Source organism: Mesorhizobium sp. WSM4976, assembly GCF_029625685.1.
GTDB lineage: Bacteria > Pseudomonadota > Alphaproteobacteria > Rhizobiales > Rhizobiaceae > Mesorhizobium.
The window spans coordinates 1-54973 of the sequence record NZ_JARTVT010000018.1; the positions used below are offsets into that span (position 1 = coordinate 1).

General features: G+C 64.4%; 56 protein-coding genes (1 of these 56 cut by a window edge). 25 read left to right on the plus strand and 31 right to left on the minus strand.

The genetic code is table 11. From position 1 onward, the window contains the following. Window positions 1–117: 117 nt before the first annotated feature. The 3 genes from P9272_RS21510 to P9272_RS21520 all read right to left on the minus strand — a co-directional run bounded on the left by P9272_RS21510 (window position 118) and on the right by P9272_RS21520 (window position 3826). On the minus strand, window positions 118–2112 hold the full coding sequence (locus P9272_RS21510; RefSeq protein WP_278162091.1) for an EAL domain-containing protein: 1995 nt from the start codon (window positions 2110–2112) through the stop codon (window positions 118–120). Window positions 2113–2324: 212 nt separating this feature from the next. Next, window positions 2325–2963 carry an HD family hydrolase gene (locus P9272_RS21515; RefSeq protein ID WP_128257628.1) on the minus strand — a complete coding sequence of 213 codons (639 nt, stop codon included), beginning with the start codon at window positions 2961–2963 and terminating at the stop codon, window positions 2325–2327. After that, a complete protein-coding gene (locus P9272_RS21520; RefSeq protein WP_278162092.1) occupies window positions 2963–3826 on the minus strand; it encodes a folate-binding protein YgfZ in 864 nt (287 codons plus the stop codon). The genes P9272_RS21515 and P9272_RS21520 overlap by 1 nt, the downstream gene beginning before the upstream one ends. Before the next feature lie 85 nt (window positions 3827–3911). On the opposite strand from P9272_RS21520, the gene P9272_RS21525 reads away from it, so the two are divergent. Beyond that, window positions 3912–5243 carry a dihydroorotase gene (locus P9272_RS21525; RefSeq protein ID WP_278162093.1) on the plus strand — a complete coding sequence of 444 codons (1332 nt, stop codon included), beginning with the start codon at window positions 3912–3914 and terminating at the stop codon, window positions 5241–5243. Here P9272_RS21525 and P9272_RS21530 read toward each other — a convergent pair. The 4 genes from P9272_RS21530 to P9272_RS21545 form a co-directional block, all read right to left on the minus strand. Then, the gene (locus P9272_RS21530; protein WP_278162094.1) at window positions 5240–6031 is read right to left on the minus strand and encodes a hypothetical protein; all 792 of its coding nucleotides are present in this window, start codon (window positions 6029–6031) and stop codon (window positions 5240–5242) included. The genes P9272_RS21525 and P9272_RS21530 overlap by 4 nt on opposite strands. Window positions 6032–6183: 152 nt before the next feature. Beyond that, complete coding sequence (locus tag P9272_RS21535) at window positions 6184–6441, minus strand: hypothetical protein (protein WP_040984202.1); 258 nt, start codon at window positions 6439–6441, stop codon at window positions 6184–6186. A gap of 351 nt (window positions 6442–6792) precedes the next feature. Continuing rightward, window positions 6793–7170, minus strand: coding sequence for a TIGR02301 family protein (locus P9272_RS21540; protein ID WP_128257631.1), 378 nt, complete (start codon window positions 7168–7170; stop codon window positions 6793–6795). 71 nt (window positions 7171–7241) lie between these two features. Then, window positions 7242–7667: an NUDIX hydrolase gene (locus P9272_RS21545; RefSeq protein ID WP_128257632.1), complete on the minus strand. Its 426-nt coding sequence runs from the start codon at window positions 7665–7667 to the stop codon at window positions 7242–7244. Window positions 7668–7784: 117 nt separating this feature from the next. Between P9272_RS21545 and P9272_RS21550 the strand changes: the two genes are divergently transcribed. Further along, a complete protein-coding gene (locus P9272_RS21550) occupies window positions 7785–8546 on the plus strand; it encodes an SOS response-associated peptidase (protein ID WP_278162095.1) in 762 nt (253 codons plus the stop codon). Between the two features lie 110 nt (window positions 8547–8656). On the opposite strand, the gene P9272_RS21555 is transcribed toward P9272_RS21550, so the two are convergent. Continuing rightward, on the minus strand, window positions 8657–8812 hold the full coding sequence (locus P9272_RS21555) for a hypothetical protein (protein ID WP_128257634.1): 156 nt from the start codon (window positions 8810–8812) through the stop codon (window positions 8657–8659). A 391-nt stretch (window positions 8813–9203) separates the two neighbouring features. On the opposite strand from P9272_RS21555, the gene cysS reads away from it, so the two are divergent. The 7 genes from cysS to cimA all read left to right on the plus strand — a co-directional run bounded on the left by cysS (window position 9204) and on the right by cimA (window position 15182). Beyond that, on the plus strand, window positions 9204–10655 hold the full coding sequence (gene cysS / locus P9272_RS21560; protein WP_278162096.1) for a cysteine--tRNA ligase: 1452 nt from the start codon (window positions 9204–9206) through the stop codon (window positions 10653–10655). Between the two features lie 112 nt (window positions 10656–10767). Continuing rightward, complete coding sequence (locus tag P9272_RS21565; protein WP_278162097.1) at window positions 10768–11169, plus strand: endonuclease domain-containing protein; 402 nt, start codon at window positions 10768–10770, stop codon at window positions 11167–11169. Beyond that, on the plus strand, window positions 11166–11552 hold the full coding sequence (locus tag P9272_RS21570; RefSeq protein WP_278162098.1) for a VOC family protein: 387 nt from the start codon (window positions 11166–11168) through the stop codon (window positions 11550–11552). The genes P9272_RS21565 and P9272_RS21570 overlap by 4 nt, the downstream gene beginning before the upstream one ends. 33 nt (window positions 11553–11585) lie before the next feature. Further along, window positions 11586–12077, plus strand: a complete 492-nt coding sequence (locus tag P9272_RS21575) for a GFA family protein (protein ID WP_128257638.1) — start codon at window positions 11586–11588, stop codon at window positions 12075–12077. Then, the gene (locus tag P9272_RS21580) at window positions 12074–12550 is read left to right on the plus strand and encodes a GFA family protein (protein ID WP_278162099.1); all 477 of its coding nucleotides are present in this window, start codon (window positions 12074–12076) and stop codon (window positions 12548–12550) included. The genes P9272_RS21575 and P9272_RS21580 overlap by 4 nt, the downstream gene beginning before the upstream one ends. Then, window positions 12547–13512, plus strand: a complete 966-nt coding sequence (gene pip, locus P9272_RS21585; protein ID WP_128257640.1) for a prolyl aminopeptidase — start codon at window positions 12547–12549, stop codon at window positions 13510–13512. The genes P9272_RS21580 and pip overlap by 4 nt, the downstream gene beginning before the upstream one ends. 53 nt (window positions 13513–13565) lie before the next feature. After that, on the plus strand, window positions 13566–15182 hold the full coding sequence (gene cimA, locus P9272_RS21590) for a citramalate synthase (protein ID WP_128257641.1): 1617 nt from the start codon (window positions 13566–13568) through the stop codon (window positions 15180–15182). 14 nt (window positions 15183–15196) lie between these two features. Here the strand turns inward: cimA and P9272_RS21595 are convergent, their stop codons facing one another. Next, window positions 15197–16030, minus strand: coding sequence for a sulfotransferase family 2 domain-containing protein (locus P9272_RS21595; RefSeq protein ID WP_278162100.1), 834 nt, complete (start codon window positions 16028–16030; stop codon window positions 15197–15199). A gap of 236 nt (window positions 16031–16266) precedes the next feature. Between P9272_RS21595 and rarD the strand changes: the two genes are divergently transcribed. Together rarD and P9272_RS21605 are read left to right on the plus strand one after the other, a co-directional pair. Further along, window positions 16267–17193 (plus strand): EamA family transporter RarD, encoded by a 927-nt coding sequence (gene rarD, locus P9272_RS21600; protein WP_128257643.1) that lies wholly within the window; start codon window positions 16267–16269, stop codon window positions 17191–17193. A 56-nt stretch (window positions 17194–17249) separates the two neighbouring features. After that, on the plus strand, window positions 17250–17936 hold the full coding sequence (locus tag P9272_RS21605) for a glutathione S-transferase (protein ID WP_278162101.1): 687 nt from the start codon (window positions 17250–17252) through the stop codon (window positions 17934–17936). An 11-nt stretch (window positions 17937–17947) separates the two neighbouring features. Here P9272_RS21605 and P9272_RS21610 read toward each other — a convergent pair whose 3' ends face one another. Continuing rightward, window positions 17948–18943, minus strand: a complete 996-nt coding sequence (locus P9272_RS21610) for a transporter (protein WP_278162102.1) — start codon at window positions 18941–18943, stop codon at window positions 17948–17950. A 209-nt stretch (window positions 18944–19152) separates the two neighbouring features. Continuing rightward, entirely contained in the window at window positions 19153–21750 is a 2598-nt protein-coding gene (locus P9272_RS21615; RefSeq protein ID WP_278162203.1) for an EAL domain-containing protein, read from the minus strand. Window positions 21751–22092: 342 nt separating this feature from the next. On the opposite strand from P9272_RS21615, the gene P9272_RS21620 reads away from it, so the two are divergent. From P9272_RS21620 to P9272_RS21635, 4 genes are all read left to right on the plus strand, one after another. Then, a complete protein-coding gene (locus P9272_RS21620; RefSeq protein ID WP_278162103.1) occupies window positions 22093–22302 on the plus strand; it encodes a DUF680 domain-containing protein in 210 nt (69 codons plus the stop codon). A gap of 212 nt (window positions 22303–22514) precedes the next feature. Then, complete coding sequence (locus tag P9272_RS21625) at window positions 22515–23483, plus strand: MBL fold metallo-hydrolase (RefSeq protein WP_278162104.1); 969 nt, start codon at window positions 22515–22517, stop codon at window positions 23481–23483. A gap of 37 nt (window positions 23484–23520) precedes the next feature. Beyond that, entirely contained in the window at window positions 23521–23982 is a 462-nt protein-coding gene (locus P9272_RS21630) for a tetratricopeptide repeat protein (protein ID WP_112125676.1), read from the plus strand. A gap of 229 nt (window positions 23983–24211) precedes the next feature. Further along, window positions 24212–24697 (plus strand): DoxX family protein, encoded by a 486-nt coding sequence (locus tag P9272_RS21635; protein ID WP_278162105.1) that lies wholly within the window; start codon window positions 24212–24214, stop codon window positions 24695–24697. 15 nt (window positions 24698–24712) lie between these two features. On the opposite strand, the gene P9272_RS21640 is transcribed toward P9272_RS21635, so the two are convergent. Next, a complete protein-coding gene (locus P9272_RS21640; protein WP_278162106.1) occupies window positions 24713–25495 on the minus strand; it encodes a glucose 1-dehydrogenase in 783 nt (260 codons plus the stop codon). Then, window positions 25482–26513 (minus strand): L-idonate 5-dehydrogenase, encoded by a 1032-nt coding sequence (locus P9272_RS21645; RefSeq protein ID WP_278162204.1) that lies wholly within the window; start codon window positions 26511–26513, stop codon window positions 25482–25484. The genes P9272_RS21640 and P9272_RS21645 overlap by 14 nt, the downstream gene beginning before the upstream one ends. Before the next feature lie 192 nt (window positions 26514–26705). On the opposite strand from P9272_RS21645, the gene P9272_RS21650 reads away from it, so the two are divergent. Next, a complete protein-coding gene (locus tag P9272_RS21650) occupies window positions 26706–27422 on the plus strand; it encodes a FadR/GntR family transcriptional regulator (protein ID WP_278162107.1) in 717 nt (238 codons plus the stop codon). Window positions 27423–27597: 175 nt separating this feature from the next. Here P9272_RS21650 and P9272_RS21655 read toward each other — a convergent pair whose 3' ends face one another. Continuing rightward, on the minus strand, window positions 27598–28374 hold the full coding sequence (locus P9272_RS21655; RefSeq protein ID WP_278162108.1) for a pyrroline-5-carboxylate reductase: 777 nt from the start codon (window positions 28372–28374) through the stop codon (window positions 27598–27600). A 133-nt stretch (window positions 28375–28507) separates the two neighbouring features. Continuing rightward, the gene (locus P9272_RS21660; RefSeq protein WP_128257652.1) at window positions 28508–28798 is read right to left on the minus strand and encodes a muconolactone Delta-isomerase family protein; all 291 of its coding nucleotides are present in this window, start codon (window positions 28796–28798) and stop codon (window positions 28508–28510) included. Window positions 28799–28914: 116 nt separating this feature from the next. Between P9272_RS21660 and P9272_RS21665 the strand changes: the two genes are divergently transcribed. After that, window positions 28915–29799, plus strand: coding sequence for a LysR substrate-binding domain-containing protein (locus tag P9272_RS21665; RefSeq protein ID WP_278162109.1), 885 nt, complete (start codon window positions 28915–28917; stop codon window positions 29797–29799). A 99-nt stretch (window positions 29800–29898) separates the two neighbouring features. On the opposite strand, the gene P9272_RS21670 is transcribed toward P9272_RS21665, so the two are convergent. Continuing rightward, the gene (locus P9272_RS21670) at window positions 29899–30510 is read right to left on the minus strand and encodes a TIGR00730 family Rossman fold protein (RefSeq protein WP_278162110.1); all 612 of its coding nucleotides are present in this window, start codon (window positions 30508–30510) and stop codon (window positions 29899–29901) included. A 119-nt stretch (window positions 30511–30629) separates the two neighbouring features. Here P9272_RS21670 and P9272_RS21675 point away from each other — a divergent pair, with 119 nt between their 5' ends. From P9272_RS21675 to P9272_RS21690, 4 genes are all read left to right on the plus strand, one after another. Continuing rightward, window positions 30630–32171 (plus strand): LysM peptidoglycan-binding domain-containing protein, encoded by a 1542-nt coding sequence (locus tag P9272_RS21675; RefSeq protein WP_278162111.1) that lies wholly within the window; start codon window positions 30630–30632, stop codon window positions 32169–32171. A 102-nt stretch (window positions 32172–32273) separates the two neighbouring features. Then, window positions 32274–32609, plus strand: coding sequence for a metalloregulator ArsR/SmtB family transcription factor (locus P9272_RS21680; RefSeq protein ID WP_278162112.1), 336 nt, complete (start codon window positions 32274–32276; stop codon window positions 32607–32609). Beyond that, entirely contained in the window at window positions 32609–34492 is a 1884-nt protein-coding gene (locus P9272_RS21685) for an ABC transporter ATP-binding protein/permease (protein ID WP_278162113.1), read from the plus strand. Before P9272_RS21680 ends, P9272_RS21685 begins: the two co-directional genes overlap by 1 nt. Window positions 34493–34615: 123 nt before the next feature. After that, window positions 34616–34957, plus strand: a complete 342-nt coding sequence (locus P9272_RS21690) for an antibiotic biosynthesis monooxygenase (RefSeq protein ID WP_128257658.1) — start codon at window positions 34616–34618, stop codon at window positions 34955–34957. On the opposite strand, the gene P9272_RS21695 is transcribed toward P9272_RS21690, so the two are convergent. Beyond that, a complete protein-coding gene (locus P9272_RS21695) occupies window positions 34936–35826 on the minus strand; it encodes an SMP-30/gluconolactonase/LRE family protein (RefSeq protein WP_278162114.1) in 891 nt (296 codons plus the stop codon). The two genes, P9272_RS21690 and P9272_RS21695, sit on opposite strands and share 22 nt — an antisense overlap. Window positions 35827–36039: 213 nt before the next feature. On the opposite strand from P9272_RS21695, the gene P9272_RS21700 reads away from it, so the two are divergent. Both P9272_RS21700 and pssA read left to right on the plus strand, forming a co-directional pair. Continuing rightward, the gene (locus P9272_RS21700) at window positions 36040–36738 is read left to right on the plus strand and encodes a phosphatidylserine decarboxylase (RefSeq protein WP_278162115.1); all 699 of its coding nucleotides are present in this window, start codon (window positions 36040–36042) and stop codon (window positions 36736–36738) included. A 75-nt stretch (window positions 36739–36813) separates the two neighbouring features. Continuing rightward, on the plus strand, window positions 36814–37557 hold the full coding sequence (gene pssA / locus P9272_RS21705; RefSeq protein WP_278162205.1) for a CDP-diacylglycerol--serine O-phosphatidyltransferase: 744 nt from the start codon (window positions 36814–36816) through the stop codon (window positions 37555–37557). An 8-nt stretch (window positions 37558–37565) separates the two neighbouring features. Here pssA and P9272_RS21710 read toward each other — a convergent pair whose 3' ends face one another. Continuing rightward, on the minus strand, window positions 37566–39788 hold the full coding sequence (locus P9272_RS21710) for an AMP-binding protein (RefSeq protein ID WP_278162116.1): 2223 nt from the start codon (window positions 39786–39788) through the stop codon (window positions 37566–37568). A gap of 138 nt (window positions 39789–39926) precedes the next feature. Then, window positions 39927–40334: a 4-oxalocrotonate tautomerase family protein gene (locus P9272_RS21715; protein ID WP_128257663.1), complete on the minus strand. Its 408-nt coding sequence runs from the start codon at window positions 40332–40334 to the stop codon at window positions 39927–39929. Window positions 40335–40447: 113 nt separating this feature from the next. Between P9272_RS21715 and P9272_RS21720 the strand changes: the two genes are divergently transcribed. After that, the gene (locus tag P9272_RS21720; protein WP_278162118.1) at window positions 40448–41302 is read left to right on the plus strand and encodes a LysR substrate-binding domain-containing protein; all 855 of its coding nucleotides are present in this window, start codon (window positions 40448–40450) and stop codon (window positions 41300–41302) included. A 150-nt stretch (window positions 41303–41452) separates the two neighbouring features. Here the strand turns inward: P9272_RS21720 and P9272_RS21725 are convergent, their stop codons facing one another. The 3 genes from P9272_RS21725 to P9272_RS21735 form a co-directional block, all read right to left on the minus strand. Further along, the gene (locus P9272_RS21725) at window positions 41453–42370 is read right to left on the minus strand and encodes a DMT family transporter (RefSeq protein WP_278162119.1); all 918 of its coding nucleotides are present in this window, start codon (window positions 42368–42370) and stop codon (window positions 41453–41455) included. Between the two features lie 40 nt (window positions 42371–42410). Then, window positions 42411–43304 (minus strand): DMT family transporter, encoded by an 894-nt coding sequence (locus P9272_RS21730; protein WP_128257665.1) that lies wholly within the window; start codon window positions 43302–43304, stop codon window positions 42411–42413. Window positions 43305–43450: 146 nt separating this feature from the next. Then, window positions 43451–44950: a peptidase S10 gene (locus P9272_RS21735; RefSeq protein WP_278162120.1), complete on the minus strand. Its 1500-nt coding sequence runs from the start codon at window positions 44948–44950 to the stop codon at window positions 43451–43453. 301 nt (window positions 44951–45251) lie between these two features. Here P9272_RS21735 and P9272_RS21740 point away from each other — a divergent pair, with 301 nt between their 5' ends. Next, a complete protein-coding gene (locus P9272_RS21740) occupies window positions 45252–45758 on the plus strand; it encodes an OsmC family protein (protein ID WP_278162121.1) in 507 nt (168 codons plus the stop codon). 278 nt (window positions 45759–46036) lie between these two features. Here P9272_RS21740 and P9272_RS21745 read toward each other — a convergent pair whose 3' ends face one another. From P9272_RS21745 to P9272_RS21785, 9 genes are all read right to left on the minus strand, one after another. Beyond that, the gene (locus tag P9272_RS21745; RefSeq protein ID WP_041008353.1) at window positions 46037–46261 is read right to left on the minus strand and encodes a hypothetical protein; all 225 of its coding nucleotides are present in this window, start codon (window positions 46259–46261) and stop codon (window positions 46037–46039) included. Window positions 46262–46431: 170 nt separating this feature from the next. Then, entirely contained in the window at window positions 46432–47175 is a 744-nt protein-coding gene (locus P9272_RS21750) for an SDR family NAD(P)-dependent oxidoreductase (RefSeq protein WP_278162122.1), read from the minus strand. A gap of 86 nt (window positions 47176–47261) precedes the next feature. Beyond that, complete coding sequence (gene purF, locus P9272_RS21755; RefSeq protein ID WP_278162123.1) at window positions 47262–48737, minus strand: amidophosphoribosyltransferase; 1476 nt, start codon at window positions 48735–48737, stop codon at window positions 47262–47264. Between the two features lie 114 nt (window positions 48738–48851). Next, complete coding sequence (locus P9272_RS21760; protein WP_278162124.1) at window positions 48852–49562, minus strand: CvpA family protein; 711 nt, start codon at window positions 49560–49562, stop codon at window positions 48852–48854. Window positions 49563–49604: 42 nt separating this feature from the next. Next, a complete protein-coding gene (radA, locus tag P9272_RS21765) occupies window positions 49605–51008 on the minus strand; it encodes a DNA repair protein RadA (RefSeq protein WP_128257671.1) in 1404 nt (467 codons plus the stop codon). A gap of 4 nt (window positions 51009–51012) precedes the next feature. After that, window positions 51013–52503, minus strand: coding sequence for a replicative DNA helicase (locus P9272_RS21770; protein WP_041010739.1), 1491 nt, complete (start codon window positions 52501–52503; stop codon window positions 51013–51015). 198 nt (window positions 52504–52701) lie between these two features. Further along, the gene (locus P9272_RS21775; RefSeq protein WP_278162127.1) at window positions 52702–53667 is read right to left on the minus strand and encodes a small ribosomal subunit Rsm22 family protein; all 966 of its coding nucleotides are present in this window, start codon (window positions 53665–53667) and stop codon (window positions 52702–52704) included. 3 nt (window positions 53668–53670) lie between these two features. Beyond that, window positions 53671–53994, minus strand: coding sequence for a YnfA family protein (locus tag P9272_RS21780; protein ID WP_128257673.1), 324 nt, complete (start codon window positions 53992–53994; stop codon window positions 53671–53673). Between the two features lie 67 nt (window positions 53995–54061). Further along, window positions 54062–54973 carry the 3' portion of a cyclopropane-fatty-acyl-phospholipid synthase family protein gene (locus P9272_RS21785; RefSeq protein ID WP_278162129.1) on the minus strand. The gene runs 381 nt beyond the window's last position, so only the last 912 of its 1293 coding nucleotides appear in the window; its start codon lies off the right edge, out of view; the stop codon is at window positions 54062–54064.

The following is a 54973-nucleotide window of genomic DNA, read 5'->3' on the forward strand; positions in this document are numbered from 1 at the left end:
ACTTCCTTCTTTGCATTCCCACTCTCCAGTTCCGTCAAACACCTTATCTCGGTGTCCACGAAACCGGCAGCAGGCCAGCGCGCTTAGGCGACCGAAGCCTCAGAGAGACAGCGCATATCAGAGTGACTGACGCAGCAGCGCCTGCGAACGCAGCAGCCGGCTCATGTCGGCCGCTTTGGCCGGCACGCCGATAAGATAGCCTTGCGCCTCACCGCAGCCGGCCTTGCGCAGCATGTCGAGTTGCGCTTCAGTCTCGACGCCTTCGGCGGTGACGGTGATGCCGAGCTCGGCGCCGAGACCGATCACGGTGCGTACGATCGCCGCCGTGTCGCGCTTGTCGAGGTCGCGGATGAAGGAGCGGTCGACCTTGATCTTGTCGACGGGGAAGCGCCGGAGGTAGCCGAGCGAGGAATAGCCGGTGCCGAAATCATCGAGCGCTATGCGCACGCCGAGACCGCGCAATTGGCTCAGCGTCTTCAGCACCGCGTCGCTTTCGTCCATCATGACCGTTTCGGTGATTTCGAGCTCAAGGCGGTTGGCCGGCAGGCCTGAAAAGGCGAGCGCCGAGATCACGCTGCGGGCGAAGCCGCCGCTCTTGATCTGCGCGGCCGAGACGTTGACGGCCATGCGCATCTCCGGAGGCCAATGGGCGGCCACGTTGCAAGCCTTGCGAAGCGCCCAGTCGCCGAGCTGCACGATCAGTCCGGTCTCCTCGGCGGCGGCGATGAAGTTTTCCGGCGACACCAGGCCGCGCGATGGCGAGCGCCAGCGCATCAGGGCTTCCGCGCCGACAATTTCGCCGGAGGCGATGTCGAGGATCGGCTGGAAATCGAGCTCGAACTCGCGTTTGGAAAGGGCTGCTTCGAGATCCGCTTCAAGCGCGCGGCGCTCCCGCATCAGGGCATCCATGCCTGGCTCGAAGAAACGATAGACATTGCGACCTTCGCTCTTGCCCCGGTAGAGCGCCATGTCGGCGTTGGTAAGCAGCGTGTCGGCATCCTGTCCGTCACTAGGATAGACCGCGATGCCCAGGCTCACGCCCACATGCATTTCGCGTCCCTTGTCGCGATAGGGTTTGCCCACGATCTCGACGATGCGCTTGGCGAGCTTCTCGGCGTCGGCGGCGCCCTTGATGCCCGACTGAATGATGGCGAACTCGTCGCCGCCGAAGCGGGTCACCACGTCCTTGCTGCTGCGCACGGCGTGCTGCAGCCGCTTGGCGACGCATTTCAGCAGCCAGTCTCCGGCCGGGTGGCCGAATGTGTCGTTAATGGCCTTGAAGCGGTCGAGGTCGAGCGAGAGGATCGCCAGCGGCTTGGCCTTGGCCTCGCCAAGCGCCTGGTCCAGCTTTTCGCGAAACATCGAGCGGTTGGGCAGGTTTGTCAGCGTGTCGTGATGCGCAAGATGCGTCATGCGCTCTTCGACACGGCGCCGTTCGGTCACGTCCTCAAACGTGGCAACCCAGCCGCCGCCGGCGAGTGGCCGCCGCAGGACAAAGAGCGTTCGGCCGTCGACCAGTTCGCGATAGCTCGAGCGCGACTGGCCCGCGTCCAGGCTGGCCTGCGTTTTCCCGACTTCGACGTCGATTTCAAGTGGCGCGAAGATGCCGAGCCGAATGAGTTTGTCCAGCATCTGGCGATACGTCATGCCGAGCGTGAAATCGGACGCCTTGGCATTGCAAAGATCCAGAAAGCGCTGGTTGCGCACAATCAGTCGGCCTTTGGCGCTGTACATCAGCAGGCCTTGCGACATGTTGGCCAAGGCGGCGTCAAAGCGGCGGTGCTGCTCCTTAAGCTCCGCCTCGGCTCGCCGTCGCTCGGTCACGTCCTCATAAATCGAAACCCAGCCGCCGACGGCGATGGGCCGATGCGAAATGACGATGATGCGCCCGTCGGACAGGATTTCCTCGTAGGTCGAAGGCCTGGCGCCGTCGATATAGGGCTTGCGGATGGCATGGAGTTCTTCGGCGCTTTGCGAGGCGACGCCGACATCGACGCTGTGCTGCAGAATGTCGAAGAAGGGGATGCCAGGCTTCACCACCTTGGCGTCGAGCCGGAAGAGGTCGATATAGTTTCGGTTGCAGATGATCATCCGCTCATCGGCGTCGAACATGCATAGCCCATGCGACATGTTCTCGACGGCAGCTGCGAAACGCTCGTTCTGGGCACGAAGTTCTTCAGCTATTCGTCGAACGGGGCCAATACCGGCCGCCCTTCGCTTTCCGGCGACCGAACCAGTCTTGACATGTGCGCCGGGCATGAGCACGCCTTCGGACCGTGACCGAACGCAATACTGTCCTGCTCGGCGGTTAATTTAGCGTTCTTTTACATGACGGAACTGGAGGCAAGCGAGGACCGGCGCTGGGCCTCCAGTGTCTTGAAACGCTTGAGGAAAGCCGCTTGCGCCCAGGTGACGGATTTTGGCGTGAAGTCGAAGCGGTCGGCGGAGAAGCCGCGCGGCCGGCCGAAATACTCCGTCGCTTCCGCCGTCGAGAAGCCGGCCAGCAGCGTCGCCTCGAAATAGGCGGCGATCTGGTCGGCGCGTTTGATGTCCTTGCGCAGGGCTGCACTGAGCTCCGCCGGCAGCGAGAAACGCAGATGGATGGCGCGCTGCAGGCGCAACTCGCAGTCCTTGTAGGAGCCGCCCATCACCGATTTGAACGGCGAGATCATGTCGCCGATGACATATTCCGGCGCGTCGTGCAGCAGCGCCGCGAGCCGCGCCTCGGCCGTGGCCTGCGATGCCAACTCCCCATAGAGCGCCTCGACCAGCAGCGAATGCTGCGCAACCGAGAAGGCATGGTCGCCGCTGGTCTGGCCATTCCAGCGGGCGACGCGGGCCAGTCCATGCGCGATGTCGGCGATCTCGATGTCGAGCGGTGAGGGATCGAGCAGGTCGAGCCGCCGTCCTGACAGCATGCGTTGCCAGGCGCGCGGCGGCGCGCCGGCCCGGTCGGCCGCCATCAGGCCCCCTCCGCGCTGACCGCATCCTGCGGGAAGGAGAATTTCGCCCAGGCGGGGATGGCGAGCTTAACCGGAACATCGCCCGCCATTATCGCCTCATCGGCATCGAGCGCCGCCTTGACGCGGTCGATGCGGGCAATGGCAAGACCGGCCCGGCCGCCAACGGACCCGAGCGCGCCTACTGGCCGGCCGGCGACGATCAGCTCGGTTCCCGAAGCGGGCAGGGGGCGGTCGGCCGACACGATCAGCACACGGCGCCGCGCGGTGCCGCGATGCTGCATGCGCGAAACCACTTCCTGGCCGATATAGCAGCCCTTCTTGAAGCCGACGCCGCCGGTTTCGTCGAGCAGCACGTCATGCGGGAAGGCCTCGCCAAGCTGGTAGTCGCTGCCGCTTTCGGCGATGCCGTTGGCTATGCGAACGGCTTTCCAGCCATCAGGGTCGCCACCGTCCTCTGCACCACCGCCATAAGTACGCCTCACCGCCACATCGTGAAAACGGGTGTCGGCAAGCGCCGTTGAATCGGAAGTCGAGGGGGTTGAATCAGCGCCCCAGGTGACCGTGACAACCACATGATCCTGCTTGGCAATCTCTGCCTTCGCCCGTAGCCGGTAAAGCATCAGCCGGCGCACGAAATCGTCGGCGATGTCGGCCCGGCAGTCGAGCCGAAAACCGTTGTCGCCGGCGCGAGAGATCAGGAAATCGAACAGGATCTTGCCCTGCGGCGCCAGCAGCGCGCCGGGTTTCGCCTCGCCAGGCTTCAGCGTGTCGAGATCGGTGGTGAGGATGTTCTGCAGGAAATGCTCGGCGTCGGGGCCCGACACGGAAATGAGCGCGCGATCGTTGAGCTGGGCAAAGGGCATGAGGGTAAAATCGGCCTGATCTTGCAAAACGTTCGGTCATTACGTAAGCCGGCCACACTCCCCCCGCAAGAGATTGGATCTGCTCATGGCAACCACCTTCGACCTCATCCTGACAGGCGGCACGGTAGTGAACCATGACGGCGAGGGCCGGCGCGACATCGGCGTGAAGGCCGGGCGCATCGCGCGGATCGGCGATCTCGGCCAGGTCTCGGCCGGCGAGACCATCGACTGCACCGGCCTTCACATCCTGCCGGGCGTCGTCGACAGCCAGGTCCATTTCCGCGAGCCGGGGCTGGAGCACAAGGAAGACCTGGAGACGGGTTCTCGCGCGGCGGTGTTGGGCGGCGTCACCGCCGTCTTCGAAATGCCCAATACCAGTCCGCTCACCACAAGCGAGGCCGCACTTGCCGACAAGGTGCGCCGCGCCACCGGCCGCATGCATTGCGACTTCGCCTTCTGGGTCGGCGGCACGCGCGACAATGCTGGCGACGTCGGCGAATTGGAGCGGCTGCCGGGAGCGGCCGGCATAAAAGTGTTCATGGGCTCGTCCACCGGCGACCTTCTGGTCGAGGACGATGAAGGCGTCGCCTCGATCCTGCGCAGCACCCGCCGCCGCTCCGCCTTCCATTCGGAAGACGAATTTCGTCTTCGCGAGCGGCTCGGCGAGCGCGTCGAGGGTAACCCTTCGTCCCATCCGGTTTGGCGCGACGAGGTCGCGGCGCTGCGCTGCACGCAGCGTCTGGTGCGCATCGCCAGGCAGACACGCGCGCGCATCCACGTGCTGCACGTCTCGACGGCCGAGGAGATCGTCTTCCTCGAACAGCACAAGGATGTCGCGACTTGCGAGGCCACGCCCCATCATCTGACGCTGACGGCGGACGACTATGCCAGGCTGGGCACGCTGATCCAGATGAACCCGCCGGTCCGAGCCGCCCGCCACCGCGACGGCGTCTGGCACGGCATTGCGCAAGGCATCGTCGATGTGCTGGGGTCCGACCACGCGCCCCACACGCTGGCCGAAAAAGCGAAGACCTATCCGGCCTCGCCGTCCGGCATGACCGGGGTGCAGACGCTGGTGCCGATCATGCTCGATCACGTCAATGCCGGCCGGCTCACCCTGCAGCGCTTCGTCGACCTTTCCAGCCACGGTCCGCATCGCATCTTCGGCATGGCCAGGAAGGGCCGCATCGCCGCCGGCTACGATGCCGATTTCACGGTCGTCGACCTGAAACGGCGCGAGACCATCACCAACTCTCAGGCCGGCTCCAAGGCCGGCTGGACACCCTATGACGGCAGGCAGGTCACCGGCTGGCCGGTCGGCACGATCGTGCGCGGCACGCGCGTCATGTGGGAGGGCGAGATCGCGACGCCCGGCCAGGGCAGGGCGGTGGAGTTCTCTGAGGCGCTGCCGGCTTAATCCCCAGCGACGAAGAACAGCCACTGGCCAGTCGGCGTGATGCCGACGCGGTAGAAGATGTAGGCGCCGAACTGCTTCATGTCGTCATAGTCGCTTGCGGTGACGAGCTTGAACAGTTCGACACGCTGCCTGGCATCGAGCTTGTCGAGCGGCAGCGCGAAGAAATAAGGCCAGACATAGAGTTCCTGGGGCGTTCCGACATCGATATGGACATAGCCGGCCGAAAGCACCTCCTCCAGGATGGCGAGGATTTCCTGGCCATCGCCGTCGCCAGAAAGGCCCTTGAGGAATGTGATCGGGTCGCCATCGATCTCGCCCAGCGACAGTTGCGTCATGGAATCGCCTTTGCCGATCAGCGGCCGCAGCTTCTCGATGTCGCCGCTTTTGCAGGCCTCGACGATCAGTCCATGCATGCGCTTGACCGGTTCGGGAAGCTTGTCCAGATCGTAGACGACCGCAGGCGGCGGCTGATCAGGATCGGCGCGCGGGCTGGTGATGCCGCCATTGGCGGGCGGCGTCTCGGACTCCGGCTTGTCCCTGCCGTCGGCAGGTTGGCCATTGTCCAAGGGCTTGCCGCCTGGCGTTTCCGGTAGAGGCACGGAGCCGCCGGGCGCTGCGCTATCACCAGTGGCCGGCGGCGTGACGGGGGACGGCAGATCCTCGCGTTGGATCTCGCTCAGTGCGTAGGAAGGCGTGCTGGCGAGGCACAAAGGCAGCGCCAGGCAGGAGGCGGCGATCAGGATGTTGAGGGTCAGCCCGCGCGGCCGGCCTGACATCGAAAATCTCACCGCTTGCCTCTCCATGGTTCCCGGGACCGGCCCGGCTGGCGCTCTGAGTGTTCGAGCGATGGGCATGATGCCCAAATGGCGTGTCGCCGTCAAAAAAGCCTTGGTCAAAAACTCGGGTCAAAAACGCAAAGAGTAGCTATGTCAATGAGTGGCTAGTGCTTCAGCCGCTCCGGCTCGAAAGCGCCGGCAATCACCTTTTCTCGCATACGGTCGAGGAGAGCGAGCGCGGATGTCTCGCCATTGGCGCGCAACATCTCGCCGAATGCAGTCTCCAGCGCTGCCTCCGCGATGATTTCGGGTTCAATGCCGGCCGACAGGCCTTCCGCCCATGCCTCGCTGTGGCTCTCGACAGCGGTCAGACGCTTTTCTTCCCTGACCAATGCGTCGATGTCGCTGACACCATGTTCCATTGCGATGTCCACCTTCTGCAAGCGGTGATCCGTTGACGGATCCGCTCGGGCTCCTCAATTCGTCGCAGCCTCAAATAAGTCCTTGTAAATACGACATTTTTACGGTCGAAATTCACATCGCCAGAGAGACAGCGCTCAATTGATCCAGAGCTTAGCCGATTAGGCGGGCTTGCGGCATCAAAACCTTCAGTTTGAGTTAATTCCACAATCCCGGGCTAACGATTCGTTAATGCTGTTGCCCAGCTGCAACAGATGATTGCATCAGAGCGGGACAGGCGACAAGAAGGCACGTCACATTTGCGCCGATAGTCGTAAGAAATCTGGGCAAAACGCACGGGCGCGCGAGCCGCCTTAGTTCCCGTAGCGGGAGGCGATGTCGCGCGACAGCGTCTCACCTTCCTTCATGTAGCGGGCAATGGCCGCGGTCGCCGAAGGCGTGCACTGTGTGTAGGTGCCGCTGAAGGATCGGTAGCCGCGGTTGAAGGAGGCGATGAAGCGGGCGCGTCGGTCGGGGGCCGGATTTTCCGACTCGAGCAGCTTTTCCATTTCGACCCGCCACTGGTCGCCCTTTTCGCCGCACAGGTTGCGCAGGAAATGAAGCGATCCCAGAACTTCCGCCAGCCGCATCAGCCCCGGCTCGAACGGCGCCTCGGCGGCGCGTGCCGGGGCCGGCGAGACGGCGATGCCGACGGCGAGGCACCAGGCGAGGAGAGAGGAAGCACGGGTCATCAGAGCCTTGCGAGGAAAGGGCAAGGCTTTGTGGCGAAACATTTTGTCGCCTGCAAGGCTATTCTGGATGGTCACCGCGTGGCGCGCTGCGCGGGAGCGAGCAACTCCTCGGCGACCGAGAACACATCGCCGGCAAGCGGCATATCAGCCATTTCCGCCAGCGTATAGAACGCCGCGGTCTCGGCATCGTCGCTGGCCACGGGCTCGCCGCCGGCATAGGCGGCGCCGAACACCGTCAGCAGATAGTCGACCGCGTGGTTTTCGCCACTGCCATCGATATGGATGTCGCGCAGCGGGCGATAGCCTGTCGCCTCGAGTCCGGTTTCTTCACGCAACTCCCGCGCGGCGGCTTGCGGCAGGGTCTCGCCCGGGTCGACCTTGCCGCCGGGATAGGCATAGAGCCCTTGCGATGGCGCCCGCCCGCGCTTGACCAGGAGCACGGTGCCGCCGCGCACGACCGCGACGGAAACGGCCGGTATGATTTTGCGCTGTCCCATGTGTGCCGATCTTTCTGCAGCCTGTTGTGGACCGATCGGCCCGACCGGGTTTTAGCCGTTGCGGCGTGGCGGTTCCATCGCCACTTTCACCGCACGTCAATCGAAAGAGCCAGATCCATGTGCGGACGCTTTGCCCTGACCGCCACGCCGGACCGGACCGCCGCCTTTCTCGGCCTGGCCGGGTTGGAGGAATTTCCGCCCCGCTACAACATCGCGCCGACACAGCCGGTGCTGATGGCGCTTGCCGGCCCGCAGCGGGAATCCGGCTCCAACCTGCCGGACCGCCAGGCGATACTGGTGCGCTGGGGCCTGATTCCGGCCTGGGTCGAGGACACGGAGGCGTTTCCACTGCTCATCAACGCCCGCTCCGAGGGCGTGCTGCAAAAGGCTTCGTTCAAGACCGCCATGCGCCACCGCCGCGCTCTGGTGCCAGCATCGGGCTTCTACGAGTGGCAGCAATCGGGTTCGGCCAAGGGGCAGCCCTACTGGATTCGCCCGCGACGCGGCGGCGTGATTGCCTTCGCCGGCCTGATCGAGACTTATTCCGAGCCTGGCGGTTCCGAGATGGATACCGGCGCGATCATCACGACTGAGGCCAACACCAGCATTTCCCATATCCATGATCGCATGCCGGTGGTCATCGAGGAACGCGACTTCGCCCGCTGGCTCGATTGCCGCACGCAGGAGCCGCGCCACGTGCTCGATCTGCTGAAGCCCGCCGAGCCTGATTTCTTCGAGGCAATTCCGGTTTCCGACCTTGTCAACAAGGTCGCCAACACCGGTCCGGAGATCCAAGAGCGCGTCATCGTTTCGCCGCAAGCCGAAAAGCCCAGGCGCCAGAAGCCGGGCGCGGACGAAAACCAGATGAGCTTGTTCTAGCGAAGGCTGCCTGCCCGAAAGGCTGCTTTGGGGCCTTCATCTCCAGGGCGCTCCTTTGGCGCCCTCGTCACCGGCGTCCCATGGTCGGGGACCGTGTCGGTCGTGCCTTTTCAGGCAGCGCGCGGCGAGACGATCTTCTGCGCGGGCTTCTTCTTCTTCGCTGTGTGAAGAAGGGCGGCGACGATCGCCGCCGGGCCGATCGCGCGGTAGTGGTTGGCCAGTGGGGGCTGCGTTTGTCGGTTCTGTTCCTGCTTGCTGCGAGCCATGGTTCTCTTCCCTGGTAACGGTTTCGTGTTCAGCGTTTGCCGGTCGATTCGGACCAAATCGTGACACCTGGCGGTCTAGCCGGCGAATGTTTCATCACTGTGCCGACATGTTTAATAAAATGTTTCGCCCCGTCTTTACCTGTGATCCAACGACATCTTTCCTAAGCCAAGCGACTTGACGGCAACACCCGCCAGCGCGATAAAGCCGCCCATGAAAACGTCTTTCGCCATTTGTGGCATTTGCATTATTGACTAGCCTCGCGCTGGTCCGGACGTTTTCGCCTCATCTTTCCCCAGATCGGAAAAAACGCCCCGGCCAGCAGGCTGGAGCCTGATTTGCGCCGTGGCGCAGGCGAGGCTCCGTCCAAATCTAAGGATCGGAAGGGCACGCATGTCTGACGCATCGAAGGGCCTCAGCCTGTACAACACGCTGACGCGGACCAAGGAACCTTTCGTTCCGATCGATCCGCAAAATGTGCGCATGTATGTCTGCGGTCCGACTGTTTACGACTTTGCCCATATCGGCAATGCCAGGCCGGCGATCGTCTTCGACGTGCTTTTCCGCCTGTTGCGCCAACTCTACGGCGAAAGCCACGTTACGTATGTGCGCAACATCACGGATGTCGACGACAAGATAAACGCCAGGGCGCTGCGAGACTTCGGCGGCGAGATCGCGGCCGGAAAGTTGTCGCTCAACGACGCGATCCGCAAGGTTACCGAAAAAACCGCCGACCAGTATCACAAGGATGTCGCCGCGTTAGGCTGCCTGCAGCCGACCTTCGAGCCGCGGGCCACGGAGTTCGTCGCGCCCCGCGCCGACGGCAAGGCCGACATGCTGTCGCTGATCCACCAGTTGATCGAGCGCGGCCATGCCTATGTCGCCGGCGGCGAGGTGCTGTTCGACACCGCCACGATGCCGGATTATGGCGAGCTCTCGAAGCGCAATCTGGACGAGCAGCAGGCGGGCGCGCGCATCGCCGTCGACGCGCACAAAAAGAACCCTGGCGATTTCGTGCTGTGGAAATTGTCGAGCCCGGAAGAGCCCGGCTGGGAGAGCCCGTGGGGCAGGGGGAGGCCCGGCTGGCACATCGAATGCTCGGCCATGTCGGCCGCCTATCTCGGCGAGGTCTTCGACATCCATGGCGGCGGGCTGGACCTGATCTTCCCGCACCACGAGAACGAGATCGCCCAGTCGCGCTGCGCCCACGGCACCAGGGTCATGGCCAATGTGTGGATGCACAATGGCTTCCTGCAGGTCGAGGGCCAGAAGATGTCGAAGAGCCTCGGCAATTTCTATTCGATCCACGAATTGCTGGAGACCGAGACCTTCGGCGGCAGGAAATGGCCCGGAGAGGTGCTCAGACTGGCGATGCTGATGACGCATTACCGCGAGCCGATCGATTTCTCCGTGCGCAAGTTGGAGGAGGCGGAGAACACGCTTCGCAAATGGAAGCGCGCGGCCGATCTTGCACCTTCGGCAGCGAAGGACCTGCCGGCCGAGGTGGTGGAAGCGCTGTCCGACGACCTCGCTACCTACACCGCGTTCCAGCGGCTGACCCAGCTCGCCGGCGAAGCGGCCGATGCCGGCGGCGACGCCGGGAATGGTGCAGCCGCCTCGCTCAAGGCGGCGCTGGCCTTCCTCGGCTTCGACGTCGGCGCGGCCAAGGTGGATGAGGCGGCGGTCGCCAAGGCCATCGCGGATCGCCTGGCGCTGATCGCTGCAAAGAACTGGGCCGAGGCTGATCGTATCCGCGAGGAACTGCTGGCGCAGGGCGTGCAGCTGAAGGACGGCAAGGACCCTGTCACAGCCGAGCGCGTGACGACGTGGGAGATCAAAAGGTGATGCGGCTTGGGCGATTGGCGAAGGCCGTGGCGACAGCCAATCTCCCCCCGCAAGGGGGGAGATTAGCCGGCGCGTCCGGTTTCGCTAATCCCCAGTGGAAGGCGGCCTAAACATGGGCCACGACCGCGTTCCCCTTCGTCAGCGGGCAAACGCTAAATCGATCCGGCGCGCGATGACCGATGCCGAGCTGAGACTTTGGAATGAGCTGCGCGCTCATCGGCTGATGGGAATGAGCTTCAGGCGACAAGTTCCCATCGGGCCTTACATTGTCGATTTCGCATGTTCGGCACATCGTCTGATAATCGAGGTCGATGGCAGCCAGCATGGTGATGCGGAACACTCTCGGCGGGACCAGGAAAGAACTGCCTATTTGGCTGCTAGCGGCGGCTGGACCATCCTGCGCTTCTGGAACGACGACGTGATCCGCGATATCGACGATGTCTGCCAGCACATCGTCATCGTGGCCGGCCTGGCCGATGCGCCCGCGCCACCAAGGGAGGAGCTCGTTCTATGATCGACCACCTGGGCATCACCGTTTCCGATTTCGGCGCCTCGAAGGCTTTCTACGACAAGGCGATGGCGCCTTTAGGTGCTTCGCTGCTTTATATGGTGCCGGAGGAATACACCGGCGGCGCCAGGGTCGGCGGCTATGGCCGCGACCGGCCGGTGTTCTGGCTGAGCGACAGCACGGACAAGCCGAGATCAATCCAGCACGTCGCCTTCACCGCGCGCAGCCGTGCCGAGGTTGACGCCTTCCATGCAGCGGCGCTTGCCGCCGGCGGCAGGGACAATGGCGCGCCGTGCCTGCGCCCGCACTATCATCCCAATTATTACGGCGCCTTCGTCTTCGATCCCGACGGCAACAACGTCGAGGCGGTCTGCCATGACCCGGAGTGAGCCCCTAAAGCAGCCCATGAAACGGAGCGAGCGATGAGCCTCGACAACAGGCCGATCTACACCGGAGGTTGCCAGTGCGGCGCCGTGCGCTTCCGCGTCGAGGGGGCGTTGGGCGACGCTTCGGTCTGCCATTGCCGCATGTGTCAGAAGGCGAGCGGCAATTTCTATCTGCCGCTGGTGTCGGTCCGCGGCGCCACGCTCGACTGGACTCGCGGTGAGCCGAAGCGCTTCCGTTCATCCAACGCCGCATGGCGCGGCTTCTGCGCCGAATGCGGCACGCCGCTGACCTTCGAGGCGCCCGACGGTATTGCTCTGGCGATCGCCGCCTTCGACGACCCGACCGGCATCGCGCCCACCATCCAGTGGGGCATCGAAGCAAAACTCCCTTATGTCGACGGCATCCCGAACCTGCCGTCCGAGGACACGATGGCCGATATCGGCTCTGCGCCTTACCTCGCCGAGCTCGTCTCCTATCAGCATCCAGACCACGACACCGACCAATGGCCGCCGGAGGAAAAACCATGACCGATCAAGTTCGAACCGGCGGCTGCCAGTGCGGCGCCGTGCGTTTTCGCGTGCACGGCAAGCTCGGACGCCCGTCCATCTGCCACTGCCGCATGTGCCAGAAGCAGTTCGGCAATTTCTTCGGCGCGCTGGTGACGGTGCCGAAGGACGGCGTCGAATGGACCCATGAGGAGCCGAGCTATTTTCAGTCCTCGGTCAACATCGATCGCGGCTTCTGCGCACGCTGCGGCACGCCGCTGACCTATCGCCAGCCCGGAGCGCTGGAGATCGCCATCGGCGCTTTCGACGAGCGCTCCGATCTTGCGCCGCAGATCCAGGTCAACTATGCCGTGCGCCTGCCCTGGGTGGAGAAGATCTTCGAGGCGCCGACCCTCGACGATCCCGATTTCTATCGGCGGCAGGAGCAGATCATCTCCTTCCAGCACCCCGACCACGAGACGGCCAACTGGCCGCAGCAGGGCTTGAAATTATGACGATCCACGGCAGTTCGTTGCGTACGCTCTATCCCGAGATCGAGCCGTTTGAGTCGGGCATGCTCGATGTCGGCGACGGCCACACCGTCTATTGGGAGCGTTCCGGCACCAGGGGCGCCAAGCCCGCCGTGTTCCTGCATGGCGGCCCGGGCGGCACCATCTCGCCAAAGCACCGGCGGTTGTTCGACCCGAAGCTCTACGACGTCATCCTGTTCGATCAGCGCGGCTGTGGGAAATCCACGCCGAACGCCTCGCTCGAAGCGAACACCACCTGGCACCTCGTCGCCGACATCGAGCGTCTGCGCGAGATGGCGGGTTTCGACAAATGGCTTGTCTTCGGCGGTTCCTGGGGCTCGACGCTGGCGCTCGCCTATGCGGAGACGCATCCCGAGCGCGTCAGCGAGCTGGTCGTGCGTGGCATCTATACGCTTACCCGCGCCGAGCTCGAATGGTACTACCAGTTCGGCGTCTCGGAGATGTTTCCCGACAAATGGGAACGGTTCCTGGCGCCAATCCCGCAAGCCGAGCGCGGCGACATGATGGCCGCCTACCGCAAGCGGCTGGTCGGTTCCGACCGCGCGCGCCAAGTCGAGGCCGCCCGCGCCTGGAGTATTTGGGAGGGCGAGACGATCACGCTGCTTCCCGAGCCCGAGACCAGCGATCCTTTCGCCCAGGACGATTACGCCGTCGCCTTTGCTCGCATCGAGAACCATTACTTCGTTCATGCCGGCTGGCTGGAGGAGGGACAACTGCTCCGCGACGCCTGGAAGCTGAAGGACATCCCCGGCACCATCGTCCACGGCCGCTATGACATGCCGTGCCCGGCGAAATATGCCTGGGCGCTGCACAAGGCCTGGCCGAAAGCAGATTTCCATCTGATCGAAGGCGCTGGCCACGCTTATTCGGAGCCAGGGATCCTGGACCGGCTGATCCGGGCGACGGATAAGTTTGCAGGGAAATAGTGATACACCGTCGCGCTCCACTGTGATGGAGCGCGGCATTCCGAGCTACTGCCATGACAATGCAACGCCTGTACCTCTTCGACACCACCCTTCGCGACGGCCAGCAGACGCCGGGCATCGACTTTTCCGTCGAGGACAAGATCGCCATCGCGAAGCTGCTCGACGCGTTCGGGATCGACTATGTCGAGGGCGGCTATCCAGGCGCCAATCCGACCGACACAGCCTTCTTCCAGAAGAAGCGCACCGAGAGCGCGAAATTCGTCGCCTTCGGCATGACCAAGCGGGCAGGGGTCTCGGCTTCCAACGATCCGGGGCTGGCGGCGCTGGTGCAGTCGCAGTCCGACGCCATTTGCTTCGTCGCCAAGAGCTGGGACTACCATGTGCGCGTGGCGCTCGGCTGCACGAATGAAGAGAACCTGGAGTCCATCAAGGCCTCGGTCGAGACGGCGGTGGCCGCCGGCAAGGAGGCAATGGTCGATTGCGAGCATTTCTTCGACGGCTTCAAGGCCAATCCCGACTATGCACTGGCCTGCGCAAAAACCGCTTACGATGCCGGCGCCCGCTGGGTGGTGCTGTGCGACACCAATGGCGGCACGCAGCCTTCGGAAGTGCGCGAGATCGTCGGCAAGGTGATCGGCGGCGGCATACCGGGCGAGCATCTCGGCATCCACGCGCATGACGACACCGGCCAGGCGGTGGCCAACTCGCTCGCCGCAGTCGAGGCCGGCGTGCGCCAGATCCAGGGCACGCTGAACGGCATCGGCGAGCGCTGCGGCAACGCCAATCTGATCACCATCATCCCGACTCTGGGGCTGAAGTCGGCCTTCGCCGACCGTTTCGAGACCGGCATTTCGGCGGAGGATCTGACCGGAATATCTAGGCTCTCCCGCGCCTTCGACGAATTGCTCAACCGCGCGCCGGAAGCGCAGGCGCCCTATGTCGGCTCCTCTGCCTTCGCCACCAAGGCTGGCATCCATGCCTCGGCTCTGGCCAAGGAGCCCGCGACTTACGAGCACGTACCCCCCGAAGCCGTCGGCAACCGCCGTCGCGTCATGGTTTCCGACCAGGGCGGCAAGGCGAATTTCCTAGCCGAGCTGAAGCGGCGCGGCATCGAGGTGCCGAGGGACGACCACCGGCTCGACGCCCTGATCGCCGTGGTCAAGGAGCGCGAGGCCGAGGGCTATGCCTATGAGGGTGCCGACGCGTCCTTCGAGCTGCTGGCCCGCAAGATGCTGCACGGCGTGCCGGAGTTCTTCAATGTCACCTCCTTCCGCTGCATGGTCGAGCGCCGCTTCGACGCCAACGGCAATCTGAAGACCGTCTCCGAGGCGATTGTGAAGGTCGAGGTCGACGGCGAGGAGAAGATGTCCGTGGCCGAGGGCCATGGCCCAGTCAACGCGCTCGACATCGCGCTGCGCAAGGACCTCGGCAAATACCAGAGCGAGATCGTCGACCTCGAGCTCGCCGACTTCAAGGTGCGTATCCTCAATGGCGGCACCGAGGCGATCACGCGTGTTCTGGTCGAATCGCATGATTCCACCGGCGCCCGCTGGTGGACGGTCGGCGTGTCGGAAAACATCATCGACGCCTCCTTCCAGGCGCTGATGGATTCGATCATCTACAAGCTGATGAAGAACCGCGAGATGGCGGGGCTGGTGGCGGCGGAGTAGGCGGATTCGGACCGTCAGCCGGCTCGGTAGTCGGCATCGTAACCGAACCGCCTGAAATCCTCCGCATAGGCCCGCCTGACCGCATCAACCAGCGGCCGCGTCCATGCAATTCCAGGCGTAGGGGCAGACTGGTTGAGCGGTTTTGCCAGCGAGTTTCGAATTTCTTCCGAAGCGCCCAATCGGGCCAAGACAGGATTCAAGCCCTCGGCCAGGGATTCGAGCTTTATGATCTCGATCCTGAAGTCGCTCGAATTCGGAATTATTGCTGACATTAGGCTCCAATGGCCGTTCTTGCCGAGAGCAGCCGTTGTGCAGGCGCCTTTGACGAAGCTGTCGAAAGACAGTTGGTCTCGGTCGATGTCGGACGAGGACAATGAGGTCATGTCGCCCATCAATTGCTCGATTAGTCCGGTATTTCCTGGGTCGGATAGTTTGAGTTCAAAGAACTTGTTGAGATAACATGACCGCAATCTGGAGAATGGATTTCTCACCACGGAGAAAATCAGTGTCTCCGGGTCGCGCAGCAGCGACTCGAATAGTTTTACGCCGACGTCGCTCGGGGCAAGCAGTCCGGATTTTCGACGCGAATGATATGCCTCGGGATCGTCATCATGGTTGATTCCGTAGGCGCAGATCGAAAGCAGTCGCTTGACTGTGGTGCAACCCGCCTTGGGTACTTCCACATAGATCAGTTTTCGGTCCGGAAAAACGTGAAAGAAGTAATCGATGTCGGTTGTTGCGCGGTAAGCCCGGTAGGCGACTGAGTCGGCCAGATGACGCCTAACCCCGAGCTGTGCTCGGAAGAAAGTATACTTCCTATTCTTTATGACACTTGTCAGACGCGACATTGAATGGTTCCAGAATCATTTCATATTAGAACTCCCCCAAGCGCTAAAATGAGGCTATTATTACCGGCAGGCCATCGCAAACAGAAAATTCTGTAGGCGGACCGGCGGAGGCGAATTGTGATGCGGCGCCACGGAAAGGAAGCGATCCCGGCCCGCTGAGCCATCACCAAAACTCCATTGATCCATCATGATTTTGTGATGGTCTTGTACGGCCCGCTGGGCCATAGCGTTGGGCCATGGTCACCGCTACAGCCGATCTCGATCAAGACGCCAAGGGCCGCCGCGGCTTCCTTCTGGCGCTTGGCGCTTATTTTCTCTGGGGCCTCTTGCCCTTCTACATGAAGGCGGTCGCGCATCTGCCGCTTGCCGAGGTGATCGCCAACCGCGTCGTCTGGTCGGTGCCGATCGCGGCGGCGGTGCTCGTCTGGGCAGGCCGCACCGCCGATTTCAAGGCAGCGATCCGCTCGCCGAAAAGCCTTGCCATGGCCGCGCTCACGGCGGTGCTGATCTCGGTCAACTGGGGCATCTATGTCTGGGCGATCGCGGTCGACCGCACCGTCGAGACCGCGCTGGGCTATTACATCAATCCCCTGGTCAACGTCGTCGTCGGCGCCGTTCTGCTCGGCGAGCGGCTCGACCGGTTGCAGGTCGCAGCGGTCGCGCTGGCCGCGATCGCGGTGACGGTGCTGACGGTCGAGGCGGGCAAATTGCCCTGGGTGTCGCTGGCGCTCGCCTTCTCCTTCGCCGCCTACGGATTCTTCCGCAAGACGCTGCCGATCGGCCCGAGCCAGGGTTTTCTGCTTGAGGTGCTTTTGCTGTCGGTGCCGGCGCTTTGCTACATCGTCTACCTGATCGCCACGGGCCAGGACCATCTCATCTCCAGCACCGGTTCCGACACGGCCTTGCTGATCGGCTGCGGTCCGATCACTGCCGTGCCGCTGCTGTTGTTTGCTTTCGGCGCCAGGCTACTGCGGCTCTCCACCATCGGCATCATGCAATATATCGCGCCGACCATGGTGTTCCTGATCGCCGTGCTGATCTTCCACGAGCCGTTCGGCACCACGCAAGCCATCGCCTTCGCGCTGATCTGGATGGCGCTGGCGATGTACAGCTGGTCGATGTTCAGAGGCCGCGAGGTCCGCCCGGCGGCGCCCGCGAGATAAGCAAAAACGGGAGACGGTTTTCCGTCCGCAACCGCGTCGAAAGAGGAGGGGGCCCGATGTACGTTCTGCATATCGGCAACAAGAACTATTCGTCCTGGTCGCTGCGCCCATGGTTGCTGATGCGCGTCCTCGACATTGCCTTCGAGGAGCGGCTTACGCCGTTCCCGGCCGGCCCGAGTTTCGGCCTCTATCGCTCGTTCTCGCCTAATGGCCGGGTGCCCTGCCTCGTCGACGACGGTTGGGCAGTCTGGGATTCGCTCTCGATCGTCGAATATCTGGCCGAACGTCATCCGGGCGTCTGGCCGGCAGATGCGAAGGCGCGCGCCTGGGCGCGCTCGGCCGCCGCCGAAATGCATTCGAGCTTCACCGCGCTGCGCAACGACTGCCCGATGAGCTGCGGCGTGCGGGTCGAACTATTGCCGATGTCTGGCGCGCTGAAGCATGACCTCTTCCGCATGGGAGACTTGTGGAACGATGGCCTGGCACGTTTCGGCGGGCCGTTCCTGGCGGGCGACCGTTTTGGCGCAGTCGATGCGTTCTTCGCCCCTATTGCGTTCAGGGCGCAGTCCTACGGACTGACGTTCGAAGGTGAAGCGGCTGACTATCCGCGGCGGCTGCTCGACCTGCCGGCCATGCGCGAATGGTATACGGCCGGCCTTGCCGAAACCTGGCGCGAACCCGGCCATGAAGCGGAAGTCGCTGCCGCAGGCACGATCGTCGAGGATCTGCGGGCAACCGCGTAGTCCCGATTGCTTTAGACCCGCCCCAGCCGTCGCACGATCTTGTAAACGATGCCGGCGACGATGACCGAGATCGCCGTCACCACCCAAAAGCCGTGCGGCGTGTCGACCAGCGGCAAGCCGCCGACATTCATGCCGAACAGGCCGGAGATGATGGTCATCGGCAACAGCACTGCCGTCATGACCGACAGGATGTAGAGCAGCTGGTTCGACTGCTCGGTCAGCTTGGCCATCAGCTCGTCCTGCAACAGGCGCGTGCGCGCCTGCAGCTGCTCGCCGTCGTGATACAGCGTAAGCGCCCGGTGCGAGAGACGTGTCGCCATGTCGTTGATCGGGTCCGGCAGTTCGTTCCGATGCGAATGGTCGAGGTGGCGGAAAAGACTGGTGAGCGTCGCCATCTGCCGGTGGATCAGCACCAGCTGCCGGCGCGCGTCGACCAGCGCCTGGCGCTCATTGTGCCATGTATCGCACACGATGCGGTCCTCGATGCCATCGAGCGTGTCGCCCATCTTGTCGAGCTCGGCCGCCATGCCGTCGAGCGACTGTCCCATCACCGCCTCGATCAGCTCGGCCGGCGCGCGGAATTTCCGTGCGCCGCTCTCCACCATCTTGCGGACCCTGTCTACCGATTCCAGCGGCTGCTTGCGCGCACCGACCAGCATCCTGTCGTTGAAGGCGAAGCGGAAATGTGTCAGTCCGCGCGCCTCCGCGAAATCATGCCTGAAGTCGGGCAGGTCGCCATAGAGGAAGTCATCCTCGAAATCGATCTGGCAGCCATGGCTGGGCGACAGGAAGGCGTCGCGCACCGGCGCCGGCAGGGCCTTCTCGGCGGCGATCTCCTGGCGGGCGCGCATGTCGGTGATCTGGTAGCTGCGCCAGCTCCAATGCGCCTCGGCGGGATCCGTGGTCCGGGAACCATCGGCCTTGAAATGGTAGATGAAGAACAGCCCGTGCTCGTCCGGCAGGTAGGGCGAGAGGTCGGTGCCTTCGGCGGGGAGGGCGATGTTCATGGTGCCTTCGCCGGCTCTTGATGCGGTCGGGTCGCGGGGTGCTCAAGGCGAACCTACCATGGCGATTGCCGCCTGGTGTGACAGTTTGATAACGGGCTTTCCACGAGCCGGCCTCTCGGCAGGGCTGTCCTATCGTTTGCCCGCTTGCCGAATGGGGCGCGCAGCCGGCAACGGCTCAGTCAAAAGTGTAGCTCCGTGAGCCGGCATCGCTATCCCGCTGCCAGCCACTCTCGCGACTGCGCGAAGATCCTGAAGGATGTTGCGTCCATCGGGCGCCCGAAGGCGTAGCCCTGCAGGATGTCGCAGCCAATTTCTTTCAGGATGCGCGCATGTTCCGTCGTCTCGACGCCTTCCGCCACGACCTCGATGCCCAGCGATTTGCCGATCTCGATGATGGACGACACCAATCGCCGTTGCGCCGCCGAGCCGGTTATCGGCGTGATGAGCTGCCGGTCGATCTTGAGACGGCGCGGTTGTAGTTTGAGCAGGCTGACGACGGATGCATAGCCCGTGCCGAAATCGTCGATCTCGATGTCGATTCCGAGTTCCTTGATGTGCTCGATATTCCAGGCGACAAGGTCGTCGTGCTCATCGAGGAAGATGGATTCCACGAGCTCGAATGAAACGGTTCCCTTCTTGATCGCCAGCTTGCGCAGTCCGTTGATGAGGTCCTTGTCTTCCAGCCTTCGTGCCGAGACATTGACCGACACCCGCGGGATGTTGAGCCCGTCGAGCGACCAGCGCCGGAAATTCTCGAGCGTTTGTTCGAGGATCGTGCGGTCGATGAGCGAGACCACGTTCAATTCCTCGGCCACGTTGAGGAACACGTCGGGGGCCAGGATGCCGCGCCGCGGATGGCGCCAGCGCGACAGCGCCTCGACACCGACGATCTCAAGCGTGTTGGCGTCGAACTGCGGCTGGTAATAGGCAATGAACTCGTTGCGCTCCAGGCCGCCGAGAATCTCATCGGCAGTCTGCTTGGTCCTCACGATCTCGCTTTGCAGCTCTTCGTTGAAGAACTCATAGCGGTTGCGCCCTCGGCTCTTGGCTCGGTAGAGCGCGAGATCGGCATTGACCAGCAGTTGCTTGGGATCGATGCCGCTGTTGGCCGCAATCCCGATGCTGACCCCAAACCGGCATTGGTGGCCCTTATAGTCGACGGGCTGGCGCATCTCTTCGATGATCCGGTCGGCGAGTGCGGCGAGTTCATCGTCCCTGCGCCTGTGGCACACCACGATGAACTCATCCCCGCCGATGCGCGCCACGAAGTCGGCTGCCCGGACGTTGGCCTTGATGACTTTCGAGGCATGCATGAGCATGGCGTCGCCTGCCGCATGGCCGAGCGTGTCGTTGATTTGCTTGAAGCGATCGAGGTCGAGATGCAGCAACGCGGTGCGATCATCGCGCGACCGGGCCAGCATCTCATCGAGATAACGGCGATTGGGCAGGCCTGTCAGAGAATCATGCAGCGCAACGTGCTCGATGCGCGCCTTGGCGGTCTCGAGTTCGGCATTCTTCGATTCCGACAATTGCCGCTCACGCACCAGATTCTCGTTGAGCAGGACGTCGCTGGTCACGTCCCATTCGGCGCCGATCAACTTGGGCGTGTCGCCGAGGCCCTGCAGGAAGTTTGCCCGCGTGCGTACGTGCCGAACGGTGCCGTCTGGAAGGAGAAGACGGTATTGCGAGGAGTAGCGGCCTCGGCTTGCCACCGCCGCATCGAAATCCTTGCGTGCGCGATCCAGATCGTCTGGATGAATAGCCAGGGCCCAGTCGTCATAGCCGCGGGGCTTGCCATCCGCTACCCGGCCGTAGATCTCGTTCACGCGGTCGTCCCACACGAGCTGCGAGGTGGCGAGGTCATGCTCCCACACACCGATGCCCGAGGCGTCGAGCGCAAGCTCCAGCCTCTGCGAAAGCCGCCGCAGCTCCGCGTAGTTCTTCTGTCGCTCGCCGAACAACCAGCCGGCTATCAGGATGGGCAACACAACCAGCGCGCCGGCCAGCGCCATCGTCGCGCGCAAGGCAGCCTCGTTCTTCGGCGTAGCCGGCCAGCCGTGCTTCGGTGTCGCGGACAATTGCCAGGACCCGAGAGGCAGTTCCACTTCCGTCGTCACGGGGTTGCCGTTGACTACGCTCTCACTCCCGAAGAAGCGTTGGCCGCCGCCGCCCAGCGCGTCCTTGCCTGTCAGGGCGACGTCGATGTCGAGGCCCGGATCGGTCAGGTCGCTTGCGGCGTAGAGCCTATCGACATCGATGACCGCCGAGAGGATGCCCCAGAACCGGTCACCGCCGCCCACTGTCGGGACGAAGATCGGAATCCTGCCGATGAAGCCTCGGCCCCCTTGGGCGAGGTCCACGGGACCTGCCAGCACCAAGGCGCGCTGGTCGCGCGCCCGAAGCGCCGCCGTGCGCTGACCTTCATTCTTGCGGTAGTCGAGCCCGAGCGCCTTTTCGTTGCCCTTCATCGGGTACATCAGCGAGATCACGAGGTCGGGAGCGCCAGCGACGTTGCGCAGCTGTGATTTCTCTTTGAACAGGTTCGCGGCGAGCGCCGCAAATCGCTGTTGCCCCATATACGGCTCGGTCGTCACCGCTGAAGCAAGGCCCTGAACCAGCTGCAAATTGCCGTTTATGTTGCCTTCGAGCTTGGCGCGGATGATGTTGACCTTGGCGAGCACGTCTGCACGCGCCAGTTGGTCGGACACTCTTCTATTCTGCTCATCGGCATAGATAGCGCAGATCGCGAGCACAAAAACCGCGATCGCCGCCGGTAAGTTGGCGGAAGAGAAAACGGCCTGTCTGATGCGGCCGATATTGAAACCCGTCCCGGTCAATTGAACCCGAATAGCTGTTCGGACCAAGGTCCATCGACTGAATGTAGAAGAAAGTGCTTAAGCTAAAACTTCCATTTGGACGTCGAGTTGCGTCGTGGGCAGCCCCAAAGCTTGTTTTTGGCCCACAAGCGCAAGCCATGATTAATGCCGGCTAACTGACCGCGCCTCGGCTCATCCGGAAAATCTCGATTTTCTGTTTTCCCAAGAAAATTCTTCCGCGTTTCGGGAATAAAGCCCGGGCCTTCCGGGTCTTGGCTGTAGCGAGGCCATCCTCCCAAGGCACGCATTAACCAACCCGGAAGGAACACGCATATGAACAAGATCGCCCTCACCGCAGTCGCCATCCTCCTTGCCACCGGCAGCGCCTTTGCCGGCAGCGACCACTTCTCCGCGGCCGCCCAGCAGGCAGCCGCCGTCGACACCACCACCACTGCTTCCATCGTGAAGATGGACCGCCACGACATGAAGCCGGCGGCCAAAATCGCTGCGGAAGAGCCCGGCCAGGGCATCTGGGGGCGCTAGGAGGCGGGACCAAAGGTCCTGATCCCGGATGAGGAAGGCACGCCTCGCCGGGATCGGAATCCAAGTCCCGATCTCCCGGCGCCGGCCGGTCTTCAGTCGGATCGGCCGGCACCGGTTGCCGCAGCCGGCGGAGGGTCGCACCGGGCCCTCCGCCAACCTCTCGTACCGCCTGAAACCTGAAGCAAATTTGCAGCCACAAGAGGAGATTTCTGATGTTCAACATGACACGCCGCATGGTGCTCGGATCCGCCGCCGCCGCCGCCTTCGGCATTGCCGGCAAGCTTGAATTTGCGCCCGCGGCTCACGCTGAGACCCCGGTCGAGCCGCTCGTCGGCTTCTACAAGTACAAGGTCGGTTCGCTCGAGGTCACCGCCGTCTATGACGGCATCTGGCGCAAGCCCCACGACCCGGCCTTCATCAAGGACGTATCGGTCGACGACACCAAGGCCGCGCTCGCCAAGGCGGGGCTGACCACCGAGTTCATGCCGATCCCGCTGACCGTCGTGGTGCTCAAGATGAATGGCCGCACCATCATGATGGACGCCGGCTCGGGCGTCGGCCAGTGGCAGGCCAACGCCACGCATCTGCCGGCCAACATGAAGGCCGCTGGCATCGACTACAAGGCGATCGACACCGTTCTAATCTCGCATTTCCATCCGGACCACGTCTGGGGCCTGATGGAGAAGGGCACCAACGATCCGGTGTTCCCGAATGCCGAGCTGGTCGTCAACGCCACCGAGTACAATTGGTGGACGGATCCGAGCCGGCTCGCCAAGCTGCCCGAGGGCCGCAAGCCGGCCGGCAAGCGCATCGCCGAGAACTTCCCGAAATGGAAGAACTGGAAGCTGGTTGACGACGGCGCGGAAGTGGTGCCCGGCATCCGCATCATGGCGGCGCCCGGCCATACGCCTGGACATTCCGTCTACCACGTCGATGCCGGTTCCGAGCAGTTCCTGGTCTCGGCCGACACCATGTACGTGCCGGCGCTGCTTGCCCCGCATCCCGAATGGCAGGGCGCCTACGACCAGGACGGGCCGATGGCGATCACCACGCGCCACCGGATTATCGACCAGGTGATCGCCGACAATGTCCGCATCTGCGGCTCGCACTTCCCGTTCCCCGGCACTGGAAGCTTCGTCAAGGACGGCAAAGCCTACGCCTTCACCCCAACCCAGATCTGATTTTGAATCGGATCCCGAACAGAAAGCGACAAGTCCCATGAAACATGCACTCTTCGCGGTACTCGGCGCCATTGCGGTGCTGACCGCGGCCCCCATCGCCATCGCTGTTCCGGCTTATGCGGTGGACGATATCGAAGGCGCCGACGCGCCCGACCTGACGGCCGTGAAGGCCAAGATCGACGCCAAGGACTACAAGGGCGCGCTGGCCGATCTGCGCGACCTCGCGCAGGACACCCAGCAGGCCGACGTCTACAATCTGCTCGGCTTCACGCTGCGCAAGACCGGCGACTACCAGACCTCGCTGACCTACTACACCAAGGCGCTGGAGCTTAAGCCCGACCACAAGGCTGCGCATGAATATCTGGGCGAGCTCTATGTCGAGACCGGCGACATGGCCAAGGCCAACGAGCAACTCGCCTCGCTGGAGAAGCTATGCCCGTCGGGCTGCGAGGAGCTTTCCGACCTCAAGCAGGCCATCGACACGAAGGTGACGAAGTAACGCTGTTCCTCGCGCCACGAAGTGGGGAGAGGTGGCCGCGAAGCGGCCGGAGAGGGGCCCTGGCGCTGACCTCTCCCGCGAATACAACGTTTTGGGCGCCACGGCGGTAGCGCCCGAAAACCGGAGCCGGCGTTCCTCTCCCTCGCGCCGGCTCCGCCCTTTCAACCTCGAGCGCGCAGGCCCACGCGGACGCGTGACGGCCACCTGTTTCCAAAGATTGGAACCGATCATGACACCGATCGAACTTGCCCAAAAACTTCACGCCAGGGACCTCGTCCTGCTGGCCGGCCGTCTGCTCCTGTCCCTGATCTTCGTGCATGAGGGGCTGCAACTGGTGACCCATTTCGAGGGTGCTCAAAAAGCCATGTCCGCGCTCGGCGTCGGCACGCCGCTGCTCATCGCCACCATCCTGCTGCAGCTCGGCGCCGGCCTGTCGGTGGCGCTCGGCATCCTGGCGCGGCTGGGTGCGATCGGGCTCGGCCTGTTCTGCCTGATGACGGCAAGCCTCTTCCACGCCAATTTCGCCAGCCAGAACGAGCTGCTGCATTTCGAGAAGGATCTCGCCATCGCCGGCGGCATGTTCATCCTGGCGCTCAGCGGCGCGGGCAGGCTGTCGATCGATCGGGTGCTGGTCGCGACGCTGCAGCGCCGGGCGAGCGAAGCCGCAGTCACCGAACCATATCAGCCAGTGAGCAAGATGAACTCATCAGCTTGAGAAGGTGACTAACCCTCACAACACGCTCGTGATCCCGCCATCCACCAGCAGTGTCTGTCCCGTGACGAAGCTCGCTGCATCGGATGCTAGGAACACCGCCGCGCCGGCCAGTTCCTCGACGTCGCCCCAGCGCCGCATCGGCGTGCGGCCGGTAAGCCAGGTCGAGAATTTTTCGTCGGCGACGAGAGCGGCGTTCATCTCGGTCTTGAAGTAGCCGGGCGCGATGGCGTTGACGCGCACGCCGTGCTGGCCCCATTCGCCGGCCATCGACTTGGTCAGCATGGTGATCGCCCCCTTGCTCGCCGCGTAAGGCGCGATCGAGGGACGGGCGAGCGTGCTCTGTACCGACGACACGTTGATGATGACGCCCTTGCGGCGTTGGATCATGCCCTTCACCGCCGCGCGGCTCACCTTGAACACGCCGTCGAGATTGGTCGCCATCAGCGCGTCCCAGTCGGCGTCGGAAAAAGTCTCGAGCGGCGCGCGGCGCTGGATGCCGGCATTGTTGACCAGGATGTCGATCGGCCCGGTGCCGGCCTCCGAAGCCGCGATCGCCGCATCGACCGACTGAGTGTCGGTGACGTCGATCACGGATTCTGCGACCGTGTGGCCTTTGGCACGCAGCCTGTCGCCGGCAGCCTTCAGCTCCTCGATCTTGCGGCCGCCTAGGGTGACGCGCGCGCCAGCCGCGGCCAGCGCCTCTGAGAAGGCAAACCCCAGCCCGCGGCTGGCGCCGGTGATGAAGGCATTTCTGCCCTCGAGGCCGAAGAGGCGGCCGAGATAATCAGTCGAACGCAATTTGCACCTTCATCGATTGTGATTTGTCGCTGGCCAATTCGAAGGCTTTTCGCGCCTCGGCGAGCGGCAGCGTGTTGCTGAGCAGTGGCGCGACGTAGATGCGGCCCGAGCCGATCAGGTCGACCGCGAGAGCGAATTCCGTGTCGAAACGGAAGCTGCCCTTCACCTGGATTTCCTTGGTGACGATCATCGACATCGAAAGTTCCGCCGTCGCGCCCTGGCCGACGGTCACCAGCGTGCCGCGCGGCTTGATGATAGGCAAGGCGCTAGCCACTGTGGCGCCCTGGCCGGCGGCCTCGAAGACGACGTCGAAATACCCTTTGTTGACGGCATAGCCGTCCATCGCCTCGGCATGTGTGGCGACATTGATCGTGCGGTCGGCGCCGACCTTGGCGGCGTATTGCAGCGGCCTGTCCTGCACGTCGGTGACCACCACCTCGCGCGCGCCGGCAAAACGCGCGGCGAGCACCAGCAGTGTGCCGATCGGCCCGGCGCCCATGATCAGCACCCGGCTGCCATAGACGGGCGCCTGGGCGACGGCATGCAGCGTCACGGCGAGAGGCTCGGCGAAAGCGCCGGCGGTAGGGTCGGCCCCCTTCGGTAGCGGGACGGCGTTTTCGGCGCGGCAGACGAGATGCTCGGCAAAGCCGCCCTGCACATGCGGCGTGCGCATCGCCGACCCCAGGAAGCGCATGTCGAGGCAATGGATCGATTGGCCGGCGCGGCAGAAGGCGCAGACGCCGCAAGGATTGGCCGGATTGACGGCGACCGCCGTGCCCACCGTCGGCCCGTAAACGCCGGCGCCCACCGCCTCGATGCGGCCGGCGATCTCATGGCCGAGGATCATCGGCTCCTTCACGCGCACGGTGCCGAAGCCGCCATGGCGGAAATAATGCAGGTCGGAGCCGCAGATGCCGCCGCGCGTGATGCGTACCAGCACCTCGCCCGGGCCGGGCTCTGGCGTCGCACGCTCCTCGACGCCGAGGTCGAGCGGCAGGCGCAGCACCACCGCGCGCATGGAGGATGTTGGCGACAAACCGGCTCTCCGCTGTTCCGTCCGGATTTTCCGCTGCGACAGCTAGCAGGAAAACCGTGGCCGTTCCAACTATTTATCTGACAAATCAGATGATATGGACAATCACTGGTTCGGTGAGGTATCAACCTGACTGTTCATCACTGGGCTGGCAGACTCTGAAAAGGGCTGGGACAAATGGCAGGCAACCAGACCTCGTCGGTGACGGACGAGATAGCCAACATCCTCGGTCGCGAGATTCTCGGCGGGCTGTTTCCGCCCGGCGCGACCTTGATTGGCGAGGAGGAGATCTGCGCCCGCTTCGGCGCCAGCCGCAGCGCCGCCCGCGAAGCGGTGAAGATCCTGTGGGCCAAGGGCCTGCTGGTCACCCGCCCGCGACGCGGCTCGCGCATCCGCCCGCTGAAGGACTGGAATTTCTTGGACCCCTCGGTCCTGGGTTGGCTGCGCGCCAGCGCGACACCGCGCCACTTCATCATCGAGCTTCTGGAGGTGCGCCTCGGCTTCGAATGCGAGGCGGCGGCACTCGCCGCGGGCCGCAATAAAGCAGACGAGATCGCGGCCATCCGCGAGGCCTTCGAGGCGATGCGCGCCGCGTCCTCCGGCCAGGGCGATCCGGTCTTGTCGGACGCCGCTTTCCATGAAGCCGTGCTTGCCGCCGCCGGCAACCGCTTCTTCCTGCCGCTCTCGGCGCTGATCCACACGGCGCTGCAATATAGCGTGCCGACCACCAACGCGCTGTTCGGTCACCCGGTGGGCGATCTCGACGCGCATGGCAAGGTGCTGAGGGCGATCGAGGCCGGCGACTCGGCAAGAGCCCGCAAGGCCATGCACGACATGCTGAGCGAGGTGCTCGCCCGCGTGCGCACGGCCGTTGAACTCACTGGTGCCGGCTGAATCGTCCAGGCCCAAGCTGCCCTGCGGCGATCGCCGGCGGCCTCATCGTCTCGCAATTGCTGACGCTCTACACAACGCCGGTCGTCTACCTCTACTTGGATCGGCTGAGCGCGCGCAGGCCGTCACCTCGGTTCGCCCCGGCGGAGTAATTGGTAATCGCTCCTGGGCTGGCCGACTACTCGCCCGTGATGCGCCGATGTACCCGCTCCAGGCTCTCCGCGAAGGCCTCGAACGTGCCCCGCTCGGTCATCTCGCGCAGCACCTGCTCGTTGATGCCGCCGCGCGTCGCATAATCCTGCGCAAGATGCATGAAATCTTCGTCCGGCGCCGTATCCGGCGCATCGGCCAGCGCCTTGTAGATGCTGGTGATGTAGTCGCGGGCCTTGTCGCGCGGCACACCCTGACTGCTCACCCAGGCGTGGATCGTGTCGAGATATCTGAAATAGCCGGCATAGGTGGCGGTGACGACGCTGAGCGCGTCGAACTCGCTCTGGTCCTCGACCTCGATCACCCCGCCCAACCTGCCGAAGAACGTCGCCACGATCGGGTCCGGCGGACAGATGATCGTAGAGCCTTGCCGGCGGGCGATCATTGGCATCGGCAGGGCCTTGCCGACATGCGCCGCCGGCGCCACGAGGCCGGCAATCTCCTCACGCGGTATCGTCGCGATCAGGCTGACGACGTGATGATCCGGCCGGAATCGCAGTTCCTTCAGCACCTCGCGCGCGATCTGCGGCCGCACCGCCAGCATGACCGTGTCGCACTGGTCGAGCACGGCCTGATTGTCGGCGGCAATGCGCACATCCCGGTAGCGCGCGGCAAGTCCCGCAGCGATCGCCTCATTGCGCGGCGAGATCACCACCGGGGTCGTCTCACCCGGCAGCGATTTCAACCCGGTGACGATGGCCGAGCTCAGCGCGCCCGTGCCGACGAAGCCAAGTTTCATGGACATTCTGCCCCTTGTTTCGGATTGCCGTCGACAATAGCGACGGCTTCTTCTTCGGCAAGGGGAGCGGATGGCCGCAACTAGGGCCCCGAGGCGGTGAGGCCGCGCGCGGGAACTACGGCCTCACCTGAAGTCCCGCTTAGCGCTTCGGTCCAAAACCCGGATAGGGGTTGAGCGGCACGATCGCGGTGACGTCCATCATGCCGGCCTCGATCAGCGGCAGCGTGGCGAGATGGTCGCGCACTTCTTTCTCGTCGGCCGCTTCGAACATCATGCCGCTGCCGGGAATGTCGCCACGGTTCCAGATCTGGCGCACGGCGCCTTGCACGTACAGCGTCTTTCGCTGCTCGGACTCCGGCGGCAGCAACGGCGCGAAATCGGTGTCGCTGAATTTCTGGGTGTTGCGGGTGAGCAGGGCAAAGAACTGCATGGCGGTCTCCTTTTATGGCTGGTTGACGGGAGAGATATCGCGCCGGCTGTCCAGACTGTCCAAGACTGATTAGGATAAAGTTCAGACCTTTGGGGACTTTGAATTGGAGGCGGAAAATGCTCGACCTGCGACAGATCAGATATTTCGTCGCCGTCGCCGAAGCCGGCAATGTCGGCCGCGCCGCCGAGCAGTTGCACATCTCGCAATCGCCCTTGAGCCGTCAGATCATGCAGCTCGAGGAGCAATTGGGCGTCACATTGTTCGAGAGGGCGAAGCAGCGCATCCATCTCAACGCCGAGGGCAGGGCCTTCCTTGCCGAAGCCCGAGCGCTGCTCGCCAATGCAGCGCGGCTGGAGGAACTCGGCCGCAACCTCGCCAGCGGCGCCACGGGCAGCCTTGCCATCGGCTATGTCGAGGGCGCGGTGCATGCCGGGCTGATCGCCGCGATGCTGAAGGATTTCCGACGCGCGCGGCCGGATTTCCACCTGCAACTCAGGAGCCGGCGGACGGCGGCGCAGTTCGAGGATCTGAGGCGGCGCGTGCTCGACCTTGGTTTCGTCTATTCGCCTGCGCCGGAGGGAGACCCCGATCTTGAAAGCATGCTGGTGCGGCGCGAGCCGTTGGTGCTCGCGATGCCTGAGGGCGATCCGCTCGTCGGCGCCGCCGGCATCGCGCCCGGCGAGCTCGACGGCCGCGTCTGGATCACCGTCGTGCGCCAGCCCGGCGACACTAACCGCGCCCAATTCCTCGCGGCCTGCGTCGAATCCGGCTTCATGCCCGACATCGCCTATGAGACCAACGACCCGTTGACCTCGCTCGGCCTGGTCAGCGCCGGCCTCGGCCTCGCCACTGTTCAGCAGAGCCTGCGAAGCGCGGCACCGCCCGGCGTGATCTTCCGCGACCTGCACTGGTTCAAACGCAGCGTGTCGATCCATCTCGCCTGGCGGCGGAATGACCGGCGGACGGTGATTGGTGATTTGAGGAGGGCAGTAGGGGATTAGGGGATTAGGGGATTAGGGGATTAGGGAAGCGCTTCCCGTGCGCCATTTAGAGCGCCCCAAACATACTCCCTTACTCCTTATTCCCTTACTCCCCTCAATCTACATCTTATCTATCACCGACTGCACGCCTTCGGTCGGCGCGTCGACGGACGAGCCCGCCACCATGATGGCGGCGACGATCGCTTCCGGATCGGTGACCACCAGCGGCTTCACGCGATGCGCGGTGTGGATGAAGCCTTCCTCCGACATGTGCTCTATCAGCGCCAGCATCGGATCCCAGAACCCTTTGACGTTGGCGAAGACGATCGGCTTGCGGTGATGGCCGAGCTGCGCCCAGGTCATGATCTCGACGATCTCCTCCACCGTGCCGATGCCGCCCGGCAGCGCCACAAAGGCGTCGGATTTTTCGAACATGCTGTGCTTGCGCTCATGCATGTTGTCGGTGATCAAGAGTTCATCGAGCTTGTCGAGCGCGGTCTCGGTCGCCTCCCTGTTGATCAGGAAGCGCGGGATGATGCCGGTGACCTTGCCTCCGGCCTTGAGCGCGCCATCGGCGACGGCGCCCATGATGCCCTTGTTGCCGCCGCCATAGATCAGGCGCAACCCGGATTTGGCAAGCGAGCGGCCAAGCATGTGGCCGGCTTTGATATAGGCCTCGTCGCGGCCCGGAGACGAGCCGCAATAGACGCAGACGGATCGAATCGTGTTCATGACGATGATTGGTGATGGGGACGGCTGGCTCGGTCAAGCCCGCGCACGGGCTTTTTCTTGTGAGCGTGGAGAAAACACGCTAGACCGGCGTTAGGTGGCTAAGGGGGCAATATAAAGTTATGGCTATCAATCCTTCTAAGGCGTTTTTGTTCGCGGCGGGCGGCGTGGCCGTCGTCGCGGCAGTCGCCTACGGGTCGGGTGCGCTTGATCCCTACATCAACACCCAGAAACCGGCGCAGGTCACCGCGCTGCCGCAGACCGGTGCGAAACCGGCTGAATCCTCGAGCACGACCACCGAGGCGCGCGTGCCTCAGGCTCCCTCAAACACAATTGCCCCGGCCAACACGATGGCGCCGGCCAACAATGCCATGGCTCCCGCCAGCAACGCCATGGCGCCGGCCAACAAGAACGCAACCGCGCCGGCCGCCCAGGCGCCGGCAGCGGCTGGTCCGACACTGCCGACCTTCGATGTCGTGCGCGTCGAGAGCAACGGCTCGATCGTCGTCGCCGGCAGCGCCGCGCCCAACGCCAAGGTGGAGATCCTGAGTGGCGGTTCGGTGCTCGGTTCGACCGATTCCGGCCCCGACGGCGCCTTCGCCATTGTGCTCGACGATCCGCTGAAGCCCGGCGATTATACGATTACGCTGCGCCAGACGGTCGGCGGCAATGCCGTCGCCTCGGCCCAGACCGCTGTGGTCTCGGTGCCGCAGAGCCCGACCGGGCAGGTGTTGGCCATGGTCGAGGAGCCCGGCAAGGCCTCGCAACTGATCACCGTTCCCGAGGCCGCGACCAAGCCGGCAGCGTCGGCCGCTACCGACCAGGCGGCACCGGCAGCCCAGGCCCCCGCAACGACCGCGCCGGCCGCGTCGGATTCAGCCGCAGCGTCGGCCACGACCGCGCCGGCCGCCACGGACCAGGCAACCGCGCCGGCTGCGGCCGCCGCGGCGGAGCCCAAGATCGCCGTCGAAGCGGTCGAGATCGACGGCAGCAAGATCTTCGTCGCCGGCACGGCCGACCCGGGCCGCAAGGTGCGCGCCTATGCCGATGCCATCCTGCTCGGCGATGCCAAGACCTCTCCTGACGGGCATTTCCTGATCGAAGCTACGCGCGACATTCCGGTCGGCAGCTACACCATCCATGTCGACGGATTGGACGATGACGGCGTCAAGGTCGTCGCTCGCGCCGCCGTGCCGTTCGAGCGCGAGCCAGGCGAGTCCGTCGCCGCTGTCGCCCCTAGCGAGACGAAGGCTGGCGAGGCCAAGCCGGCAGAGACCAAACTCACACAGGTCCAGGGCGCCGGATCCCAGGCCGCGGAAGCTCCGGCGGCAACGGCCGAAGCGACTAAGCCCGCCGAGTCTCCGGCCAAGGTTGCTGAAGCGACGCCGTCGACAGACGTGGCCGAGACGGTCGCGCCGAAGCTCGAACATGCCGACGGCGCCGTCATCATCCGCCGCAACGACACGCTCTGGCGCATCTCGCGCCGCGTCTATGGCCACGGCACGCGCTTTTCGACCATCTACCTTGCCAACAAGGACCAGATCCGCGATCCCGACCGCATCTGGCCCGGCCAGGTGTTCAAGGTGCCGTCCAAGTCCAAGGAAGGCGAGAACGCCGACCTGAAGGCCATGGGCGAGCAGATGACCGCGCCGAAGGCGGAGTAGAGGTTGGCGAATAGCCAATCTCTCCCCCTGTGGGGGCGATTAGCTTTCTACCCATCCGCCTAGCTTGCCCTTCCGTCGTCCATCGTCTATCGCCGATGGACGATGATCGAATCCCCTGAAACATGCTGCGCTGACAGCCGCGCCATCGCGCTGCTCCTTGCGGCGCTCTCGCATCCGGCGCGTATCGAAATCCTGAAACATCTCTCGGCCAGTTCCTGCTGCTCGTGCCGTGAGGTGGTCGACCATCTCGATCTCGCCCAATCGACCGTTTCGCAGCACCTGAAGATCCTGGTTGAGGCGGGGCTCGTCCGCTTCGAGGCCGACCGCCAGCGCTCGCGCTACGCGGTCGACCATACCGCGCTTGCGGGCGTCTGCGCCTCGCTCAACCAACTCGTTGCTTCCTGCTGCCCCAGCAGTTTACCCAAAAGGCAAGACTAGTGGCCGAAAAGACCGTATCCGCCGAAGCCGGCACCCTCACCACGTTGCGCAACCTCTGGCCCTATATGTGGCCGGCCGAGCGCGCCGATCTCAGAGCACGCGTGACCTGGGCAACGCTGCTTCTGGTCGTCGCCAAGCTCACTTTGGTGGCCGGCCCCTATTTCTTCAAATGGGCGACCGACGCGCTGGCCCACGCTTCCAAGACCCCGCCGCCGCTGCCGGCCTTTCTGCTGGCGCCGGTGGCGCTGGTCATCGCCTATAACGTGCTGCGCCTGGTCCAGCTCGGCTTCAACCAGTTGCGCGACGCATTGTTTGCCCGTGTCGGCCAATATGCGGTGCGCCAACTCGCCTACCGCACCTTCGTCCACATGCATCAGTTGTCGCTGCGCTTCCATCTCGAACGCCGCACCGGCGGCCTGTCGCGCATCATCGAGCGCGGCACCAAAGGCATCGAGACGATCGTGCGTTTCATCATGCTGAACACGGCGCCGACCATCCTCGAATTCGCGCTGACGGCCGGCATCTTCGCCTTCACCTATGGCTGGAAATATGTGGCGGTCGTCGCCGTCACAGTCTGGCTGTACGTCTGGTTCACGGTCAAGGCCAGCGACTGGCGCATCTCGATCCGCCGCGACATGAACGATAGCGACACCGACGCCAACACCAAGGCGATCGACTCCCTGCTCAACTTCGAGACGGTCAAGTATTTCACCAACGAGCGCATGGAGGCCGAGCGCTTCGACCGCTCCATGGCGCGCTACGAGATCGCCGCGACCAAGACCTGGACCTCGCTCGGCTGGCTGAATTTCGGCCAGGGGCTCATCTTCGGCCTGGGCACGGTCATCGTCATGTGCATGTCGGCGCTGGAGGTGCAGGCAGGCACTCAGACGGTCGGCGACTTCGTCTTCATCAACGCCATGCTGATCCAGCTCTCGGTGCCGCTCAATTTCATCGGCTTCATCTACCGCGAGATCCGGCAGGGCCTGACCGACATCGAGCATATGTTCGACCTGCTCGATGTGCCGCAGGAGATCGTCGACAAGCCGGATGCGAAGCCGCTGAAGGTCGGCCCCGGCAAGGTCGAGTTCCGCGACGTGCACTTCTCCTACGATCCGAACCGCAAGATCCTGAAGGGCGTCTCCTTCGAGGTGCCCGCCGGCAAGACGGTGGCGATCGTCGGCCCCTCAGGCGCCGGCAAGTCGACCATTTCCAGGCTTCTGTTCCGTTTCTACGACGTGCAGGGTGGCCAGGTGCTGATCGACGGCCAGGATATCCGCGACGTCACGCAGCAGAGCCTGCGCGCCGTGCTCGGCATGGTGCCGCAGGACACGGTGCTCTTCAACGACACCATCGCCTACAACATCCGTTACGGCCGCGTCGGCGCCAGCGAGGAGGAGGTGCGCAAGGCCGCCGAGCTCGCCCAAATTGGCCCGTTCATCGACAAGCTGCCCGAAGGCTACAAGTCGATGGTCGGCGAGCGCGGCCTGAAACTGTCGGGTGGCGAGAAGCAGCGCGTGGCGATCGCCCGCACCATCCTGAAGGCGCCGCCGATCCTGATGCTGGACGAGGCGACCTCGGCGCTGGACACCCAGACGGAGCAGGAGATCCAGGCGGCGCTCGATCTCGTCAGCAAGGGCCGCACCACCATCGTGATCGCCCACCGCCTGTCGACGGTGATCTCGGCGGACGAGATCATCGTGCTGAAGGACGGCCAGATCGCCGAGCGTGGCACGCATGCGGTGCTTCTGGCCAAACACGGCCTCTACGCCTCGATGTGGGACCGCCAGCGCGAAGCGACCGAAGCCGAAGAGCGACTGCGCATCGCGCGGGAAAGTGACGAACTGGGCGTGATCGTGCGCAGAAGGACGGCGGAGGTGAGCTAGCGCCGACTTCCCTTCTCCCACAAGGGGGTGAAAATTCCCCCTTGACCTCAACCTATCTTGAGCTTGCAAACCGTCTCCGAGCCACCTGCCAGGCAAACCCTTCCAAACGGAGATGGACAAGAAATGAGCACCAAAAATCACCGCACCGGCAGCGTGTTCCGGGTCGACAAATTCGTTGTGCCGGTCGAAGCGCGTGACGAAATCCTGAGCAAGGTCTTCATGACGCATGAATTGCTGCGTCAACAGGAAGGCTTCGTGCAGGATTTCCTGCTCGAGCAGTTCTCCGGTCCGGGCGAGTTCAACATCGTCACCATGGTCGAGTGGGAAAGCCAGGACGCCGTCGACAGAGTGGTGCCGATCGTGAAGGCCGCGCATGAGCGGATCGCCTTCAGCGCGCAGGACACGATCGCGCGCCTTGGCGTCAAGGCTGACATCGCCAACTATCAGCGCGTGCCAGAAGCGTAGGAGGGCCATCCGGCGCCGGGCACGGAAACAGCGGCGCTCAGCACCTGACCGGTGCGGGCGTCGCTGACCATATGCTCGAAACCTCGCCATTCGGCGGCGAGGATGAACAACGTCTTGCCGTCGCCCCCGGCCAGCATGCAGGCAAAGCAGCCGCGATCGACCTCGACTGCGTCGATTTTCTCGCCGCCTTCGCGCACCCTGATACAGTGGCGGTTAGGCACGTCGGCATACCAGACACAGCCTTCGGCATCGATGCAGATGCCGTCGGGATAGTCGTTGCCGAGATCGGCCCAGACGCGCCTGTTGGAAAGGCCACCATCCGTTGCGATGTCGAATGCGGTCAATCGCTTGGCGTGGGATTCGGCCACGATCAGCGTCCGGTTGTCCGGCGTCAGCGCCATGCCGTTGGCGAAGGCGATATCCTCGGCGACCTGCCGCATTGCCCCGTCCGACGTGATCAGCACGATGGTGCCCGGTCCGAAATGCTCGCCCGGCGCCGGCGCCGGCCCGCCGCCATTGACGTAGATGTTGCCGCGCCCATCGACGACGATTTCGTTCCAGGGGTTCTTCGACAGCCCCCGCAGATCGGCATGGGTGGCGAGCGTTCCATCCGCTTCCCGCCGCAGCAGAAGCCCCTGCCGCCCGGATACGACAAGCAATCGTCCATCCGGCAGCCAGTCGATCGAATAGGGCAGGACGACCGGCACCTTGAGCATGACCTCACTTTTGCCGCCCTCGTCCACGGCGACGATCTCGCCGGTGCCCCAGTTGCACAGCCAGAGCCGGCCGTCATGCCAGCGCGGTGACTCGCCGAAGGCGAGACCCTCGATGACGAGATTGGCTTTCCTGGCGCTATTCGACGACGACATTGGCTGGCTCCGTGGGCGCGTTGTCCAGCCTAGGACGGATGAGTGGACTGCTTCCCGACAATGGCAGAAGGGTCATCGTTGCATTCCTTCGCGCCCCCTCCGTCCCGCCGGCGTCTACAGTGATCGGAATCACGCTGGATATTGTTGCGTTGCGGGGAGGGGGGCTTTCGGCTATTGAGGCGCAACCTGAAACAGGGACCGCCCCCAAGCCCTATGACGCTTCTCGACTCGGTCAAGAATACGTTCGTTCCGATTCATCGCGAAGGCTATCCCTTCATCGCCGCCTTCGCCGCGGTAACGCTGTTTCTCGGCTATTTCTCCTCGATCCTGTTCTGGATCGGGCTGATCCTCACCGCCTGGTGCATCTATTTCTACCGCGACCCCGAGCGCGTCACGCCGGTCGACGACCGACTGGTGGTGAGCCCGGCCGACGGCGTGATCTCGGCGGTCGGGCCTGCCGTGCCCCCGAGCGAGCTTGGCCTGGGCTCCGGCGAGATGACCCGCATTTCGGTGTTCATGAACGTGTTTTCCTGCCACATCAACCGCGCTCCGGTGCGTGGGCGGATCACTCGCATCGAGCACAAGCCCGGCAAATTCCTCAATGCCGAGCTCGACAAGGCAAGCTCCGAGAACGAGCGCAACGGGCTGGTCATAGACAGCCCCAACGGCGCGATCGCCGCCGTCCAGATCGCCGGCCTGGTGGCGCGCCGCATCGTCTGCTGGGCCGAGGCTGGGGGTTCGATAGCGATCGGCGAGCGTTTCGGCCTGATCCGCTTCGGCTCGCGTGTCGACGTCTTCCTGCCGCCGAATGCTGTGCCGCGCGTCGCGGTCGGCCAGACGGCTGTGGGCGGCGAGACGGTGCTTGCCGAATTCGGCGGCACGGCGGTCACGCCTCTGGTGAGGATTTCCTGAGCGTTGGGCGCGCCGTTCAAAAAATTCGAGGCCCATGCCAGCGGCGGTCCGCGCATCCGCGAGATTCCGATGCGCATGGTGCTGCCCAATCTGGTCACGGTGCTCGCCATCTGCGCCGGCCTTTCCGGCATCCGCTTCGCCTTCGAGAACCGTTTCGAGATCGCGGTGGTCATGGTGCTGCTCGCCGCTTTCCTCGACGGCATCGACGGACGGCTGGCGCGCATGCTGAAGGCCACCTCGAAATTCGGCGCGCAGATGGATTCGCTGGCTGACATCGTCAATTTCGGGGTGGCGCCGGCGCTGGTGCTCTATGCCTTCCTGCTCGACCGCGCCGGCTCGCCGGGCTGGATCGCCGCACTTCTCTTCACCATCGCCTGTGGCATGCGGCTTGCCCGTTTCAACGTCCTGGCCGAAGACCACGACCAGCCTGCATGGCAGACCGAGTATTTCGTCGGCGTGCCGGCCCCGGCGGGCGCGGTCCTGGTCATGCTGCCGCTCTACCTCTATTTCCTTCGGCTCGGGCTGGAGCCGTCCCGGCCGGCCGCCTTCATCGCCACCGGCTTCACCGTGCTCATCGCGTTCCTTCTGGTCAGCCGGCTGCCGGTCTATTCGGGCAAGAGCGTCAAGGTGCCTGGCGACAGGGTGCTGCCGGTCATCCTCGGCGTGGTGCTCTACATCCTCTTGCTGATGACCTATCCCTGGTACACGCTGACCGCTTCGGTCGCCGGCTATCTGCTTTTCCTGCCGTTCAGCGTGCGCGCCTATTCGAAGCGGGCCATGCGCGAGGGCGAGAAGGTGCCACCTTCGGATATCGGGTAGCCGGCGCGCTACGCCGCCACACCCAGCCCCAAGCGATCGATTGCCAGCTTTCGCGCCGAGACGTAATCGGTCTTGCCCGAGCCCAGCACCGGGATCTCTTCCACCTTGATGATGTCGTTGGGCACCATCAACTCCGCCGCGCCGGCCTTCTTGCCGAACTGGCGCAGTTCCTCTGCGCTAGCGTCTTCGGCGGTGGTGACCAGCACGATGCGCTCGCCCCGCCTTTTGTCGGGCACGGCCACCGCCGCGTGACGCTCTTCCGGCCAGAGCGACTGCACCAGCATCTCGACTGCGCCCAGCGACACCATCTCGCCGGCGATCTTGGCGAAGCGCTTGGCCCGGCCGCGGATGGTAATGAAGCCCTCGCGGTCGATCGAGACGATGTCGCCAGTGTCGTGCCAGCCTTCCAGCGGCTGCAACTCGCCGGGACGGTCGGCGTTCATGTAGCCCATCATCATGTTCGGTCCGTCAAGCCACAGCCGCCCGCCCTCGGTTATGCCTTCGACGGGCTCCAGCTTCATGCGGATGGCCGGCAGAGGCCGTCCGACAGTGCCGTCGCGGCCGTGGATGGAGGTGTTCACCGCCACTACGGGCGCGGCCTCGGTCAGTCCGAAACCTTCGACAATCGAGGCTTGGAAGCGGTCGCGGTAGGTGCGCCGCGTCTCCGACTTCACCGCCTCGGCGCCGGCCACGACGAAGCGCAGGCTTGAGAAGTCGCCATCCTTGGCGGTGCGGGCATAATTGGCGAGGAAGGTATCGGTGCCGAACATGACGGTCGGCTTCACCTTGCGGGCGATCTCAGGGATGATCTTGTAATGCAGCGGCGAGGGGTAGAGGAACAGCTTTATGCCTAGCACCAGCGGCAGGATGGTGCCGCCGGTGAGCCCGAAAGAATGGAACACCGGGAGCACGTTGAGCAGGATGTCGGCCGGCGAGACGGACACGCGCGCCTCGGCCTGCATGACATTGGCAAGCAGGCTGCGGTTCGACAGCACCACTGCCTTCGGCGTGCCTTCAGAGCCGGAAGTGAACAGGATGACAGCGGGCTTCGAGGCTTGCTGCCGCTGCAGCGGAAAGCGCCACAAAAGCGCGGCGGCGACCTTGTCCAGGGTGGTCACGCCGGCGCGCACATCCTCCAGCCACAGCATCCTGGCGCCGCCCGCCTCGACCGCGGCGACGATGTCGTCGATGCCGGCTTTTTCGATGAAGGCGCGGGAGGAGACCACGGTACGGATGACGGCAGTGCTGACAGCCGCGGTCACGCTTGCCGGGCCGGCCGTGTAGTTGATCATCGCCGCAACGCGGCTCGCCGAGATCAGGCCGACGAAGGTGAGCACCACGCCATTGGCGTTGGGCAAGAGCACGCCGACCGCTTCGCCGGGCGCCGTCACCGCCTCGAAACGGCGGCCGAGCACGCGCGCGCCGATGAACATCTTGCGGTAGCTGAGCGAGCCCGAGATCACATCCTCGATGATCGTATGCGACGGGCCGACGCGGTCCGCGGCGTCGCGCATGGCAAGGAACAGGCCGCGGTCGAGATTTGTGCCGTAGAGCCGCGCCTCGGCGAAACGGTCGAACAGCGCGTTGGTGTTTGAGGCCATCTCGGGGTTGCGCGCCACCAGTTCGGCTATGGTCATCGGCTCCAGCACGCTCACCGAAAGCCGCGGGAACCAGTGGCGAGGCGCTTTCTCCTTCGGCGTCAGCGAGACCGGCAGGTCGCGCGTGCCGGCAACGAAGATCGGCACGATGCGCGCGTCGGCCTGCATGGCGATGCGCGTGATGGCACGAAACAGCCTGAAGGATTTGACATCCGGCTCGACATTGTCCGGCAGGTAGACGGCGAGCCGCCCTTTGCCCTTCAGCAGGCGCACTAGGCGCCGGCTGACGAAGACATGCTCGGCGTTGAAGGCGATGGTGCGCGCAAGCTCGCGCCACGGCTCCAGCCAGGGCGCGCGGGCGGAGGCGTCGTCGAGAATATGCAGCGTGTCATCCGGCAGCAGCGACAGCATCAGCGCCGGCTCGATGCGCGACTGGTGCGAAACGACATAGATGACCGGGGTCTTGGCGCTGCGAGCGATACGGACGCGGTTGTCAGCGATGCGATAGGCGAGCTTGAACGGCACATAGAGCAGCGCCTGGGTGAAGCGCAGGTCGAGCCGGAACCTTTCGATCACGGCGATCAGCAGCCAGGCAAAGACAAGGCCTGCCAGCAGCGCCAGGGTCAGGATCATGCCGCTCTCCCAGTCTCCTCCAGGGCGCGGCTCTTGCGCGGCCGCTTCAGTGGCAGAGGGTAGCGGAAGTGGGGGCAAGGTCAATGCAGGGCAGGCGCGGCGCCCCCTTCCGCACAAGAAGACAAGGGCGAGACGGCGCTATGCCGTCTTTAGCCTGCCGCTGATGAAGCGGAATTCCTGGCTCTTGCCGCCATAGCCATAAGCCGGCGCCGGTACTTCGTGCACGAAGGCATAACTCTCCTCATGCACCCCACCGAGCAGCCGGCCGAAAGCCTCGAAGATTGCCTTGAGATAGGCTTCGAGCTCGAGCTTGGTGTTGGTGCCGTCGACCACCTTGATGTCCAGCCAGAACGTGTTGGTCCCATGCTCGGCCAGCAACTTTCCGCCGGCGAACCAGTGCTGCGGATCGATATAGTTGACCGCGACCGCGGTGATCGTCGGGTCCTTGCGTAGCTCCTTGGCGGTGATCTCGGTGATGTCCTTGGCGATCGCGGCCGACAGCTTCGCGTCGGGCTTGCCGGTGACGCTGATGTTGATGATCGGCATTTTTTCGTCTCCATCGAGTTTGGCGTCTCGCGCCTTCGATGGAGAATCATGCCATCATGATAACATCAATAAAATCGAATTGTTTTTGAGAAACACTTCGATATCATCGAAGTGTGGAAACCCTCGATCCTGACCTTTTGAAGACCTTTCTGGCCTTTGTCGACGGCGGCTCGCTCGCCAGGGCCGCGTCCGCCGTCGGCCGCACGCCGTCGGCGGTGACCGCGCAGATGCAGCGGCTGGAGGAGATCGTCGGCGAGCCCTTGCTCACTCCGCAGGGCAGGGGACGCGGGCTGACGCCGGCCGGTGAGGACCTTGTCGGTCATGCCCGGCGCATCCTTGCCGTGCACACCGAGGCATGGCTGGCGCTAAAAGGCGCGCGCGCCGGCGGCCGCATCGCCATCGGCACGACGCAGGATTTCGCCGACCATGGGCTGCCGGACTTGCTCAGAGCCTTTGCCTTCAGCCATCCGCGTGTGAGGATCGAGCTGCGTGTCGGCCGATCCCTGGAGCTCGGCTCGGCGCTGCAGGCAGCCCAGTTGGACCTCGCGATCACCATGCGCCATGCTCCGTCGCCGGACGAAACGGCCATGATCAGCGAGCCAATGCTGTGGCTTTGCTCGGAAAAGGGCTTGGCGGCCCGGTCGGAAGCCGTGCCGCTGGCGCTGCTCGATCCCTATTGCGGCTTCCGCGATGCAGCGCTCAACGCGCTCGATGCCGCCGGCCGCCGCTACCGGATCGCCGGCGGCAGCGCCAGCCTTGCCGGCCTGCGTGCCGCGGTCAATGCGGGCATCGCACTGACGCCGCGCACCCGGCGCTTTGCCCATTCCGGCATCGTCGAAGCGCCTGCCGATCTCGACCTGCCGCCATTGCCGATGGCCGACTTCGCCATCCGGCTCGGTCGCGAAGCTCCGCGCCCGGCGCGGGATTTGGCTGAGCTGCTGGGCGATGGCCTCGCCCTGCCGTCGTAACCGGCCAGGAAGTCCCCAAAGAAAAAGCCGACCTTTTTGCGGGTCGGCTTCTAGTCGGACGGGTCGAGGGGTTTGGGGGGACTTGGGGGGTGACCCGTCAAGCTAACAATGCCTGAGCCGGACGATGGTTCCGTGACTGGCGAAATATTTTTACGAGCGCGCCGATTTGGCCCTCAGCCAGTCGCGGCCGGCATGGGCAAAGACCGCGCAAAGCACGATGGCGCCGCCGATGACGCTGGCCATGGGCGGGGCTTCGCCGAGGAAGATCAGGGCAAACAGGATGGCGAACGGCACCTCGGCCGAGCCCAGCAGACCGGATTCGGCGGCAGGGACAAGCCGCGAGCCTTCCGTCCACAGGATAGAGGCCAGCGCGAAGGAGCACCCGAAGGCGGCAAGCAGCACCACGTCGCGCGTCGAGACGGCCAGCGGATCGGTGACGAACCAGCCGAGCACGAAGAGCAGGAAGGCCGAGACCGCGCCCGCCCACACGACCGGCGAGTTGCGGAAGGCGCGCACCATGATCATGTAGAGCGCGCTGCCCGTGGTCATCAAAAGCGCCAGCCCGTCGCCGAACAGATGGCCGCTGCCGAGGCCGCCGCCCACCATGATGGCGACGCCGCACAGCGAGACGGCCGCGGCCATCATCGTCTGCAGCCGGAATTTCTCTTGCACCAGAAGGAAGGCGAGAAGTGCGGCGATGAAGGGTGAGGTCGCGTAGATGACCGCAACATTGGCGACATAGGTGTATTTGAACGCCGAGATGAAGGCGATGCTGGCGGCGGCACCCTCGACCGCGAGCAGCCAGCCGCGCCAGCCCAGTCTCAGGCTCTCACGCCCGCCCGAGCGGCGGCGACGCCGCAGCACGTAGAGCGCGATCAGGATCGAGCCGAAAAATCCGCGCCAGCAGGTGATGGTCAGAGGATCGGCATGGATCGACTTGGTCAGCACGCCGGTGAGCGCGAAGGCGATGGCCGATGCCGACACCAGGATAATGCCGAGCGTGCGCTCGGCCGCTGCGTCGGCGGCGGCAGGCGTGAGCTTCTCCGGCATGTCAAGCGTGTCCGTCATGGTGCCAGCCTAACCGGGGAATCCTGACAGCCCTCTGTCATCAGGCCTGCTCCCGCTTGCGGAAACCTTCATTGCCCACGATGAGCAGGCCGGCGCCGATGATCAGCGCCGCGCCCATAAACACCTCCGTGCGCGGCACGTCGCCCCAGATGGCGTAGCCCAGCGCGAAGGCCCACACCAGCGAGGTGTATTCGAACGGCGCCACGATCGACACCGGCGCGCGCTTCATGCCTTCGAACAGCGCATATTGCGCCACCCCGCCGAGTGCCCCAACGCTGATGAGCAAAAGAAGCTGCCGCCAATCGGGCATGCGCCACCACAGCAGCGCCGGCACCGCCGAAAAGAGCAGGAAATAGAAATTGTTGAGCACGAGCTGGACCGTCGTGCGCTCTTGCAGTGCCGTCTTGCGTAAGAGCACGACGGCGATGCCCCACAGCACGGCGGCAGCCAGCACCAGAAGCACCGGCACGGAAAGGCCGAGCCGCGTCGGATCGCAGGCGATAAATACCCCGACGAAACCGATGAACACCGCGATCCAGCGTAGCAGCGGCACGGTCTCGCCCAGAATCAGCACCGACAGCACGGTGACGATGATGGGTGCTGCGTAATAGATGGTGGTGAGCTCTGCGAGCTGCAGCGAGCGTGCGGCGTTGTAGTAGCAAAGCCAGGCGGCCAGCGTGAAGGCGCTGCGCACCAGCATCGGCTTGACGATCGGCGAGTCGATCGTGTCGGCGAACACCCGCTTCCCGCCGATGGCGCCGCAGCCGAGGAGCACGGCGATCGAGCGCACGAACATGATCTGCCAGACCGTCATCCCGGCGACCAGAAGCTTGATCGACGCGTCTTGCGCCGAAAACAGGAAATAGGCGGCAGCCGTGAACAGGATGCCGGCCAGCACCCTTTCGCGGCTTTCGAGGACGACGACTTCGGCCATGCGGTTTCAGCGTGTTTGCGTGAGGCGGTTCCGCCCCAGTCGGGACCGTTGCTCCAGCTATACGGGCGAAAGCTTGCACGGCGCTGCTCCAGCGCGGCGCTTGCGTTGGCGCAGGTCGTTGCCCGTTGCCGGAGGCTGGTCGAGGACTACTGCGTCGCCTGGTAGAGTTCCGATGCCGCGTCCTTCAGTGCGCGCCGTCCGTCGGGCCGCAGATACATCATGTGCCCGCCTTCGACGACGTCGAGACTGATCGGCTTGGCATTTGATAGCGAAGGAAGCTGGTTCACCAGATAGCGCGAGGTGAGATAGGGCGTGACGAGGTCGGTATAGCCGTTGACGATGACGACACCGAGGGCAGGATTGAGCGAACGCGCCCGCTGCAAGTCGTTCATCACGCCGGCATAGCCCTGGCCCGAGGTGCCGTAGTCCCAGTTGCGGGTGACCTCGCCATTGAGCAGCCGGTAGCTGACATCGGTGCGGTAGTTGAGCTCTTCGCGGGCATAGGCGACGAAGGCGGAGGTCAGCACCGGAACGCTGCGGTCGAGAACCGGATCGGGGCCGGCGTCGCGCGCGCTTTGCGGCGCGATGTCGGCGGTGCCGATGGTGGCGTCATAGGGGCTGAGCACCTTGCCCGTGGCGCGCTGGAATTCCTTGGCGAAAAGCCCGATAGGGATGCGGGCGAAATTGCGCTGGACGAGCTCGAGCGGCAGGCCGGTGATCTCCGAAACGCGTCCGCTGGCGAGCTTGCCGCCTTGTTCCAGGCCGCTGTTCAACGCCGTCAGGTAATCGCCGAGCGCGTAATGCTCGACCTCGGCCAGCCTGCCGCGCAGCGCGTCGCCGCTCACGCCATCGCCCTTCATGCGGGTCGCCGCCAGCGACGGCAGCTCCAGCGCCCAATGCAATTGATCGAACTGGTCGGGCCGCACCAGCATGAACTCCAGCGCCGGCGAGATCAGCACGATGCCGCTGGGGCTCAGGCCCACATCCTCCTGCAGCGTGCGGGCAAGCAGCGCCGCGCGAAAGCCGCCATAGCTTTCGCCGGCGAGGAACAGCGGCGATCCGGTGCGGCCGTTCTGCGCCAGATAGAGACGGATGAAGGCCCCGATCGAGCTGGCGTCCGCGTCGACGCTCCAGAATTCCTTGCCCTCATGCCCCGGCGCTTCGCGGCTGTAGCCGGTGCCGACCGGATCGACGAAGACGAGGTCGCTCATGTCGAGCCAGCTGTCGGGATTGTCGATGAGCTTTTGCGGCGGCCGCCGGAATTCGCCGTCGGCGGCGGTCTCGACGATGCGGGGTCCGATGGCGCCGAGATGCAGGTAGGCAGACGCCGCGCCCGGCCCGCCATTGAAGACGAACGTGATCGGCCGATCCTTGGCCGGGGCGGGCGACTGCTGCGTGTAGGCGACATAGAAGATCTCGGCCGTGACCTCGCCCTTGCCCGACAGGAGCGACAGCGTGCCGGTCTTGGCCTGGTAGTCCAGCTTGCGCCCGCCAAGCGTGATCGAATGCTCGGTCACCTGCGGCGGCGGCAAGAGTGACAGCACGCCGCCTTGGGGCGCCGGGCGCTCGGGTGCTTCCGCGGCGAAGCCCGGCTGAGCGAAGGCGGCGAGCGCCAGGAAAGCAAGAGAGATGAGCTTGGATCGCATGACGGCTCCGCGCGGAAGGACATCGCAAAAGTATGGCCGGAACGAATGAAGTCAAAGAAACTATTAGCAAACGTCGAGTTCCTTCGCGCCCCCTCTGGGCTGCCGGTCATCTCCTCCCACGAGGGGGGAGATCAGATGTCGCGTCGGCCTTCGCCAATCTCCGACGTTGACGAAAGGACGCCACCGGCGAAGCTGCCAATCTCCCCAAGTGGGGGAGATGTCCGGCAGGACAGAGGGGGGCGCTGTCCCGCCGGCGTAACAGTGCTATCAAGCTCGGAGACGTATCGAAGAGGACCGCATAATGGACGCGACCGCACTCAAGGCCATGCAGGCTCCGCTGAAGGAAGCCTATCGCGACGATGCCGCCAAGGCGCTGATCACGCTGAGAGCGCGCGGCACGCTCGACGACCAGTCGATCGCCTGCAAGGTCGAGACGGGCAGGGCGCTCTCGGTTGCCGGCCTTCATCCGGCCACCGGCGGCTCGGGCCTCGAGCTATGCTCGGGCGACATGTTGCTGGAGGCGCTGGTCGCTTGCGCGGGCGTGACGCTGAAGGCGGTGGCTACCGCGCTGGAGTTCAAGCTCGGCAACGCCACCGTCGAGGCCGAGGGCGACCTCGATTTCCGCGGCACGCTCGGCGTTGCCCGCGACGCGCCGGTCGGTTTTCGCGCGATAAGGCTGAAATTCGACCTCGACACCGACGAGCCGCAGGAGCGCATCGATTCGCTGATGAAGCTGACGGAGCGCTACTGCGTGGTGTTCCAGACGATCAACAACAAGCCGGCGTTGGGCGTGAGCGCGGGGCGCTGATACAGCCAATCTCCCCCCTTGTGGGGGGCGCTGTCCCGCCGACGTCAGGCACTTAGCGCTACAGCGCGGCCCATGCCTTCGTCATACTCGGGCTTGACCCGAGTATCCATGCCGTGACCCTTGCCGTGAGGCGCAGCGGTGCAGAATTCTGTAATCGCAACAACGCCTGACCGTAGCGGCATGGATTCCAGGGTCTGCGCGCGTCGCTTCGCTCCTTGCTCCGCCCTAGAATGACGAAGCAGAAGGTCGCGCCCTTCAAGGAAGGAGAGATCAGCCCCCTACTGCGCCGACGGCGTCTCGGCGTCCCCTTCATCGGTAAAGGGTGAGGCGCTCGGCACGCACTGCACGGCCCAACCCTGCGGCGTCGGCTGCTTCTGATATTCGGTGATGGCGTTGGTGCATTGCTCGCGGGTGTCGAAGGTGCTGGGCAGCACCACCATGCCGCCTTGCGGGCCGGCGATCACCAGATACCAGACCAACGCTACGCTGGGAGTGGCGGCCATGGAAATTCCTCTTTGCTGGATGTGGGAGTCGGATCAATCCTAGCAACTCCCCTCGGATGGCGAAAGCAGGGCGGCGGTACACGCTTCCGCAGAGCCGTTCACAGACCCGTGAAGAGGGCCTTCGCCCAAGCGGGTTCGGTCGACCGCGACGCGCTTTTCTGAACTCGAGTTTATTCCGGCTGACGGTAGGCGACGAAGCGGTTGTGCTTGGCCTGGAAGATCAGGCCTGTCTCCTTCAACGCCGGACTTGCCAGCGGCACGATGCGCCGGGCGATCTCGGCAGGGTGCGGCAGCGTCTCCGGATCCTCGCCGGGCATGGCCTGCGCGCGCATTGCCGTGCGGGTGGCGCCCGGATCTGCGGCATTCACCCTCAGCGGCAGGCTCTCGGTCTCATGCGCCCAGGAACGCATCATCGTCTCGACCGCGGCCTTGGACGCCGCGTAGGGCGCCCAGAAGGCACGCGCCGAATGCGCGGCGTTGGAGGACATGACGATGGCGCGCCCGGCGTCGGAGAGCCGCAGCAGGGGATCGACCGAACGGATCAGCCGCCAGGTCGCGGTGACGTTGACGGTCATCACTTTCTCGAAAGTCTTGGCCTCGACATGGCCGATCGGCGAGATGACGCCGAGCACGCCGGCATTGGCGACGAGGATGTCGAGCTTGCCCCAGCGTTCATGGATTGCGCCGCCGAGACGATCGATGCCCGGCATGTCGGTCAAATCGAGCGGTACCAGCGTCGCCTGTCCGCGGCCATCGGCTTTGATCTGGTCATCCAGCTCTTCCAGTCCGCCGACCGTGCGCGCAACCGCGATCACATGCGCGCCGGCCGCCGCCAGTTCCCTGGTGATGAAATAGCCGATGCCGCGCGAGGCGCCGGTGACGACCGCGACGCGGCCGGAAAGATCGAGGGTCATGCGAGAATTTCCGTGGGCTAAAGCAATTCCAGGAAAGGTGTCTGACGGTTTTCCGTCCGGAATTGCGTCAAAACAGATACCGCGACCTACGACCCGCTCGACGCTAGCAGCGACAGCGTGCGCACATTGTCGTGGCCTTCGAAGTCGAGCAGGCGGGTGGGGTACTGTCCCGTGAAGCAGGCGTCGCAGAATTGCGGCTGGTCGTTGTCGCGGCGCGCCTCGCCGACGGCGCGGTAGAGCCCGTCGATCGACAAGAAGCCGAGCGAATCAACGCGGATGAACTCCGCCATCTCCTCGACCGACATGCGCGAAGCAAGCAGCTTCGACTTCTCGGGCGTATCGACACCGTAGAAGCAGGATGCGCTGGTCGGCGGCGAGGCGATGCGCATGTGCACTTCCTTCGCGCCAGCGTCGCGCACCATCTGCACGATCTTCTGGCTGGTGGTGCCGCGCACGATCGAATCGTCGACCAGCACCACGCGCTTGCCCTCGATCATGCGGCGGTTGGCATTGTGCTTGAGCTTCACGCCCATGTGGCGGATCGAATCGCCGGGCTGGATGAAGGTGCGGCCGACATAGTGGTTGCGGATGATGCCGAGCTCGAAGGAGATGCCGGCGGCCTGTGAGAAGCCGATCGCGGCCGGCGTGCCGGAATCCGGCACGGGCACGACGATGTCGGCCTCGACCGGGTTTTCCTGCGCCAGTTCCGCACCAATGCGTTTGCGCACCTCGTAGACGTTGCGGCCCTCGACCGAGGAATCCGGCCGCGCGAAATAAACATATTCGAAGATGCAGAAGCGCGTCTTCTGCGGCTCGAACGGGAAGATGCTCTCGATCCCCTTGGAGGTGATGACCACCATCTCGCCGGGCTTGATGTCGCGCACGAAGCGGGCGCCGATGATGTCGAGCGCGCAGGTCTCCGAAGCAAGGATCCAGGCGCCGTCGAGATCGCCCAGCACCAGCGGACGGATGCCGAGCGGATCGCGGCAGCCGATCATCTTTTTGGCTGTCATCGCCACCAGCGAGAAAGCGCCCTCGACCTGGCGTACGGCATCGATGAAGCGCGAGTTCAGATCGCGCTCCTTGCTGGTCGCGACCAGATGCAGCAGCGTCTCGGTGTCTGACGTCGAGGAGAAGATCGAGCCCTGCTTCTGCAGCGCGCGCTGCACGGTGAGCGCATTGGTGAGGTTCCCGTTATGGGCTACCGCAAGACCGCCCTCCGACAACTCGGCGAAGAAGGGTTGGATGTTCCGCACGCCGGCGCCGCCCGTCGTGGCGTAGCGAGTGTGGCCGATGGCGCGATTGCCCTGGAGGCTGTCGATGACGCGTTGCTTTGTAAAGGTGTCGCCGATCAGGCCGACATGGCGTTCGACATGGAACTGGGTGCCGTCATAGGAGACGATGCCGGCCGCTTCCTGGCCTCGGTGCTGCAGGGCGTGCAGGCCGAGCGTGACAATGGCCGCCGCGTCCTGCCGGCCGAAGATGCCAAACACGCCGCATTCGTCGTGGAAATGGTCGTCGGCCTCGGCGGAAAGGACATTGCCTGCCGTTGAGTCTGCCATCTGGTGCTCAAGCTCCGCTAAAGCCGCCATATAGGGCGATCTCTCACGGAACGCAACGCACCTCGTCAGGCATTCACAAATTGCCTCAGGCCAGCACTGTGGCTGGCCTGCACTTCAATTTGCCGGCGCCGGAGCGGGAGCCGGGGCCGGCGCCGGCGCCGGAGCGGGAGCTGGGGCCGGCGCGGGCGTGGCCGGTTCGCTGTCGGCCGGGGCCTCGCCCTCGCTGTCGTCAGGCGCCGTCGCGTTGTCGTCGCCGGTGGCAGGCGGCTCGGCTGCGGGCTGGTCGGTCGTGGCCGGCGCGCCGGTCTGCGGCGTGCCCTTATGCGTGTATTTGTTGACCAGCTCCTCGGTGTTCTCGGGCAGCACGCTTTGGAGCTTGGCGCCGATCGTCTCGAGCAACGGCCGCGACTTGGCGTTGGCGATCCAGGCGGGCGCCTTGGCGCCAGCCAGCCAGTTGAAGAACAAGAGCGCCACCGCGACCACCAGGATGCCGCGCGCCGCGCCATAGAGGAAGCCGAGCGTCCGGTCGAGCGCGCCGATGCGCGAATCGATGATCCAGTCGGCAAGCTTCATGGTGATGACGGAGACGACGATCAGCGCGATGAGGAAGACGATGCCCGCGGAAGCAGCCATCGCGATCTTGTCGTTGTCGATATAGGGCTGCACATAGGGCAGGACCGGCTTATAGAAGAAGAACGCCGCCGCCGCCGCTGCTGCCCAGGAAACCACCGACAGCACTTCGCGGGAGAAGCCGCGCACCATGGCGAGCATTGCCGAGACCAGGGTGAAGCCAACGAGGATTCCGTCAAGCAGCGTAATCGGCATGGTTCTCGCCCCACTTCCTGTCTCGCGGCCTGATGAGCCGCATCACTCCTCGTCGTCGGCACGGCCGCGCCGTGAGCCGGCTATGCGCGCCACAAGGTCGGCAAGCTCGGTGGGCTGGAACGCGCCGGCCCCGATCCCCCCGGCAACTTCCTCGCTGCCAAGCGGCAGCACCGCGCTTCCAAAGCCCAGCTTTTCGGCTTCCTTGAGGCGCTGCTGCGCATGCGCAACGGGCCTCACGGCGCCCGATAGGCTGATTTCGCCGAAATAGACGCAATCGGCGGGAAGGGCAAGACCGGTGAGCGACGAAACCAGCGCGGCGGCGACCGCCAGATCGGCCGCCGGCTCCGAGATACGGTAGCCGCCGGCGACGTTGAGATAGACGTCGTGCTGGCCGAAGCGCACGCCGCAATGCGCCTCGAGCACGGCAAGCACCATCGACAGCCGCGCGCCATCCCATCCGACCACGGCGCGGCGCGGCGTGCCGAGCGAGGAGGGCGCCACCAGCGCCTGGATTTCGACCAGCACCGGCCGCGTGCCTTCCATGCCCGCGAACACCGCGGCGCCCGGCGACTTTGCATGGCGTTCGCCGAGGAAAAGCTCGGACGGATTGGAGACCTCGCGCAGACCCTTGTCCGACATTTCGAACACGCCGATCTCGTCCGTCGGCCCGAAACGGTTCTTCACCGTGCGCAGGATGCGGAAATGGTGGTTGCCTTCGCCCTCGAAATAGAGCACGCCGTCGACCATGTGCTCGACCACACGCGGGCCGGCGATCTGCCCCTCCTTGGTGACATGGCCGACGAGCACGATCGCAGCACCCGTGGATTTCGCGTAGCGGATCATGGCTTGAGCGGACGCGCGCACCTGGGTGACGGTGCCCGGCGCCGAATCGGCAAGGTCGGTCCACAGCGTCTGGATGGAATCGAGGATGACGAGGTCCGGCCGCTTGCCGTCGGCGATGGTCGCCAGAATGTCCTCGACATTGGTTTCGGCTGCGAGTTCGACCGGCGTCGAGGCGACGCCAAGGCGCTGGGCGCGCAGCCTGATCTGCGCGACCGCTTCCTCGCCCGAGACATAGACAATGCGATGGCCCTTGGAGGCGAGCGCGGCGGCGGCTTGCGTCAAAAGCGTCGACTTGCCGATGCCGGGATCGCCACCGACCAGAAGCGCCGAACCGCGCACGAAGCCCCCGCCGGTGGCGCGGTCGAGCTCGCCGATGCCCGACACGATGCGCGGCGCGTCCTCGATGTCGCCGGCGAGGCTGGTCAGCACCACGGCGCGGCCCTTGCGAGCGTTGCGCGTGTTGGCCGGCCCTGAGCCGATGCCGCCGGCGGTGCCTTCCTCGACCAGCGTGTTCCACTCGCCGCAGGCATCGCATTTGCCGGCCCAGCGCTGATGCACCGAGCCGCAATTCTGGCAGACGAACTGAACGCGGGGTTTGGCCAAAGAGCTACTCAAACCTCTCCGGCAGATGATGCTCTTCCGCCAGATCGGAGAAGCGCGTGAATTCGCCGTGGAAGGCGAGGCTGACGGTGCCGGTCGGTCCGTGGCGCTGCTTGGCCACGATGCACTCGGCCTTGCCGCGCGCCTCGTTCATCTCGTTTTCCCACTTGACGTATTCCTCGGTGCCGAGCTTCGGCTCGCGGTTCTTGAGGTAATACTCCTCGCGATAGACGAACAGCACCACGTCGGCGTCCTGCTCGATCGAGCCCGATTCGCGAAGATCCGAGAGTTGCGGGCGCTTGTCGTCGCGGCTTTCGACCTGGCGCGACAGCTGCGACAGCGCGATGATCGGCACGCCGAGCTCCTTGGCGAGCGCCTTGAGGCCCGTGGTGATCTCGGTGATTTCCTGGACGCGGTTCTGCGAGGCGCGCGCGCTCGATCCCTGCATCAGCTGGATATAGTCAATGACGATGAGGTCGAGGCCGCGCTGCCGCTTCAGCCGACGTGCCCGGGCGGAAAGCTGCGCGATCGAGATGCCGCCGGTCTGGTCGATGAACAGCGGAATCTTCTGCATCGTCTGCGAGCAGGCGACCAGCTTCTCGAAATCCATCTCGGTGATCTCGCCGCGACGGATTTTTGAGGACGAGATCTCGGTCTGTTCGGAGATGATGCGGGTGGCGAGCTGCTCCGACGACATTTCCAGCGAGAAGAAGCCGACGACGCCGCCATTGGCGGCCTTGAATGTGCCGTCGGCTTGCTGTGCCGGGACGTAAGCCTCGGCGATGTTGAAGGCGATGTTGGTGGCCAAGGAGGTTTTGCCCATGCCGGGGCGTCCGGCGAGCACGATCAGGTCGGAGGGCTGCAGGCCGCCCATGCGGCGGTCGAGGTCGCGCAGGCCGGTCGAAATGCCGGAGAGATGGCCGTCGCGCATATAGGCGGCGTTGGCCATGTCGACGGCGGTCTTGACCGCATCGTTGAAGCTTTCGAAGCCGCCGTCATAGCGGCCGGTTTCGGCGAGCTCGAACAGACGGCGCTCGGCGTCCTCGATCTGCTCGGACGGCGACATGTCGACCGGCGCGTCATAAGCGATGTTGACCATGTCCTCGCCGACGGTGATCAGCGCGCGGCGCGTCGCGAGATCGTAGATAGCGCGGCCGTAGTCGGTGGCATTGACGACGGTGACGGCCTCGACGGCGAGCCGCACGACATATTGCGCCACCGTCATGTCGCCGACCTTCTCGTCGGCCGGCAGGAAGGTCTTCAGCGTGATCGGCGTCGCGATCTTGCCCATGCGGATCAGCTCGGACGCGACTTCGAAGATGCGGCGGTGCAGCGGCTCGTAGAAATGCGCAGGCTTCAGGAAATCCGAGACACGGTAGAAGGCGTCGTTGTTGACGAGGATGGCGCCAAGCAGCGCCTGCTCGGCCTCGATGTTGTTCGGTGCCTCGCGATAAAGCGGCGTTTCCGCCGCGCCGAATTTCAGTGCCGCCTCTGCCATGATATCCCCGATTTCGATCCCGCCTCCTCGATATCAGAACGGGAAGATTCGATGCTGACCTTTCTGCAACAGTACGATTCTGACCGACCTTGATGCTCGCGATTCACAGCCAAAATTTTCTGGTGGAAAGAATCGTCATTGACTCGAATCGAAGAGGCTGAAGATAGCTCTTCAAAAGAGAACAAAACAAGAAAATTCCTATCGCAGCGTGTCGCCCCAGTCCGCCCGTCGAGCCGCCTTGAAGACATCGCCGTCGCGCTTGCTGAACAGGCGCTCGTCGGCGCTGCCGTCCGGCTGACAGAGTTTCAGCACAACCTTGCCGGAGCCGCCTTTCGGCGGTGCGATCACCCGTGGCAAGCGCGCCCGCGCCGGCTGCCGGGAGGCAGCGAGATAGACGAATTTCTCATCCTCCCATGGCACGTCGGCCTCCTTGACCAGGCGATGCAGGCGCGAGCGGGCGACGCGGCGCGAAAAATGGCACCAGTCGGGCGGCGCGAGCGGGCAGGGCCCCTCATGCGGACAGGGTGCCAGGATATGCGCGCCGGCGGCAATCAGTTGCTGCCGCGCCGCAAGCATGCGCTGCCAGCCGGCGGGCGTGCCGGGCTCGACGACGAACAGCGTGTCGACGGTAAGCTGCCAGAGGCGATCGACGAGCTTCGGCAGCGAGGCCGGCGCGACTTCGTCGAGCACATAGGCGATGCTGACGAGGTCGGCGGGCTTGAGGCCATCGAGATCGATGGTGGCGTCGCCGGCGACCCATTCGGTGCGGGCGGCGATCGTGCCGGCTGCGAGCGACTGCCCGACCTTGCGTACCGCGGCGCTTGCCTCGACTAGAACCGCCTGTTCCAGCTCCGGCCAGGCGTCTGTCGTGGCCCAAAGCATCGTGCCAGGTCCGGCGCCGATGTCGAGCAACGTCCCCGGCTGGAAATCCGGTCGCGAATCGGCCAACGCCGTTAGGCTGGCGCGCACGGCGGCATAGGTGGCGGGCAGCCGCGTCGCCAGATAGGCCTTGACCGCCATGTCCTCGCCCATATGCAGGCGGCCGTCGCGCAGCTCGGCGCGGTAGCGTTCGGACAGCGTCTTTGCAGCCTGCTTGAGCACCGGCAGCGGCACCTTCTCGAGCATGCTGTCGACGCCTTGGCGCAGCTGGGCAGGAAGCTCCATCGCTCAAATCCCGCGCGGCGCAAGCAGGATGACGGAGGCGCCGACGATACAGAGCGCTGCGCCCGCCAAGTCCCAGCGGTCGGGACGCACCCCTTCGACCAGCCAGAGCCAGCCAAGCGAAGCCGCAATGTAGATGCCGCCATAGGCGGCGTAGGCGCGGCCCGCCGCCTCCGTCCCGACCAGCGACAGAAGGAAGGCGAACAGCGCCAGCGATGCGAGGCCTGGGAGAAGCCAGAGCGGCGATTTCTCCAGCCGCCACCACGCCCAGAACGAAAAGCAGCCGGCGATCTCGGCAAGCGCTGCGGCGGTATAGATGAGATAGGTCATGAAAAAGGTCTCGCGAACGAGACCTTTTTCATGGCGTCAGCCCGCGATGGCAAGCGGCAATGCGTGTCTATTCCACCGCCTTGCGGCGACGGGTCGGCTTGGGCGTGGCGGCAGGCGCAGCCGGTTCTGGACGGTCGTGGTCGCGCAGCTCCAACGCTTTCTCGCACTTGGCGATGTAGTCGCGCGTCATCGGCAGCGTGTCGTTCTTCTTGGCGATCTGGAACTGGAAGATCACCAGGTCCTGCCAGCGGAAGGCGGCTTCCGAGGCAGCAAGATAGAATTCCCACATCCGACAGAAGCGCTCGTCATAGATTGCCTTGGCCTTGTCGCGGTTGGCGGCAAAGCGTGCGCCCCAGTGCTTCAGCGTGTCGGCGTAGTGCAGCCGCAGGATTTCTATGTCCGTCACCACCAGGCCCGACCTCTCGATCGCCGGCATCACCTCCGACATCGCCGGGATGTAACCGCCCGGGAAAATGTATTTGCGGACGAAGGCGCTGGTCGCCCACGGCACGCCGGAACGGCCGATCGTGTGGAGCAGCATCACGCCGTCCGGCTTGAGCAGCGTCGCGGTCTTGTCGAAGAAGGTTCGGTAATGGTTGACGCCGACATGCTCGAACATGCCGACCGACACGATGCGGTCGAAGCGCTCGTTGATGTGCCGATAGTCCTTGAGCTCGAAATGCACGCGGTCCTGCAGGCCTTGCGCATGCGCGCGATCGGTGGCGACGCCATGCTGCTCGGTGGACAGCGTGACGCCCTGCACGTCGACGTCGAAGATCCTGGCGAGATAGAGGCCGAGCCCGCCCCAGCCGGAGCCGATGTCGAGCACCGTCTGGCCAGCCTTGAGCCGCAGCTTTGCGGCGATGTGGCGCTTCTTGGCAAGCTGCGCCTCGTCCAGCGTCATGTCAGGCTGCTCGAAATAGGCGCAGGAATACTGCATGTCCTCGTCGAGGAAGAGCTTGTAGAGCTCGCCCGACAG

What these genes read in the sequence shown, in the direction of transcription:
- P9272_RS21670 (WP_278162110.1), bottom strand. Translation starts at nt 30,510, where the DNA reads ATGAACACGATTCGATCCGTCTGCGTCTATTGCGGCTCGTCTCCGGGC.
- P9272_RS21730 (WP_128257665.1), bottom strand. Translation starts at nt 43,304, where the DNA reads ATGGCCGAAGTCGTCGTCCTCGAAAGCCGCGAAAGGGTGCTGGCCGGC.
- P9272_RS21535 (WP_040984202.1), bottom strand. Translation starts at nt 6,441, where the DNA reads ATGGAACATGGTGTCAGCGACATCGACGCATTGGTCAGGGAAGAAAAG.
- cysS (WP_278162096.1), top strand. Translation starts at nt 9,204, where the DNA reads ATGTCTGACGCATCGAAGGGCCTCAGCCTGTACAACACGCTGACGCGG.
- P9272_RS21740 (WP_278162121.1), top strand. Translation starts at nt 45,252, where the DNA reads ATGGACGCGACCGCACTCAAGGCCATGCAGGCTCCGCTGAAGGAAGCC.
- P9272_RS21655 (WP_278162108.1), bottom strand. Translation starts at nt 28,374, where the DNA reads ATGTCCATGAAACTTGGCTTCGTCGGCACGGGCGCGCTGAGCTCGGCC.
- P9272_RS21620 (WP_278162103.1), top strand. Translation starts at nt 22,093, where the DNA reads ATGAACAAGATCGCCCTCACCGCAGTCGCCATCCTCCTTGCCACCGGC.
- rarD (WP_128257643.1), top strand. Translation starts at nt 16,267, where the DNA reads ATGGTCACCGCTACAGCCGATCTCGATCAAGACGCCAAGGGCCGCCGC.
- P9272_RS21605 (WP_278162101.1), top strand. Translation starts at nt 17,250, where the DNA reads ATGTACGTTCTGCATATCGGCAACAAGAACTATTCGTCCTGGTCGCTG.
- purF (WP_278162123.1), bottom strand. Translation starts at nt 48,737, where the DNA reads ATGGCAGACTCAACGGCAGGCAATGTCCTTTCCGCCGAGGCCGACGAC.
- P9272_RS21660 (WP_128257652.1), bottom strand. Translation starts at nt 28,798, where the DNA reads ATGCAGTTCTTTGCCCTGCTCACCCGCAACACCCAGAAATTCAGCGAC.
- P9272_RS21690 (WP_128257658.1), top strand. Translation starts at nt 34,616, where the DNA reads ATGAGCACCAAAAATCACCGCACCGGCAGCGTGTTCCGGGTCGACAAA.
- P9272_RS21770 (WP_041010739.1), bottom strand. Translation starts at nt 52,503, where the DNA reads ATGGCAGAGGCGGCACTGAAATTCGGCGCGGCGGAAACGCCGCTTTAT.
- P9272_RS21645 (WP_278162204.1), bottom strand. Translation starts at nt 26,513, where the DNA reads ATGCGCGCGGTGGTGCTGCGCCTGCCGCTCGACCTCGGCGTCGAGGAG.
- P9272_RS21780 (WP_128257673.1), bottom strand. Translation starts at nt 53,994, where the DNA reads ATGACCTATCTCATCTATACCGCCGCAGCGCTTGCCGAGATCGCCGGC.
- P9272_RS21525 (WP_278162093.1), top strand. Translation starts at nt 3,912, where the DNA reads ATGGCAACCACCTTCGACCTCATCCTGACAGGCGGCACGGTAGTGAAC.
- P9272_RS21575 (WP_128257638.1), top strand. Translation starts at nt 11,586, where the DNA reads ATGAGCCTCGACAACAGGCCGATCTACACCGGAGGTTGCCAGTGCGGC.
- P9272_RS21745 (WP_041008353.1), bottom strand. Translation starts at nt 46,261, where the DNA reads ATGGCCGCCACTCCCAGCGTAGCGTTGGTCTGGTATCTGGTGATCGCC.
- P9272_RS21695 (WP_278162114.1), bottom strand. Translation starts at nt 35,826, where the DNA reads ATGTCGTCGTCGAATAGCGCCAGGAAAGCCAATCTCGTCATCGAGGGT.
- P9272_RS21630 (WP_112125676.1), top strand. Translation starts at nt 23,521, where the DNA reads ATGAAACATGCACTCTTCGCGGTACTCGGCGCCATTGCGGTGCTGACC.
- P9272_RS21625 (WP_278162104.1), top strand. Translation starts at nt 22,515, where the DNA reads ATGTTCAACATGACACGCCGCATGGTGCTCGGATCCGCCGCCGCCGCC.
- P9272_RS21715 (WP_128257663.1), bottom strand. Translation starts at nt 40,334, where the DNA reads ATGCCGATCATCAACATCAGCGTCACCGGCAAGCCCGACGCGAAGCTG.
- P9272_RS21580 (WP_278162099.1), top strand. Translation starts at nt 12,074, where the DNA reads ATGACCGATCAAGTTCGAACCGGCGGCTGCCAGTGCGGCGCCGTGCGT.
- P9272_RS21555 (WP_128257634.1), bottom strand. Translation starts at nt 8,812, where the DNA reads ATGGCTCGCAGCAAGCAGGAACAGAACCGACAAACGCAGCCCCCACTG.
- P9272_RS21595 (WP_278162100.1), bottom strand. Translation starts at nt 16,030, where the DNA reads ATGTCGCGTCTGACAAGTGTCATAAAGAATAGGAAGTATACTTTCTTC.
- P9272_RS21565 (WP_278162097.1), top strand. Translation starts at nt 10,768, where the DNA reads ATGGGCCACGACCGCGTTCCCCTTCGTCAGCGGGCAAACGCTAAATCG.
- P9272_RS21570 (WP_278162098.1), top strand. Translation starts at nt 11,166, where the DNA reads ATGATCGACCACCTGGGCATCACCGTTTCCGATTTCGGCGCCTCGAAG.
- pip (WP_128257640.1), top strand. Translation starts at nt 12,547, where the DNA reads ATGACGATCCACGGCAGTTCGTTGCGTACGCTCTATCCCGAGATCGAG.
- P9272_RS21725 (WP_278162119.1), bottom strand. Translation starts at nt 42,370, where the DNA reads ATGACGGACACGCTTGACATGCCGGAGAAGCTCACGCCTGCCGCCGCC.
- pssA (WP_278162205.1), top strand. Translation starts at nt 36,814, where the DNA reads ATGGTGCTGCCCAATCTGGTCACGGTGCTCGCCATCTGCGCCGGCCTT.
- P9272_RS21700 (WP_278162115.1), top strand. Translation starts at nt 36,040, where the DNA reads ATGACGCTTCTCGACTCGGTCAAGAATACGTTCGTTCCGATTCATCGC.
- P9272_RS21675 (WP_278162111.1), top strand. Translation starts at nt 30,630, where the DNA reads ATGGCTATCAATCCTTCTAAGGCGTTTTTGTTCGCGGCGGGCGGCGTG.
- P9272_RS21650 (WP_278162107.1), top strand. Translation starts at nt 26,706, where the DNA reads ATGGCAGGCAACCAGACCTCGTCGGTGACGGACGAGATAGCCAACATC.
- P9272_RS21750 (WP_278162122.1), bottom strand. Translation starts at nt 47,175, where the DNA reads ATGACCCTCGATCTTTCCGGCCGCGTCGCGGTCGTCACCGGCGCCTCG.
- P9272_RS21515 (WP_128257628.1), bottom strand. Translation starts at nt 2,963, where the DNA reads ATGGCGGCCGACCGGGCCGGCGCGCCGCCGCGCGCCTGGCAACGCATG.
- P9272_RS21520 (WP_278162092.1), bottom strand. Translation starts at nt 3,826, where the DNA reads ATGCCCTTTGCCCAGCTCAACGATCGCGCGCTCATTTCCGTGTCGGGC.
- P9272_RS21540 (WP_128257631.1), bottom strand. Translation starts at nt 7,170, where the DNA reads ATGACCCGTGCTTCCTCTCTCCTCGCCTGGTGCCTCGCCGTCGGCATC.
- P9272_RS21610 (WP_278162102.1), bottom strand. Translation starts at nt 18,943, where the DNA reads ATGAACATCGCCCTCCCCGCCGAAGGCACCGACCTCTCGCCCTACCTG.
- P9272_RS21635 (WP_278162105.1), top strand. Translation starts at nt 24,212, where the DNA reads ATGACACCGATCGAACTTGCCCAAAAACTTCACGCCAGGGACCTCGTC.
- P9272_RS21735 (WP_278162120.1), bottom strand. Translation starts at nt 44,950, where the DNA reads ATGCGATCCAAGCTCATCTCTCTTGCTTTCCTGGCGCTCGCCGCCTTC.
- P9272_RS21680 (WP_278162112.1), top strand. Translation starts at nt 32,274, where the DNA reads ATGATCGAATCCCCTGAAACATGCTGCGCTGACAGCCGCGCCATCGCG.
- P9272_RS21550 (WP_278162095.1), top strand. Translation starts at nt 7,785, where the DNA reads ATGTGCGGACGCTTTGCCCTGACCGCCACGCCGGACCGGACCGCCGCC.
- P9272_RS21545 (WP_128257632.1), bottom strand. Translation starts at nt 7,667, where the DNA reads ATGGGACAGCGCAAAATCATACCGGCCGTTTCCGTCGCGGTCGTGCGC.
- P9272_RS21665 (WP_278162109.1), top strand. Translation starts at nt 28,915, where the DNA reads ATGCTCGACCTGCGACAGATCAGATATTTCGTCGCCGTCGCCGAAGCC.
- cimA (WP_128257641.1), top strand. Translation starts at nt 13,566, where the DNA reads ATGACAATGCAACGCCTGTACCTCTTCGACACCACCCTTCGCGACGGC.
- P9272_RS21760 (WP_278162124.1), bottom strand. Translation starts at nt 49,562, where the DNA reads ATGCCGATTACGCTGCTTGACGGAATCCTCGTTGGCTTCACCCTGGTC.
- P9272_RS21710 (WP_278162116.1), bottom strand. Translation starts at nt 39,788, where the DNA reads ATGATCCTGACCCTGGCGCTGCTGGCAGGCCTTGTCTTTGCCTGGCTG.
- P9272_RS21510 (WP_278162091.1), bottom strand. Translation starts at nt 2,112, where the DNA reads ATGTTCGACGCCGATGAGCGGATGATCATCTGCAACCGAAACTATATC.
- P9272_RS21775 (WP_278162127.1), bottom strand. Translation starts at nt 53,667, where the DNA reads ATGGAGCTTCCTGCCCAGCTGCGCCAAGGCGTCGACAGCATGCTCGAG.